Here is a 57,671-nt window from a genome sequence, read left to right as displayed (position 1 = left end):
GGCCGTCAGTCACGACGAGGTCGCCGAGTTCATGCGCAGCCTGAACGGCGTGGTGTGGACGCCCAAGGGCATGGGCCGCCTGGTGGATCAGCGCCGCGACTCGAAGACGTCCCGCGTGGAGCTGCTGACGGCCGAAGCCACCATCGAGGAGTTCCCCGCCGGGGAAATCACTCCGTTCTTCACCAACATCGACCTGACCAGCGCCGTGCAGACGAAGGCGTCCACCGGGCCCCTGGCCGCGCCCGCCCTGGTCGACTTCAAGATCACCCTCACCGCGAACTACGCCATCTGAGCGAGGCCACTGCCCATGGACAAGTACCTGGACCAATTCGTCAAGGCGTCCCCGGCCGTCAAGTTCGGCGGCCTGGCAGCGCTCATCATCCTGATGACCGTCGCCAACTTCTTCCTGCTCATCCAGCCCACGGATGAGAGCATCCAGAGGCAGATGACCGAGCGGCGCGCGCTGGACCTGGATCTGGCGGAGAAGAGTGAGATCGCCCAGAACCTCAACGAGCGTCGGCGCGAGATGGACGTGCTGGAGCAGAAGCTCGCCGAGGCCCTCACGGAGCTGCCGGAGAAGAAGGACGTCGAGGAGCTGCTCGCGCAGATCAACGACATCGGCAAGAAGAGCGGTCTGGAGATCTCCCTGGTGCAGCCCGACCGCGAGTACGTGGGCGGCGGCGAATTCTTCGCCCGCATCCCCATCCGCATGACGGTGAGCGGCAACTACCATGAGATCGCCATGTTCCTGCAGGAGATGGCGAACATGCGCCGCATCGTGAACGTCAACAACATCAACCTGGGCCAGCCGACCCTGAAGAACGAGAAGGTCGTGCTGCAGAGCAGCTTCCTGGCGACGACTTTCCGGTTCGTCGAGACCAAGAACTAGAAACTTGATCCGTCCGGAAAGTAGGGCGACAAGGGGATTGAGGATGAAGATGTTCAAGGCCACCATGACGACCGCCGCGCTCGCGCTGACGCTCGCTGCCTGCGAGGAGGCACCTCTGCCCCCTCCGCCGGTGGCCGCGGCACCTCCCGCGGCCAAGGCCGCGGCACCCGCAGAGACGGCGCCCACGCCGGTCGACGCCGCCGCCGCGCCGGCGCCATACATCTACAGTTACAACCCGGTGGGGAAGCGGGATCCGTTCCGCAGTCCGCTGGAAGAGCTGGGCCCGGTGGCCCAGGTGAATCCCGTCACGACGTGCACGGAGCCTCTGTGCGCGTTCGACCTGGACCAGCTCAAGCTGGTCGCGGTCGTCACGGGTGACGCCAATCCACTGGCGATGGTCGAAGACCCGTTGGGTCGAGGCCACATCGTGCGCCGCAACACCCGGGTTGGACGCCAGGGTGGGAAGGTCACGCAAATCCTCCGCGATTCGCTGACGGTGACCGAGGTTTTCTCGGGCAACGGAGAGATCATCAAGAATCCGGTGACTCTGCAGCTCAAGGCCGATGACCGGCAGGACCCTAGTTACAATCTGATGACGGGCAAAAACTACGGGGAGTAGCGCCCCCGTGGCGCGCCCGCGGGCGGCAGCCCGCTTCCAACTTGGTGAGGGGACGCATGCTCGAGAGGAGCGCTGTGACGAGGGGCAAGTGGATGTTGGCGACCGCTTTCGCGGTCGTCCTTGCGGGCGCCAGCAGCAATGGCGCCGAACTGAATACGCTTCGGGACCTGGATGTGTCCCGTACCGGCTCGGGCGCCCAGGTGGTGGTGACCGGAACCCGGCCCCCCACCTTCACCGTGTTCCGGCTGAGTGGTCCGGAGCGGTTGGTGGTGGACCTCTCGTCGGCTGACGCGACGGGTATCAAAGGCCACCACGACGGCTCTGGCCCCGTGGCCGGAGTCGTGGCGTCGCAGTTCTCGGATGAGCGCGCGAGCGTCGGCCGGGTGCTGCTGGCGCTGGACAAGGCGTCGCAGTACGACGTCCGGGCGGATGGAAACCGCGTGGTGATTTCGGTGGATGGCGCGATGCCCGCCGCCGAGGCCAAGCGTCCGGAGCCCGTTGTCGCTCCTGTCGCCACGGCTCCCGCCGCCCCGACGCCCGCACCGGTCGCCGAGGTCAAGCCCGCCGCGCCCGCCGCCGTCATGGTGTCGGAAGCGCCGGCGAAGCCCGCCGCTGAAAAGCCCGCGCTGCCAGAGAACGTCGTCGCCGCCGAGGCGGATGAGCGAGAGGTGGCTCAGCCAGCTCAACGCATCACCCAGTTGGCCTATTCCGACGACACGCTCCGCATCCGCGCGGACGGCGACATCGCCCGCTACGAGGTGCTGGAGCTGGCGGACCCGCCGCGGCTCGCGGTGGACCTGTATGGCGTGGGGCTCTCCGCCCGTGCGCCCCGGGTGAATGGCGCGACGTTGAGGGAAGTGCGCGTGGGTGCCCACTCGGACAAGGTCCGGCTGGTGCTCGACGTGCGCGGCAAGATGCCCGCCTACCGGGTGGACCGGGCCGACAAGGGCCTGGAAGTGGTGCTGGGGGGCGCGGTGGCCCGCAAGGCCGCGCCGTCGCCCACGCCGCAAGAGGTCGTCGCGTCGGTGGCCGAAGTGGAGCCGCTGCGCCCCGCGCCCGAGCCGGTGGAGGCGCCTGTCACGGCCTCGCTGGTGGAGGTCAAGGACCTGTCCTTCCAGGAGGGTGGGGCGGGTGGTCGCGTGGTGCTCAAGCTGTCTGGCACGGCCGCCTGGAAGGTGGACCGTCCCGACCCGCGCAGCGCGGTGCTGACGCTGGACAACGCCCGGCTGCCGAAGAAGCTGGAGCGCAGCCTGGACACCAGCGCGCTGGAGACGCCGGTGAAGATGATCAGCGCCTTCAGCGTCCCCGGTGAGGGCCGCAAGGTGCGCGTGGTCGTCGCCGCCGATGGCGCCATCGAGGAGAAGGTCACCCAGAACGGTGGGACGCTCTCCTGGCGCCTGGACGTGAAGGGCGTGAAGACGGACGAGGTCTCCGTGGCGCAGCGCACCGCCGGCTTCACCGCCGAGGCGCCCGCCTACGCCGCCGAGGGCGCGCCGCAGCAGGCCCGCTACCGTGGCAAGCGCGTCTCCTTCGAGTTCAAGGACATCGACATCCAGAATCTCCTTCGGGTCATCGCGGAGATCTCCAAGAAGAACGTGGTCGTCGCGGACGATGTCTCCGGTCGCGTCACCATCCGCCTGCGCAACGTTCCCTGGGACCAGGCGCTGGACCTCATCCTGCGCACCAAGCAGCTGGGCAAGGAGGAGTTCGGCAACATCATCCGCATCGCCCCGCTGAAGACGTTGGAGGAGGAGGCCCGGCTGCGTCAGGAGCGCAAGAAGTCGCTCCAGCAGCAGGAAGATCTCCTGGTCAACCTCATCCCGGTCAACTACGCGGTGGCGGGCGAAATGGCCGCGCGGGTGAAGGACGTGCTGAGCGAGCGCGGCAACGTCACGGTGGACACGCGCACCAACGTGCTCATCGTCAAGGACGTGCGCTCCAACACGGAGAAGGCCCGCGCGCTGGTGCGTAGCCTGGACACGCAGACCCCGCAGGTGCTCATCGAGAGCCGCATCGTGGAGGCGAGCACCGCCTTCAGCCGTCAGCTCGGCGTGCAGTGGGGCGGCCAGGCGCGCGCTTCCGCGGCGACGGGCAATCCCACGGGCCTCATCTTCCCGAACAACATCGGCGTCACGGGCGGCACGCCAGGAACGGCCGCGGGTCTCCCCGCCGCGCCGAACTTCGCGGTGAACCTGCCGGCGGCGGTGGCTGAGGGTGCCGGTGGCGCGCTCGGGTTCGTCTTCGGTTCCGCGGGTGGCGCGCTGCAGCTCAACCTGCGGCTGTCCGCGGCGGAGAACGAGGGCACGGTGAAGACCATCTCCGCGCCCCGCGTGACGACGCTGGACAACAACACCGCGCGAATCAGCCAGGGTGTGTCCATCCCGTTCAGCCAGACTTCGGCCGGTGGCGTGAACACGACCTTCGTGGAAGCCCGCCTGTCCCTGGAGGTGACGCCGCACATCACCCAGGACGGCAGCATCCTGATGTCCATCAACGCCTCCAACAACCAGCCGGACCAGTCCAACACGGGAGCGAATGGTCAGCCGTCCATCCAGCGCAAGGAAGCCAACACCCAGGTGCTGGTGAAGGATGGGGACACCACGGTCATCGGCGGCATCTACGTTCGCCGCGGTGCCACGACCACCAACGCCGTGCCCTTCCTCTCGAAGATTCCGGTGCTGGGCCTCCTGTTCAAGAACTACTCGGAGCGCGATGAGCGTCAGGAACTGCTCATCTTCATCACGCCCCGCATCCTCAACCGGCAGACCATCGCGCAGAGCCTGTAAGGCACCGCGCCTCTTCATGCAGGAGAGCGTTCGCTCATGAAGCCCATCTATCTCGCCGCGCTGCTGGCGTTCGGCACGGTCTCTTGTGTCGACAACATTCCGAAGCTCCAACTCCTCTCGGCCACGCCGCCGGATGAGGACTGCACGGTTCCCGAAGACGAAGCGTTGCTGAGCGGGTCGCTCAACATGGCTCTGTCCAGCAACTACAATCTGGGGTTCGTCGTCACTTCCAACCTGACCTCCACGCCCATCGTCGTGGGCGAAGGGCAGGTGGCGGACCCCGATTCGAACGCCATCTACCTGACGGAGCTCGACCTGAGCTACCGGACGGAGCCGGAACTCAACATCCCCAGCGCCACGCTTCCCGTCTACGCGGCCTTCCGGGCCAACGAGGATTCGACGTTGCTGATGAGCGTGCTGACGCGCGACGCACAGAACGCGCTGTTCAGCGCCACCACGGGCGGAGGCATCGTCGACGTGCTCGTCACCATGCGGATTCGTGGACACACCATCACGGGGGGCTCGGTGGAGACGAACGAGCTTTCCTATGCCATCACCGTGACGACCGTCCCCTACATCTGCCCCAAGCCGGGTGAGTTCCCCGCGGCCCCGACTGTCCTGTGTGACCAGCGCGGGCAGAACGGCGCCGTTCCGCTCTGCGAGGCGCCTTGAACGGCGCGTCCACCCAGGAGCCCTGAGAGCCCATGTCCTTTCGCACGCACCTCGAGTCAGTGGTCAACCAGGTGGATGGAGCCCTCGCCTGCAGCGTGATGGGCTTCGATGGCATCTCCGTGGACACCTTCCAGCGCGAGGATACGAGCGAGCTGGATTTGAATGGTGCCTGGGTGGAATACGCCAACCTCCTCACGCAGCTGCGCAACGCCGCGGAGACGCTCAAGACGGGCGCGGTCAGTGAGGTCAGCGTCAACAGCGACAAGGTGTTGACGCTGATGCGGCTGGTGTCGCCGGAGTACTTCCTGGTGCTGGCGCTGCGCGCGGACGGCAACTACGGAAAGGGCCGTTATGTGCTGCGCGTGACGGCCCCCAAGGTGAGCGCGGAGCTGTAGCCTCGTCCGCTGTAAACCAGTCGTCCGGACGACGCGCCGCTCCGCCGGTTTCCCCTTCCCATGGAAGGGGGCATGGGCTAGACACCCCCGACTTTTCAAGCTTCCGTAATTTCGAGTCTGAAGGAGTCGGTCCCCATGGCCGGTGTCATCGATACGTCCGAGTTTCACAACAACATGAAGATCGAAATCGACGGCGAGCCGTTCGTCATCGTCGAGTTCCAGCACGTGAAGCCCGGCAAGGGGTCCGCCTTCGTCCGCACCAAGATTCGCAGCCTCACCACCGGTCGCGTCCTTCAGCCCACGCTGAAGTCCGGCGACAAGGTGGGCAAGCCGGACATCGAAGAGAAGGACATGCAGTACCTGTACGTCCAGGGTGACGACTACTACTTCATGGACAAGCGCGACTTCGAGCAGACCTTCATCAGCGAGAAGGCACTCGGCGACGCGAAGAACTTCCTGAAGGAGAACATCGACGCCACCATCCTGTTCTGGAACGGGAAGGCGATCGCCGTGACGCTCCCGAACTCGGTGGAACTCAAGGTCGTCAAGTGCGACCCGGGCGTGCGCGGCGACACCGTGTCTGGTGCGCTGAAGCCCGCCACGCTGGAGACCGGCTTCGAGGTCTACGTGCCCCTGTTCATCAACGAGGGCGACGTCCTGAAGATCGACACGCGCGACGGGGGCAAGTACCTGACCCGCGTGGCCACCGCGGGCTAGCGCAGACTCCGCTCGGAGGGACGCGAGAAATGGCAACGAAGCGCAAGTCGACCCGGGCGTCCGCGCCCACCAGCACGCCTTCGAGCGCGCGAGACGCGGGCAACACGTCCCTGGACGTGGATGCCCTGCGGGAAATCGTCAACATCCTGGAGGCCTCGGACGTGACGAGGCTGGTGTGGAAGCGCGGGGAAGAGAAGCTCTTCATCCGTCGTGGCCACGCCCCGGAGACGACCATCGTCCACCACTCGGCCCCCTCGGCCGTCCAGGTGGGCCCGGCCGTGGAGTACGCGGCTCCGTCGGCGCCCCGGCTGGCCCCGGCCGCCCCCGCTCCGACCGCCGCTGCCTCTGTCGCCGAGAAGGCACCGGAGAAGCCCGGCCACGTCGTGACGAGCCCCTTCGTCGGTACGTTCTACCGGACGCCGGCGCCGGATCAGCCCGCCTTCGTCGACGCGGGCTCGGTGGTGAAGAAGGGCCAGGTGCTCTGCATCATCGAAGCGATGAAGTTGATGAACGAAATCGAGTCCGAGGTGTCCGGCCGCGTGGCGGAGATCCTCGTGGAGAACGGTCGCCCGGTGGAGTTCGGCCAGGCGCTGTTCCGCATCGAGCCGGCTTGACGCGGCGCGCGCGCCTTCGCATCCAGCGGGGCGCGCGCCCGAGCCGGCCGTTTCAGGAGACACCCCCGTGTTCAAGAAGGTGCTGATTGCCAACCGCGGGGAGATTGCCCTGCGGGTCATCCGCGCCTGCCGGGAGCTGGGCATCGCCACGGTGGCGGTGCACTCCACGGCGGACGCCAACGCCCTGCATGTCCGCTTCGCCGACGAAGCGGTCTGCATTGGTCCTCCGGCGTCGAAGGAGAGCTACCTCAACGTCCCGCAGCTGCTCTCCGCGGCCGAAATCACCCGCGCGGACGCCATCCACCCCGGCTACGGCTTCCTCTCTGAGAACGCCGAGTTCGCCGAGGTGTGTGAGAACTGCAAGATCCGCTTCATCGGTCCGCGTCCGGAGATGCTGCGGATGATGGGCAACAAGGTCCGCGCGAGGCAGGCGGCGCGCGAGGCGGGCATGCCGCTGTTGCCCGGCAGTCCCGGCACGGTGAAGGACCCCCGTGAGGCGGAGGCGTTCGCCCGGGAGATTGGCTTCCCCGTCATCCTCAAGGCCGCGGCCGGTGGTGGTGGCAAGGGGATGAAGATCGTCCGCGAGCCGAGCGCGCTGGCCCAGGCGTTCTCCACCGCGCAGGCGGAGGCGGTGGCCTCCTTCGCCAACGGCGACCTCTACATCGAGCGGTACGTGGAGAAGCCGCGCCACATCGAAATCCAGATCGTCGCCGACGAGCACGGCAACGTCATCCACCTCAACGAGCGCGAGTGCTCGGTCCAGCGCCGACACCAGAAGCTCATCGAGGAGTGCCCGTCACCCGCGCTCACGCCGGAGTTGCGGCAGCGGATGGGAGAGGTGTCCGTCGAGGCGATGCGCAAGCTGCGCTACAACAACGTCGGCACCATCGAGTACCTGCTGGACGAGCGCGGCGAGTTCTACTTCATGGAGATGAACACGCGCATCCAGGTGGAGCACCCGGTGACGGAGCTCGTCATGGGCGTGGACCTGGTCCGTGAGCAGATCCGCATGGCCTACGGCCACCCGCTGCGCTTCAAGCAGGAAGACATCCAGATGCGCGGGCACGCCATCGAGTGTCGTGTCAACGCGGAGGACCCGATTACCTTCGCGCCGTGGCCCGGCAAGATTACCGGCTACAGCGTCCCGGGTGGCTACGGGGTGCGCGTGGACTCAGGCGCCTACGAGAACTACACGGTGCTGCCGTACTACGACAGCCTCCTGGCCAAGCTCATCGTCCACGCCGAGGATCGCGAGACGGCCATCCGCCGCATGCAGCGCGCGCTGGGTGAGTACGTCGTGGAAGGCATCCGCACGAACATCCCCTTCCACCGCGCGGCGCTGGCGGACGAGTCGTTCCAGGAAGGCAACTACGACACGCGTTTCGTGGAGCGGCTCCTGGCCAGCGAGACGGGTTCTCGCCGGCTGAAAAAAGCAGTTGAAGAGACGCCGTAGCACACGTCCGCCTACGTGGCGTTCCCGCCCGTGGGGCGGGCATGCGAGCAGGTGAGCTGGCCCCGGGGGGAGCCGGGCTGTTTCTTGACCCGCGTCGGAGGATTCCGTTAGCCTCCGACTCTCCCCCTTTTGAAGATAGAAACCCGCGAAGTTCCAAGGGGTTTCGGCTTTCCGGAAGCCCACGCTCGATGGACAAGAACAAGATCATCGAAGCCGCCGCGAAACTGGTCGCGAAGGGCGCGTACGACAAAGCCATCAAGGAGTACCAGAAGGTCCTGGAGGTTGACCCGAAAGACATCCGGGTCCTCCAGAAGATGGGCGAGCTGTACGTCAAGAAGAACGACAACGCCCAGGCGGCGCACTTCTTCACCAAGGTCGCCGAGAGCTACTCCTCCGACGGGTTCTTCCTCAAGGCCGTCGCGCTCTACAAGCAAGTCCTCAAGCTCAACCCGAACCTGCTGGAGGTGAACCTCAAGCTGGCGGAGCTTCACCAGCAGCTCGGGCTGATGTCCGAGGCGATGGCGTACTTCCAGATCGTCGCCAACCACTACGACAAGGCGGGCGACACCAAGTCGTCGCTCGATACCTTGAAGAAGATGGTGGATCTCGACCCCGAGAACGTGGCGTCGAAGATCAAACTCGCGGAGCTCTACGCCCGCGAGAACATGACGCGCGAAGCCATCCAGGAGTTCAAGCGCGCCGCCGAATACCTCAAGCGCAACAGCCGCGGCGAAGACTGGGCCCGCGTGGCCGAAAGACTGTCCACGCTCGAGCCGGACAACCTGCCGCTCGCGAAGGAACTGGCGTCTTCGTATCTGCAACGCGGTGACCAGAAGCGCGCGCTCGCGAAGCTGCAGGTGTGCTTCAAGGCGGATGGTCGCGACGTGGAGACGCTGTCTCTCCTGGCGCAGGCCTTCCAGGGCCTGGGGCAGACCTCGAAGACGGTGTCCGTCTACAAGGAGCTGGCGAAGATCCACCAGGAGCGCGGCCGGCAGACCGAGTCGGAGGCCGTCTGGACGCAGATTGAAGTGTTGGATCCGCAGGACCCGGATCTGCTCGCGCGCCGTGCTCCCGCGCCGCAACCCGCACCGGCGCCGCAACCCGCACAGGCGCAGCAGCCCGCGCCTTCCGCGGCGCCCCAGCCCGCCGCTCGCGCCGCGCCCCAGGCCGCTCCGGCTCCCGTGGCGGCGCCGCCCGCGCAGCAGCCGGGGGGCCTGGCCCGCGAGCAGCTCTCCAAGCTGCTCACGGAGACCGACGTCTACGTGAAGTACGGGCTCCACGACAAAGCGCTGGAGCATCTGCGCAAGGTCTTCTCCGTGGACCCGGAGAACCTGGATGCGCACGAGAAGGCGTATCAAATCTACGTCGCCTCCGGGAACGCGGCGCAGGCATCCGAGCAGCTGCTGAACGTGCTGCGTCTGTGCACTCGCGCGGCGGACTCGACGCGCGCGCAGCCGTACCTGGCGACCATCCTCCAGCAGAACCCCTCCCACCCGGAGGTGCCGGCGTTCCTGTCGGTGCTGCGCGTGGAGGGCCCGGTGGCGGTGGCGCCGTCGGCCACGGTGGTGGAGTCGGTGGGCGAGGACGCCATCCTCGTGGACTCCAGCGACGACGAGGTGCTCGTCGCGCCGCCTCCCGAGGACGCGCTGCTGCACCCGCCCGGCGACGAGCTGGCGCTGGCCACGCTGCCCTCGAGCGACTCCGACGAGGTCATCGACGATGAGAGTGACGCCACCGTCGTCAGCGAGGAGGCGCTCGTCGGCGAGGCCATCACCTCGGGTGAGCACGACATCTTCGACACGCCCGCGCCGGAAGACCTGGCCTCGGACTCCGCGGACGAGACGCTGGTCTCCGGAGACGACGACGGGCTGATGCTGACGGACGAGCCCGGCCTCGCGTCCTCGGAGGACGAGCCCCTCGTCGAGTCGGCGGACCTGGATGCGTCGTACGCCAGCGACGAGGGCATGTCGCTGGGGGACTCGGAGGACGAGGCCACGTCGATGGCGGCGCTGTCGCTCGGAGACGAGGACGAGCCGCCTCCGACGATGGTGCGCGCCCCCACGCGGGCCCTGCTCCAGGAGGCCGCGCCGAACACGCGCAAGCAGCCGGTGTACGTGGAAGAGGCCCCGCTGGACGTGGACGAGATGCCCACGCGCGTGGGCATCGCTCCGCTGGATGCCTCCATGCTCGACGAGCTGGAGGAGGCACCGGGCTCGGACATGCCCTCGTTGGGGGATCCGTTCGAGGAGGAGGAGCCCACCGCCTCGCATGCCATCGTGTCGCTGGACGACATGCCGGAGGAGGACCCGGAGACCGATTTCGGCTCGGAGCCTCAGGACGAGGCCGACTTCCAGTCGGTGGAGGAGCCGCAAGCCGAGGCCGACTTCGGCTCGGAGCCTCAGGACGAGACCGACTTCCAGTCCGTGGAGGAGCCCGAGGAGGCCTCCGCCGAGCTGGTCGCCGACGGCGCCACCGAGGGTGACGAGGAAGAGCCCGCGGCCGAGGAGTGTGACGAGGCCGCCTTCTTCCTGGACCAGGGCCTGCTGGAAGAGGCTCGCGAAATCCTGGAGACGGTGACCATCGCCTTCCCGGGCCACGCGCGCGCCACCGAGATGATGGAGCGGCTGGAGGCGATGGAGGCCAGCGGTGGGGCGGCGCCCGAAGAGGAGCCGCTGGAGCCCATCTCCGTGCCTTCCGTGCAGCCGGTGACGGATGCGGGCGCGGAGCGCGACGCGTTCGACCTGGCGGCGGAGCTGGCCGGCGAAATCGACAACCTGGGTGACGACACCGTCGCCCCGGCGCCCGCGGAAGAGGACTTCCAGTACTCGGTGGAGGAGGTGTTCTCCGAGTTCAAGAAGGGCCTGGCCAAGGTGGTGAAGCCCGAGGACGTGGACACCCACTACGACCTGGGCATCGCCTACAAGGAGATGGGCCTCTTGGACGACGCGCTCCACGAGTTCGAGGTGGCCCGGCAGGGCTCCGCGGGCACCAAGCGCGAGGTGGACTGCCTCACGATGATGGGCATGCTGCACCTGCTGCGTGGCGACGGAGGCTCCGCGGTGGAGACCTTCCGTGAGGGGCTCGCGAGCCCGTATGCGACGGGTGAGGCGGCCAAGGCGCTCGGCTTCGAGCTGGCGCTGGCCTTCGAGGCCAATGGCGAGCCCGGCAAGGCGCTCCACCACTACCAGCGGGTGGCGGCGATGGATGCGAAGTACCGCGACGTGGGCACGCAGGTGTCCCGCCTCGCGGCGAGTACGGAGCCGGAAGACGACCCCCTGCCGACTCCGGCACCCGCAGCGGTGAATGGCGCCAGGTCTCATGGCGCCGCACCCGCAGCGGCGGTGGCGAATCCCCCTGTGCCAGCGGCCGGCGCCCCCAAGGCGCGCAAGGTCGGTTACGTGTAGTTGCCCCCGAGGTCCGGCGAGCCCATGACGACCTACCTCGATTTCTTCGACCTCACGCAGGAGCCCTTCTCCAACGCTCCGGTGAGCCGCTTCTATTACAACTCCGCGCAGCACTCGCAGGCGCTCACCCGACTGATGCACGCGGTGAGCTACATGAAGGGCCTGTCCATCCTCGTCGGCGACATCGGCGCGGGGAAGACGACGCTGGCCCGCCGCATGCTCGACTCGCTGCCCGAGTCCGAATATGAGGCCGCGCTGCTGGTCATCATCCACTCGGGCATCACCGCCAACTGGCTCCTGCGGCGCATCGCCCTGCAGCTGGGCGTGGAGAACCCCGCGCAGGAGAAGCTCGCGCTCCTGTCGCAGCTCTACCAGCGGCTCCTTCAAATCTACGAGTCCGGCAAGAAGGCCGTCGTCCTCATCGACGAGGCGCAGATGCTGGAGACGCGGGAGCTGATGGAGGAGTTCCGCGGCCTGCTCAACCTGGAAGTGCCGGAGCGCAAGCTCATCTCCTTCGTGTTCTTCGGCCTGCCCGAGATTGAGAAGAACCTGAAGCTGGACCCGCCGCTCGCCCAGCGCGTGGCCATGCGCTACAAGCTGGAGCCCTTCACCGCCGAGTCCACGGAGGCCTACATCAAGCATCGCCTCCGGCTCGCGGGCTGTCCCCGCATGCCGTTCTCTCCGGAGGCCCTGCTGGCGGTGCATGAGCACTCGTCCGGCTCGCCGCGTGTCATCAACACGCTGTGCGACAACGCGCTCTTCGAGGCCTTCCTCGCGCGCGCGGAGACCGTCTCCGCGGAGCTGGTGCATCGCATCGGAAAGAACCTGGGACTCCAGGGCATCAACGCGGCTGCTCCCGGAGCGAGCGAGCGAGCGAGCACCGCCCCTGCGACGAACCTGCCCCGAGCGTCGAACAACAAGCTCGACCTGGCGGAGATAGACCGCTACCTCGAAGGGCTGGGTAAGCTCTAGGGGCTTTGGCGACACAGAGCCGCAACGGTGCGCTTCGAGCGCTGCTGCTCGTGCTCCTCGTTCTATCGGGGAGTGTGCTCGCGTTGCGCATGCCCCAGACGTGGGAAGTGGCCTGCACCGTCGCGCGGCGGCACCTGCCTGACGTGCTCGGGCTGGACGTGGGCATTGGCCGCTGTGAGTTGGATCCGCTGGGCTCGCGCGTGGTGGTGCACGGCTTCTCGCTCTTCCTGCCGGGCGAGGACACGCCCCTGGTGGCGGCGGACACCGCGGAGGTGCAGTTCGGCTTCCTGCGCCCCTTCTCCGGCCGGCTGACGCTCGCGCTGGTGCGCGCCGAGCGGCCCCGCGTGACGCTGGACTTGTCCCAGCCCTCGACGGAGCCGGCGAAGAAGTCCGAGGGCTGCTTCCTGGATCCGCTCGAGCGGGTGCGGATTGCTCACCTGGACATCACCGGCGCGGAGCTGCGCCTGGCACTGCCCGAGGGCCGGCGCGTCGAAGTCGCCGACCTGGACGTGCGCTGGACGGAGCGCTGGGGCGTCATCGAGCTGGACGCGGAGGCGCGTCGGGGACTCGTGCGGCTGGGCCCGGACGGCAAGGAGCTGGCGCTGCAGCGGTTGGCCTTCGCCGGCGCCGTGGACCCCGACGAGGCGCTGCTGGAGCTGGAGCGCGCGGAAGTGTCCCTGGATGACATCAGCACCACGGTGTCGGGACGGGTGGACTCGCTGTGCGAGCCGCACCTGGCGCTGGACGCGCAGGTCTTCCTCCCGCTGCGCACGCTGTCCCAGGCGAAGCTGTTGCCGAAGCCCGCGACGGGGCACCTGTGGAGCCGCGTGTCCATCGCCGGCAAGGCGGAGTCTCCCGCGATTTCGCTGGAGCTGTCGGGCAACGGGCTGGGCTACGACAGGTACGGCCCGGCCAACATCTCCGCGCGCCTGTCGTATTCGGGAGACGAGCTTCGGGTGGAGGAGGTGGTGGTGCCAGTGGGAGCCGGCCGGGTGCGCGCCACCGGCAAGCTGGGGCTGACGCCGCTGTTCCCCCTGGAACTCACGCTCAAGACGGAGGACGCGTCGCTGGCGCGCATCCTGGACAAGGCGGGCATCAAGGGCGCGTGGGTGGACTTCCCAGCCACGCTCGACGCGCAGCTCACGGGCAACCTGTTGCCGCGCTTCTCGCTGTCAGGTCCGTTGGACCTGCGCATCGGCCGCTTCACGCTGGCCACGCGGGCGTATGACGCGCCGTCGTCCGACGGCATCACCATCCTGGAGTTCGACAAGGGACGCGCGCAGGCGCAGGTGAAGATTCAAGCGGACCGGGTGTCGTTCAACCACGTCTCCGCGGACGTGGGCCGCTCGCACGTCCAGGGCGACGTGGGGTTGCTCATCGGCAACGGACTGGGGCTGGACATCCACGGCAAGGGAGAGCTGGAGCTCGCGGACTTCGGCCACATCGCGGGGCTGAAGTGGGCGGGGCGGGGCAACGCCACGTACTCGATTACGGGGCCCGTGTCGGAGGTGAAGGTGGAGTCCGGACTGTCGTTCCGCGACTTCGTTTTCTGGAGCTTCTCGATGGGCGTGTTGCAAGGGAAGCTGAACTACTCCGATGGGGTGCTCGCCTTCCCGTCGTTCACCGGCCAGAAGGGGCGCACGCAGTATTACGGCAAGGCCGCCGTGGGCTTCGGGCGGCTGCTCAACCTGAAGCTCGAGGTGAATGTCCCCCAGGGACGCACCGAGGACCTGGTCGACGTGGTGGCGGGCCTGACGCCGTCGCTGGCGGTGATGCAGGGCACGCTGGGCGGCACGGCCTCCGGCCGCGTGGAGATAGACAGCCCCATCGAGCGGCTGGAGGGACTGGTGGCCTTCGACGTGAAGGACACCACGTACTACGGCCGTCGCATGGGGGATGGCTCGGCGCGGCTGCGCTTCGTGGATGGCAAGGCGATGGTGCTGGAGCGCACGGAGCTGCGCGGTCCGCTGGGGCGCACATGGGCGGAGGGCACGCTCCTGTTCGCCGGCGGGCTCGACTACCGCTTCGGCGGAGACGGCCTGTCGCTGGCGGAGACGGTGGAGCCGGAGCTGGCGCGGCGCATGGGCATCCAGGGGACGATGGTGATGGATGGCGTCGTGTCCGGCACGTCCGACCTGCCCGTCGTCGACGTCACGCTGCGCGCCCCGCGCGTGACGTTCGCCGACCGCAACCTGGGCGCGATGGACCTCACCGGGCGACTGGTGGGCAAGGACCTCGAGGTCTGGGGACGGCCCTTCCAGGACGCCAACGGGCGCGTGAAGCTCAAGGTGCAGGACGCGTGGCCCTACGACGCGTCACTGACGCTGGCCCTGCCCGAGATTCGTCCGCTGCTTCCCTCGGAGCCGCTGTGGGCCGGCGTGTCGGGCGCGGTGTCCGGTTCGCTCACCGCCAAGGGGCCGCTGATGGAACCCGAGGCGGCCCACTTGAGCGCGACGGTGGACAAGCTGGTGCTGTCCCGCGGCGATGTGCGCGGCGAGAACACGGCGCCCATCTCCCTCTCCTACGGAAAGGGTCGGGTGGAGGTGCAGCCGTTCCGCTTCCTCGGGCCCTACGTCGACCTGAACCTGGGCGGGTGGATGACCACGCGCGGCGGCATCGCCTTCACCCTGCGCGGCGGTGGAGACCTGCGCCTGCTGGAGTCGCTCATGCCGGCCATGGTGGAGCGCTCCACGGGCCGCGTCACGGTGGACGCGGAGGCCACGGGCACGCTGGACGCGCCGTCCGTGGTGGGCAGCGCGGAGCTGTTGGACATGCGCCTCGCCATGAGGGATTTGCCCGTCAACATCCGAGGCATGTCCGGGCGCGTGGAGCTGACGGGGCAGAGGGTGCTGCTGGAGCACCTCCAGGGGCTGCTCAACGAGGGGCGCATCTCCGCGCGCGGAGACGTGCGGCTCGCGCGCTTCCTGCCGCAGCGGCTGGGCCTCACGGTGCAGCTCGACGAGGTGCCCTACCGACTGACGGAGGACCTGCCGGCGACGTTCTCCGGCTTGCTCCAGGTGGTGGGACCGCCCCGGGGTTTCACCGTCACTGGAGGCATGGACATCGTCAAGATGCGCTACCAGAAGGCGCTGGACGTGGAGTCCCTGCTCAAGTCCATGCAGAAGCGCGCCAACGCGGCGTCCTCGTCGGCGAACGCCGTCACGGGCGAGCAGCAGAAGCCCTGGGTCATCTGGGATGTGAACGTCCACTTCGGGGATGTGCGCGTGGACAACAACCTGGCCAAGGCGCGGATGCTGGGCGACGTGCGGCTGACGGGGACGGACCTGCGGCCGGGCCTGCTCGGCCGGGTGGAGCTGGCGGAGGGCAGCCAGGCGTTCTTCCGCAACAACCCCTTCACCATCAGTCAGGGTCAGCTCGAGTTCCAGGACGCCACCAGCCTGGAGCCCGTCTTCGAGGTCCAGGCCCAGACGCAGGTGCGCGAGTACGTGGTGAAGCTCCACGCCTTCGGCAAGCCCACGGACCCCCAGGTCCTCCTGTCCTCGGAGCCGGCGCTGGTGGAAGGCGACATCGTCTCCCTGCTGACGCTGGGCTTCACCTCGTCGGACCAGGAGACAGCGGCGAGCGCGGGCGCCGGGCTGGCGGCCGAGGCCCTCTTCAACGTGTCGGGGTTGGATCGGCAGGTCCAGCGGTTCCTCCCCAGCAATCCGGTGCTGCGGGATTTGTCCCTCCAGATTTCCACGACCTACAACGACGCCACACGTCAAGCGGAGCCCACCGCGCAACTGGAGTCGAAGTTCCTCAGCGAGCAGCTTAAAATCGGTATGACTCAACCGGTGAGTGGGCGAGGAACGCGGGCGCGTGCCGAGTACCGCTTCGACGACAGACTTTCCGCGCAGGCCCAGTGGGACAACGAGAACAGCGAAGCCTCGTTTGGCAACCTCGGGCTCGAGCTGAAGCTGAGCTGGGAGGTCGAGTAGCCCGCGCCGCCATGGCGCTGGTGCTGTGGCTCTGCGTCCTGTGCGCGGGGCCGGCGCGAGCCCAGCTTCGCGAGGTCGACGTCCCCGGCCCTGAAGTGGTGGCGGTCGAGCTGCACCTCCAGGGCGGCGGTGACGCGGAGGGACTCAGCGGACTGGTGGCGGTGCGCAAGGGCCAGGCACTGACGCCGGGGAACGTGCGCCGTTCGGTGGAGCGATTGTGGGCGACGGGGCGCTTCGCGGACGTGGTGGCGAGCGCGGAGGACGTGCCCGGTGGAGTGAAGCTGGTGTTTCAGCTCACGCCCGTGTCGAGGCTGGCCCGGCTGAGCTTCGACGGCAATGTGGTGCTGTCGGACGCGGAGCTGCTGGATGCCAGTGGACTGCTGGAGGGTGGGCCCCTCGACGGCGAGGAGCTGGAGGGCGCGGTGTCCTCTGTACTCCAGGCGTACCAGCGCAAGGGCTACGACTCGGTGAAGGTGACGGCGCGTCAGGAGCCGGTGACGGATGGCGTGGCGGTGTTGCTCCTCATCGCCGAGGGCCAGCCGACACTCGTGCGACAGGTGAGCTTCTCGGGAAGCCCGGGCCTGCCGTTGCCGCGTCTGTTGAGCGTGCTGGCGATGCAGCCGGGCGAGGTGTTCGACAGGGCGCGCCTGGATGCGGGGTTGGACCAGCTGCGCATGTTGCTGCGGCAGGAGGGCCATTGGCGGGCGCAGGTGGGCACGCCCTCGGTGCTGGTGGAGGGGAGCTCCGCGTCGGTGGCGGTGCCGCTGTCGGCGGGGCCGCGGTACTCGCTGCGCTTCCATGGCAACCACCGCTTCTCCGCGGAGATTCTGGAGGACGTGCTGGCGCATGACGCCGCGGAGCCGCTCGACGAGGTGGTGGCCGGACGGCTGGCGCGGCGGGTGGAGTCCTTCTATCGCCACCGTGGCTTCCACGACGCCAAGGTGCGCTCGCGCGAGGTGATTCGCCCGGATGGCGAGGTGGCCGCGCTGGCCTTCGACGTGGACGAGGGCCAGCCCCTGCGCGTCGAAGAGGTCCGCTTCCATGGGAACGCCTCGTTGGGCTCGGGGACGCTGCGGGAGTTCCTCGCGGAGCGCATTCGCGCGGGCGAGCTCCAGCCGGAGCTGGACTTGCGGCTCCAGGACGACCCGCTGGACGCGGAGGGGCGCCATGGCCGTCGCGCCACGGCGCTGGAGCCCGTACCGGACCCGTCCACGGTGTACGTGGAAGAGGCGTGGCTGGATGCGACGGAGGAGATGAACGAGGCGTACCGCGAGCGGGGCTTCCTGTCCTCGTCCGTGGTGTTCCGCGGGCTGTCGGTGGATGCGCGGACGCGCACGGCGGTGGCGGACTTCGACGTGGAGGAGGGGCCGCAGGCGCGCGTGGTGGACGTTCGCTACGAGGGGCTGCCGGAGGGCACGGCGCCGCTCACGACGAGGGCGGGGTTGGGGGTGCACAAGGGCCTGCCGCTGAGCTTCGAGGCGGTGGAGGCGGCGCGCCTGGTCCTGGAGCGCGGGCTGGGGCAGCAGGGCTATCTCTTCGCTCGTGTCACCACGGAGTCGTCCGTCGGAGAAGATGGACGGGCCGCGACGGTGGTGTTCCGCGCGGATGCGGGGCCCCAGGTGAAGGTGGGCAAGGTGCTGGTGCAGGGGCTGACCCGCACGGACCCGGACCTCATCATGGCCAACCTCGACTTGGAGGAGGGGAAGCCGCTCTCGCTGGATGCGCTGACGGAGGGCCAGCGGCGTCTGGCCCGGTTGGGGCTGTTCCGGCAGGTGGATGTCTCGCTCGCGGACCCGACCCGACGCGAGCCATCCAAGGACGTGGTGGTGACGGTGCACGAGCGGGCACGCCTGGATGGGCAGGTGTCCGGCGGCTACTTCCTCGTCGACGGTCCGCGCATCACCCTGGACACGACGTATCGCAACCTGGATGGGCTGGGGTTGAACCTGCTGGCGCGCGGGAAGGTGAACTACGCGGGCTGGAGCGCGGAGGCGCTGTCCGCGGACCGGCGCATCGCCTGTGAGCAGTCCGGAGGCGCGGCGTCCGCGGGTTGCGACGTGGAGCTCCAGGGGCTGGCGGGCCTGGGCGGCCGTGGCAACCTCGCGCTGTCGCAGCCGCGCCTGTACTTCCTCTTGCCCTTCGAAGTGGGCGCGCGTCTGGACCTGATTGCCGAGCGGGTGCATCGGCCCTCGTATGTGTCCTCGCGATTCGCGGCGGCCGCGGCGCTCGACTGGGCGGTGGCGTCCTGGTTCAACGTCTCGCTGTCGTACGAAGTGGAGAACAACCGGCTGCGCTCGCGCGCGGGCGTGCTGGAGTTGCTCAACCGCGCCGACCAGGAGCGGCTGCGCTATCCCTACGGCGACTTCGCGCTGCACTCGCTGCGGCCGTCCATCACCCTCGACTTCCGGGATGACCCGACGAACCCCCGGCGTGGGTTGGTGCTCATCAGCAGCGCGGAGCTCACGAAGGGCATCAGTGTGAATCCCACGGACGTGGCGGGCAATGCCGTGGCGGCGTTCCCCATCAACGGCGTGAAGCTGTCGAGCAACCTGAGCGGCTACATCCCCCTGGGCCGACGGGCGAGCCTGGCGCTGTCGGCGCGCGCGGGGACCATCGTCCCGCTGGAGACGGGCGCGCAGACCATCGGCTCGAAGCTGTTCTACCTGGGTGGCTCGTCGAGCCTGCGAGGCTTCCGCGAGGACGGCGTGCTGCCGGAAGACGTGCGCGAGGCACTGCATCAGCGACTGCGGGACTGCCGCTCGCTCATCAGCCCGTCGGGATGTTCGGGAGAGCTGAAGGCGGTGCTCGCGGGGCAGGTGCCGGGGAGCCAGGGCGGAGAGCTCTTCACGCTGGGCAAGGTGGAGCTGCGGGTGCCGGCGCTCACGTCGGTGGACCTGGGGTTGTTCCTCGAGGCGGGCAACCTGTGGTTGGACCGGACGCGGCTGGATTTGGAGCGGCTGCGGTACGCGGCGGGCATCGGCTTCCGGTATGTGACGCCCGTGGGTCCGCTGGCCTTCGACGTGGGCTTCAATCTGGATCCGGACGAGGAAGTGAACGAGGCGCGGACGCAGTTCCACTTCAGCATCGGTACGTTCTGAGGAGGCGGGATGCGCACGTCGTCCAGATGGCTCGTGGCGCTGGTGGTGGCGGTGGGCGGGGTGGGGTGTGGCCACACGAAGGACGCGGCGCCGAAGCCGGAGCGCCCCAAGTGGATGCCGCCGGAGGGGACGTGTCCGAAGGGCTCGCTCGTCCAGATGGACCGGCTGGGACTGAAGCCGGGCGACAAGGTCCCCGTCATCGTCGATGCCATCCAGGACCACCCAGGGCCGGCCCGGTACAACTACAGCTTCGTGATTGCGCTGCCTCGGGAGGAGGGGGAGACGAAGCTGCCCGGCGCGCGCATCGGCGGACGGTTGTACGTGACGAAGCACCGGGTGTTCGGTCGGTATGACCGGGTGTTCCTGCCGGAGAGTGGCGCGATGTCGGTGCCGTTCTGCGGAATCCTGCTGGATGCGCGGTGGGACCGTGACGGCGAGGGGCTGATTGCCTACCCGAGCCCGATGAAGGGCTTCTCCGTGGTGCAGGACAACACGGGGGTCATCCTCGTGGTGGACCAGTACCCGTGAGCAGTCGCGTCCGCTCGTGAGGTACAGTCCGGGCCGTGTTCTACGCGTGCGTCCGGGCCGTGGTGGCGGTGTGTCTGCGACTCTTCTACCGGGTGAAGGTGAATGCGCCCGACGCCGAGCCCGAGGGCCCGGTGCTCTTCGTGGGCAACCACCCCAACGGCCTCATCGACCCGGCCCTCGTCTTCGTCCTCACGCGCCGCAAGGTGACGTTCCTGGCGAAGGCGCCGCTGTTCCGCCTGCCCGTCCTGGGCTGGTTGCTCAAGGGGCTGGATGCGCTGCCCGTGTACCGGAAGCAGGATGACCCCACGAAGATGGGTGGCAACGAGGGCACGCTGGACGCCGCCAAGGGCGCGCTCGTGCAGGGTCGCGCCATCACCATCTTCCCCGAGGGGAAGAGCCACTCCGAGCCCGGTCTCGCGGAGCTGAAGACAGGGGCCTCGCGCATCGCCCTGAGCGCCGCGAAGGAAGGCGCGCCGGTGCGCATCGTCCCCGTGGGCCTCACGTACGCGGAGAAGCACGTGTTCCGCAGCGAGGTCCTCATCGACGTGGGGCCCGCCATCGACGTCGCCGCGTTCCTCCCCGCCGATGCCGCGTCGGAGCCTGAGTCCGTGCGCGCGCTCACTGAGCGCATCGCCGAAGGGCTCCGCGCCGTGACGCTCAATCTGGAGCAGTGGGCGGACCTGCCGCTGGTGCAACTCGCCGAGCAGCTCTTCTCCTTCAAGCAAGGCGGGACGTTGGACGCGGAGCGCCTGCGTCTGTGGGCGCGAGGTGTGCAGTTGTTCCGCGCCCAGGAGCCCGAGCGCTTCGAGGACGTGCGCACGCACCTGGCATCGTTTCAACGTCGTCTGGCGCTGGTGCACGCGGAAGGGCCGAAGGACCTCGCGCTCGTCTACCGCACGGGCAATGTCGTCCCCTTCGTCGTGAAGAACCTGCTGGCGCTGGTGTTCGGTCTGCCGCTCGCTGCCCTGGGCCTGGCGCTCTTCTGGCTGCCCTACCAGGTGCCTCGGGCCGCCAGCCGCAAGGCCGAGTTGGACGTGCAGGCGACGGTGAAGTTCCTCACGGCCTTCGTCGTGGCGCTGGTGTGGTGGGGCGCGCTGACGGTTGCCGCGGGAGTGTGGGGAGGGGCCGTCTGGGCGGTCCTCACCTTCGTCGCCGTGCCGCCCCTGGCCCTCTTCACGCTCTACTTCGCGGAGCGCTGGGACGTGCTGAAGCGGGACATCGACGTGTTCTTCACGCTGGGCAATCGCGCGCGTCTCAAGGCGCTGCTGCTCTCCGATGGCGAGCGGCTGGCCGCCGAGGTGGAGCGACTGGCGGAAGAGTACCGGCCGAAGGTCGATGCGGTCGTCAGGCGGTAGCGCTCGCGGAAGACGCGAGGTGTCCAATGGGCTGAGAGGCGCCTCTCGGCGGCACGAGCACGGCACTCCCCCTCGCAGTTGGTAGCGCGAGCGACCCTGTCTCGCGGAAGAGGCAGGTGACCGATGTAGGGCCATGCCTCTCGGCATCGCGCGGCATGGCTTCCACTGTCAGGCGGTCGCGCGCGCTCGTGGCACTGCCTCGCGGAACAACCTCGCACCGAGGAGCAGGGCAAAGCCGCCCAGCAGGACGGGCAGGGCGTTCACCGCGATGGCGGTGCGCAGGTTCGCCGCGTCGGCGATGTTGCCGATGAGCGCGGGCGAAATCGCGTCTCCCAGCAGGTGGATGCACAACACGTTCAGCCCCATGGCGAAGGCGCGGAACGCGGGCGGCACGCAGTTGACGATGGCCGCGTTGATGGGGCCGCTGTTGAGGAAGATGAGGAACTGCGCCACGCCCATCGCCGCGAGCGAGGGGCCCACTTCCTTCAGGTTGACCGCCAGGTACATGCACGGCGCCGCCAGCAACAGGCCGATGCCGGACATCCACAGTCCACCGCCCTCGCGCTTGCGGTCCATCCTGTCGCCCAGCCAGCCGCCCGCCACCGTCCCCAACAGGCCCGCCACCGCCGTAATCGCGCCGAAGATGAAGCCCGCGCTGTCTCCCGCCATCCCTCGCTCGCGCACCAGGTACGTCGGCATCCAGAAGCCCAGGCCACCGATGGAGAACGTCATCAGCGTGTAGCCCGCCGTCACCGCCCAGAAGGCGGCGTTGCGACCCAGACCCCTGAGGCCCACCATGAAGGGCAGCTTCGTCTCCGCGTCCGGCCCGTCCATGGCGCCGCGCTTCGGCTCCGGCATGAAGAAGGCCATCACCCCCAGAATCAGGCCCGGCACGCCTCCCGCGAAGAAGGCCACGTGCCACGAGTACTGCTGCGTCAGCCAGCCGCCCAGGCCATAGCCCGCGGCTGCGCCCACCGGAATGGCGATGTAGAAGAAAGCCAGCATCCGCGTGCGCTGCTCTCGAGGGTACAGGTCGGAGATGATGCTCGGCGCCACCGCGCCATAGCCCGCCTCGCCGATGCCAATCACCGCGCGCGCGACGAGCAACGCGATGAAGGACGTGGCCAGCCCGCTGGCTCCCGTCGCGAGGCTCCACAGCAACACGCCGCCCGCCACCAGCAGCCGACGCGGATACCTGTCACCCAGGAAGCCGCCCACCGGCGAGGCCAGCATGAACACCACGATGAACATGGTGCCCAGCAGCCCCGACTGGGTGTCGTTGATGCCGAACTCCTTCTGGATGCCCGGCAGCGCCACCGCGACGATGTACCGGTCCAGGTAGTTGACCAGGTTGATGAGCGTGAGGATGAGCAGCGCGTACCCGGCATTCGCCGCGGGGGCGATGGGCGCCGTGGCGGGCGAGGACGGAGGAGCGGGCGAGGGCGAGAGGCTCATGGAAGGAGCGCTCATGACCGGGCCGCCCCGACACCGAAGCGGTGCGCCAGCAGTCCCCACCTCAACCCTCTGTCACTCACGCGGCACCCGTCCAGGCCCAAGGCCTTCACCGACTCCAACAAGATGATGGCCCCTGCGGGGACGACGTCCGCGCGCTTGGGCTGCATGCCTGGCAGGGCACGTCGTTCTTCCAGCGGCATCTGGCATAGCCGGTCCACGAGCGCGGTCAGCTCGCCCACGGACAGCGTTCCACCGTGCACCCGCTCCGCGTCGTACGGATCGATGGCGTGCCGCACCGCGTACAGCGTCGTCACCGTGCCCGCGACGCCCACCAGCACCGAGGCGGGCGGAGGCGCCGGCAGCGTCTTGAAGGTGTCGCGCAGGTGCGACTCGATGCGGGCCCGGTCCTCCAGGGACATCGGGTCGGAGCGCACGAAGCGCTCGGTGAGCCGCACCGCGCCCACGTCGAAGCTGTGGCGGAACTCCACGTGGCCCGCGGGGTTGCCGAAGATGAACTCCGTGGAGCCTCCGCCGATGTCCAGCACCAGCAGCGGCCCCGCCGCCTCGCCCGCGAAGTCCGAGTACACCGCGGCGAAGGACAACTGCGCCTCCAGTTGCCCGGAGATGATCTCCACCGTGACGCCCGCCCGCTCCTTCGCGGCGGAGAGGAACTCCGCGCCGTTGCTCGCGTCGCGCGCCGCGCTCGTGGCGGAGACGGCGATGTCCTCCGCGCCCAGCTCCCGCGCCTCGCGCGTGAAGGCCTCCAGCACCGCGAGCGTGGCCTCCATGCCCTCCGCCGACAACTGGCGCGTGGCGTCCACGCCTCGGCCCAGCCGCGTGATTTCCGCGCGCTCCTGGACGGCCTCGAAGCGGCCCTCCGCTGTGCGCTCCGCGACCAGCAGCAGCACGGAGTTGGTACCGATATCGATGGTGGCGAATCGCGGCATGCGCGCAAGCCTACTCAACGCAGCAGCGCTTCCAAAGCGTCCGCCAGCGCCTGGTACTCGTCGGCGGTGTTGTAGACCTGCGCGGACACCCGGACGTGACGATGCGGAGGCCTGGGCCAGGCGGTGATGGGTACCTCGATGCGGTACTCGTCGAACAGGCGCAGGTGGAGCGGGTCCAGGTAGAGGGGCGGCTCGGGCTGCACCGGGTAGCCGGGGGGCAGCGTCACCACCGCCATGCTGCCCACCATGTCCTCGGGGCAGGCGGGGGCGGACTTCAGTCGCTCGCACAGCAGCGCGCGCGCGGCCAGGGCCTTGCTCCGGTTGGCAGCCATCAGCTCGGGCCAGCCGCCGGGCAGCAGGCCCCCCATCACCCGCAGGGCTTCCGGGACGCAGAGCGCGGCGGACGGGTCATGCGTCCCCGTCCAGTCGAAGTTGAGCCGGAAGCGGGAGCGGTCCGTGCGGGGCGAGTTGCGGCCATGGCTCACCGCCAGGGGCATCAGGCCTTCCTGCAAGTCACGGCGCACGTGGAGGAACGCCGCGCCCTTGGGTGCGCACAGCCACTTGTGGCAGTTGCCCGTGTAGTAGCCCGCGCCCAGCGTGCGCAATGTCAGCGGCACCATGCCCGGCCCGTGCGCGCCGTCCACCAGCGTCTCGATTCCCTTCTCCCGCAGCTCGGAGATGAGCCGGGCGATGGGCATCACCAGCGCTGTCTGGCTGGAGATGTGGTCCACCAGCAACAGGCGCGTGCGAGGCGTCACGTGCGCGAGCACCGCGTCCACCACCGACTGCGAGGACGTCACCGGCCAGGGCAGCTTCGCCACGACGACCTTCACGCCCCAGTGGGCCGCGACGAAGTCGAGCGCGTTGCGGCTGGCGTTGTATTCGTGGTCCGTGGTGAGCAGCTCGTCACCCGGCTCGAAGCGCAGCGAGCGCAACACCGTGGTGACGCCGCTGGTGGCGTTGGTGACGAAGGACACGTCCTCCGCATCCGCGCCCAGGAAGTCCGCGAGCGTGGCCCGGGCCGCATCCAGCAGCGGCTCGATTTCGCGGTGGAGGAAGCGGACGGGCTCCGACTCCATGCGCGCGCGCAGCTCCGCCTGCTTCTGGAGCACGGCGGTGGGGCACGCACCGTAGGAGCCGTGGTTGAGGAACCGGACCTCGGGGTCCAGTCCCCAGTGGGAACGGAAAGGGGCGCTCATGCGCGGGAACTGGACCCGAGCACGCGCCCCCTGTCAACGTGCCGCGACTTCTACGGCTGCGCGTCCGCCAGCGGCGCCCAGTCGGGCGTCAGGAGCGTGCCCTTCTCCGCCCGCAGGGGAAGCTGGTTGTTGCCCTCCGCTGTCATCACGAAGAGCTGCGAGCCACCCGCCCGGGTGGTGGAGAAGAGGACCAGCCGACCGTTGGGCGAGAAGGCGGGCTCCTCGTTGTTGCCCTGGTCCTGCGTCAGGCGCGTCACCTTGCCCGTCTCGACGTGGATGGTGAACAGGTCGAACGCGTTGCGCTCGTCGCGCGCGGTGAAGGCGATGAGGTCGCCGCGCGGAGACCAGTCCGGCGTCTGGTTGTAGTTGCCCTGGAAGGTGAGGCGTCGCACGCCCGAGCCATCCGCGCCCATGACGTAGATTTGAGGGCTGCCGCCCCGGTTGGACACGAAGGCGATGCGCTTGCCGTCGGGCGACCAGACGGGGCTGGTGTTGAGGCCGTAGGGCGTGTCGGTGATGGCCTTCGCGCCGCTGCCGTCGGCGTTGGACACGTAGATTTGCGCGCTCTCACCCTCGGCCAGCGCGTACGCCAGGCGCTTGCCGTCCGGAGAGAAGGCGCCACCGGTGGCCATCTGCCCGGAGGAGACCACCGAGCGGGCCTCGCCACCCGGACGCTGCACCCAGATGTCCGGCCGGTTCTTCCGGTAGGACGTGTACGCCACCTGCGTGCCGTCCTGGCTCAGCGAGGGGAGGATGTTGATGCCGCCCTTGGTGAGGGACACCGGGTTGCCGCCGTCCCAGTCAGACACCACCACGTCGCGGTTGTTGCCCGCCTTGCGCACGTAGGTGATGCGCGAGAGGAACGGGCTGGGCTCGCGGGTGAAGTGCCGGTACAGCGCGTCCGCCAGCCGGTGGGCCAAGAGGGACGGGTTGTTGCCCGGCGCGTCCTTGGCGACCTTGAGGTCCTCGCGGCCGGTGCCCACGTTGAACAGGCGCAATTCGCCGCGCAGCGTGCCCGCGTCGTCCGCGAGCGAAATCTTCACCAGCGCCTCGGCGCCCACGTCCGCCCAGCGGCTGAAGGTGATGGTGCCGGCGGCCATGCCCTCCTTGGGGTCGGCCGTGAAGCTCTTGCGGTCCAGCACCTGGAGGATGCCGGAGGCCACGAGGTCGAAGTTGAACGCCGAGTCGAAGGCGCTGGCCTGCGCCTTGGCGCCCTCGTTCTGGGTGATGGGCGCGGGCACCGCCACGGGCAGCGGGCGGAAGTTGGCGCCGGAGATTTCGATGGTCGGCGTCTGTGCGAGCGCCGCGAGCGGAACGAGGACGAGGGAGAGGAGCAGGGCTTTCATAGGGCGTTGAACATCAGGTTGACGCCGTTCTTCTGCAGCGCGTCTCGAAGGTGGTCGGGAGGAGGCGAGAAGGGTGATGCCTTGCGCACGGCGTTGAGGACCGCCGCGTCGAACAAATCATTGCCACTGGGCTTGGTGAGGTTCACGTCCAGCACTTCGCCCGCGCGTCCCAGACGCAGCGCGACGAGGGCCTTGAGGTGCATGCGCTCCGACTCCGGGATGGTGTCCGCGACGCTGTAGTTGCGCCGCACCTGCGCCTGGAGCATCCCGAAGTAGCGCTCGCCCTCGGCGGTGGCCGAGTCGCCGTCCGCGTCTCCATCCTCGGCGCCCTCGGGCTCTTCTTCCGGCGACGCCTTGGCCGTCTTGTCGAAGGCGCCGAAGAGCCGCTTGCGGCGGTCCTCGCCTTCCTTCTCGCCCTTCACCGGCGTGGGCTTGGCCGCGGAGGCCGGCTCCGGCTTGACGCCGGGGATGGGCACCGCGACGGCGGCGGAAGAGGGCGGGGGAGGGGCCTCCGGCGCGGGCTTGGGCGCGTCCACCTGCTTGGGCGGCGGTGGCGGCTGCTCCTTGCGAGGCAGGAGCTTGGCGTCGCGGGGCTTGCCCAGGCGCACCAGCGTGGCGCGGATGGGCTGCGCGGTGAGGTCCACCGGGGGCGACGCGTTGAAGCGCGCGTACAGCACCGCGGCGAGCAGCAGGGCGATGTGCCCCACCACGGACGCGATGACGAAGGGCGACACCTTCGCGGAGCGGTTGAGGAGCAGGCTGTGGCTCACCGCGGAGTGCATGGGCTAGCGCTTCGCCTCCTTCGGCTTCTTCGAGGTGGACGAAGTGTTGGACGTCTTGGCCCCCGTGGAAGGGTCCGTGATCATCCCCACATTGTTGATGCCCGCGCGCTGCGCGGCCGCCATGACCTCCACGACGGTGCCGTAGGGCACGTCCCGGTCGGCATGGAGGAACACTTCCTTGTCGGCCTGCACCTTGGCGTTGGCGGCGAGCTTCGCCTCCAGCTCCTCCAGGGGCACCTCGGCGTCGCCGATGTAGACCTTCTTGCCCGCGTCGATGGAGAGGACCACCTTCTTCTCCGTGGCCTCCACGGGCGCGGCCTTCGTCTCCGGCAGGTTCACCTTCACGCCCTGCTGGATGAGGGGCGCGGTCACCATGAAGATGATGAGCAGCACCAGCATCACGTCCACCATGGGCGTGACGTTGATCTCGCTCATCGTGGTGCGGCCACCGCCGCGATTGCCTCCGCCCATGCCCATGGTCGCGACCGCCTAGCGGAAGAAGTGACGCTTGATGATGTTGAGGAAGTCCGCGGAGAAGTTCGACATCTCCGTGTCGAACACCTTGATGCGGCTGACGAACGAGTTGTAGGCGACCACGGCCGGAATCGCGGCGAACAGGCCCGCCGCCGTGGCGAACAGCGCGTTGCCCACCGGCGCCGCCACCGTGGCCAGCGTCGCGTTGCCCTGCTCGGCGATTTGATTGAACGCGCTGAGGATGCCGATGACGGTGCCGAACAGGCCCACGAAGGGCGACGCCGCGCCCACGGTGCCCAGGAACGACACCCGCGCCTCCAGCTCCGTGATTTGCGACGTGGAGGCCCGCATCAGCGCGCGCTCCACGTTCTCGATTCCGCCCAGCCGCTCGGCCATGGCGCCCTCGGCGCCGCCTTCCTTGACCTGGGCCAGCTTGGAGAGCTCCTCGTAGCCGGCGCAGAAGACCTTGGACAGGGGCGAGGCGTCGAGCTTCTGGGCCGTCTGATAGATGGCCTCCAGCCGGGACGCCTTCCAGAAGGTGTCGAGGAAGGTGAGAGACTGTGCGCGAGCCTTGGACAGCTGGGTGGCCTTCATGGCGATGAGGGCCCAGGAAGCCACGGAGACCCCCATCAGGAGCAGCAGGACGGCCAGCTCGATGAGGGAAGCGTCGCGGATGATCTCCACGTAGTTCATGGCGCCAAGCGCCAGGGGCAGGTGGGGCGTCATGAGGTGGAGCGCGTAACACTCCGCTACAACTGGGTCAAACAAACCAGGGTGGGGGCTGGTTGCCTGCTTGAAGTTGCTTGGCCGTACGGATGAATAATTCCCGGAGGCGGTCGTCAGAGGTGACTGAAACGGGCCGAACACCTCAACACCCCACGAACAGGTTCCCCCCATGAACTCCCGACTGCTGGTTGCTCTCCTCTGCCTGGCGGCGGTCTCCACCGGCTGCATCGTCCACGGCGACGACGGCTACGACGAACCCATCTATCCGGGCGACGCGACGTTCCGCTGGACCTTCGGCGGTCTGCGCTGCGACGAGGACCGCGACATCAAGGGGGTCAACATCACGATTCCCGGTGAGCGACTCGCCAACGACGGCCAATACGCGTGCCAGGCCAACGGCTTCGACGGCATCGTCCTCCACGACTTCGCGCCGGGCATCTACAGCTTCAACCTGGAGGCCATCAGCTACACCAACGAGGTGCTGTACGAGGCGACGGGCACCTTCCGGGTGGATGGCGACGTGACGGTGAACATCGACCTCGCGCCGCTGGGCGCCCCGCCGTCCTTCGCGTACGTGAACTGGCTGTTCCCGGCGAACTCCAGCAGCGGCAACCCGAACTGCAACCAGGCGGGTGTGGCCTTCGTGGATGCCCGGGTGGATGGCGGGCAGTGGGCGCGCTTCGACTGCACGGCGGGGCATGGTGGCAACAGCGTGAAGACGCCGTACCTGGACCCGGGTGAGCACAGCCTGGAGCTGGTCGCCCTCGACTCGCAGCAGCGCACGATGTACGCCCACAGCGGCCGGTTCGTCACCCGCTACGGCGAGCCGACGTCCTACACGGCCACCCTGCGCTCCTCGAGCAGCGGCGCCGCCATCCGGTGGGAGTTCGTGGACGGGTCGAGCAGGCTGGGCTGTGGGCAGGCTGGGGTGACGCACGTGGAGGCCCGCATCAACGGAGGCGAGTGGGTCCGCTTCAGCTGCTCGGAGGGCAGCTCGGGCGCCAGCGTCACCACGCCCACGCTGAACGCCGGCAACCATGACCTGCAGCTGGTGGCCGTCGATGGGCAGAACCGTCCCTGGTATTATTACAGCGGGCAGTTCTCTCTTCAGGCCGGTGAGACGAAGAACGTGCTGGCCTCGATGTGGGTGATTGGCGGGGCGTCCATCAAGTGGGAGCTGCGCGCCGGTGGCTCCGCGCTGAGCTGCTCGCAGGCGGGCATCACCGAGGTGGCCATCAACTTCCGCGACGCCTTCACCGGGGAGCTCGTGTACGGCATCGTCGGTGACCGGCACGGCTGCAACGACGCGCCGGTGGTCTACGAGTTCCTCCGCCCGGGCCGCTACGAGGTGGAGATGTATGCGAGGGCGGGCAACGGCACGGAGTACTTCTCGGTGAACGACAGCGTGTTCATCAACGTCTCGGGTCACGTGTTCCCGGGGCCGAGCAGCGCCGCCCTGGTCTCGCTGTTCCCGCAGTAGTCAAAGCCCGCTCGCTCGTGGGGTGAAGAAGAGGGTCGGGGCCACGCGCCTCGGCCCTCTTCGCGTTGCGGGGGGAGACCCTGTCGTTGGCATCAAACGTGATAGGGACACCGGACATGCGGCAAGGCAGCCACAGTCCCATTGGCGTATTCGATTCGGGTGTCGGAGGCCTCACGGTCCTCAAGTCACTCATGGCGCACCTCCCCCACGAGAGCACGGTGTACCTGGGGGACACTGCGCGGGTGCCCTACGGCACCAAGTCCGGCGAGGTGGTGACGCGCTACTCGCTGAAGAACGCGGAGTTCCTGCTGGAGCGCGGCATCAAGCTGCTGGTGGTGGCTTGCAACACGGCCTCCGCCGCGGCCCTGCCGGCGCTGGAGGCGGCGCTGCCGGTGCCGGTGGTGGGTGTCATCCAGCCGGGCGCCCAGGCGGCCCTGGAGCGCACGCGGGGCGGCGGCGTGGGCGTCATCGGCACGCCGGGCACCATCCGCTCCGGGGCCTATCAGCGGGCGCTGGAGGCCGCGAATCCCCATGTAAAGGTGAAGGCGCGCGCGTGTCCGCTCTTCGTGCCGCTGGCGGAGGAAGGTTGGACGACGGGCGACGTGCCCTTGCTGACGGCGCGTGAGTACCTGGGGGAGTTCGCGCGCGACGGCGTGGACACGCTCGTCCTGGGTTGCACCCACTACCCGCTGCTCAAGGGCGTCATCGCGGAGGTGGTGGGGCCCGACGTCGCGCTGGTGGACTCGGCGGAGGCCACCGCGCTGGCGGTGGCGGCGCTGCTGGCTCGCAAGGAGATGCTGGCGCCCGCCACGGCGAGTGGCCCGTCTCACGCGTACTACGTGACGGATGTGCCCGAGCGCTTCATGGAGGTGGGGGCGAGGTTCCTCGGCCGGCCCATCGACTCCGCCGAGCAGGTGGACCTGAAGTTCTGAGTCGGGAGGAGGCGCCCGCGCGGCACGCGGGCCTCACTCGTCGACAAGCCAGGGTCCAGGCTCCAGCGCATCGCGTGGCTGGAGCTCGCCCGAGTCACCAGGACACGGGCGTTGCCGCCCGTGGGGCCCGCTCAGGACGACGGGCGGGTGGTGACGGGGACGGGCGGAGTCTCTTCCGGCGTGGTGGCCTTGGTGAGCAGCTCCTTGGCGACCTGGACGACGGGGGCCTCGGCGGCGACCTGGGCCTCCACGAGCGCGCGGGCCGCCTCGTCACCGATGTCGTCCTCGCGGGGGACGAGACCGGTGACGCGCGTCACGAGTCGCTCCGCCAGCGGGAAGAAGTGCACCAGGTTGAGCGGCCAGTTCAGCCAGCCCACGGTGATGCAGTAGTACTTGTTGAAGGGCGCGGTGTGGTGGATGCGGTGGTGCGCCGGCGGCAGGATGAGGTGCACGCGCTGCAGGAAGCCGATGAGGGCCGGCGGCGAGTCCATGTGCGACCACTTGTGGAACTGGTTGGTCGCCATCACCCAGAAGATCATCGCGCCCAGGAAGCTGGCGCAGAACACCCAGCCGGAGCTGGTGAGCGGCATGGACACGGCGGCCACGGCCACGGGCAGGGAGATGAGGCAGTTGTTGCCGTTGGTCTCCACGAAGTCGTGGCGGGTGATGGCCTTCTCGTCGACGTGGTGCTCGCGGAAGGGGCGGATGAGCGCCTTGCCCAGCACCGGCATCTCCGTGGAGCCCCACGTGTCGCCCATCCAGTGGACGAAGCCGGAGACGAAGTCCGCGGCGAGGTAGCCCAGCAGCACCGCGCTCAGGAGCAGCCATGGGCCGCCGTGCGGGTTGTTGTAGAGCCGGTACACCAGGAACAGCTCCAGCGCGATGAAGCTGACGATGGCGCCAATCTCCATGGCGCGGATGGCGGGTGAGTAGCCTCCGGCCAGGACCTGGGCGTCCTGGAGGCGAACCTTGTTCTTGATCTCGTTCGTCTTCTTCATCCGTGGAGTCCTGGACGTTGGCGCCGCTCAACACCGCACCGCATGCCCTGTACGTACCCCAGCCGCTTTCGGCTTTTCAACGGACGGAGGTCGCGGTCCCACTCGAAAGGTGGGCTGCATGGCAGGCGGGCGTCGACCGCAAGAATCGCGCGCGTCTGGGGGCCCGTCCCCCAGGTCGTGACATGCGGGGTTGACGCTTACCTTGTGTCGTGGGGAAGCGGCTGGTACGGTCCGCCCCTCGGCAATGACGAAAACCTTTGAGAAGGCCGTCACCGGCTTCAACCACAACATCAAGCACAAGGGGAAGGTTTACCACGTCCAGACCGAGGACTCGGGCGTCAACAATCCCCACATCATCACCCACCTGTTCGTGGGCGGTAACATCCTCGCGTCCAAGAAGACGTCCTACTCGGACATCCTCAACGCGGAGAATCTGGCGGAGGTCGTCCGGGAGTTGATGGAGGAGCAGCACAAGGAGATGCTGCGCAACCTCATCAACAACGTGTACGACAACTTCGAGTCCACGGTCCGGCACTATCAGCCCGGTCAGCTGGCCTCGGAGGCCGAACAGGCCCACGCGAAGATGCAGCCCGGCCCGGTCGCACCCAAGCCGGTGGTCGTCGCTCCCGTCGCGCCCCTGCCTCCCATGCTTCCCCCCGAGGTCGCCGCCGCTCGCGCCCTGAAGGAGAAGCCGAAGATCAACGAGGTCGGCGTCGAGACGCTGTTCGGAGAGGACCTCATCTCCGAGAAGAGCCTCGACGAGGTCATCCTCAGCTACCTCGCCGGAGAAGGCGACCAGTAGCCCGCGGCTCCCTGGTGGCACGTCGCTCCAGGAGCGCGGTGTCGGGAGGTCGACACTTCCCGACTAGGGCAGCACCCACGCCACCCAGGTCGCTCCGTACACCGTGAGCACCGCCGCGGCGAGCAGGTCGAGCAGCACTCCCACGCGCATCATCACCGGCAGGCGCACCACGCCGCTGCCGAAGACGATGGCGTTGGGCGGCGTGCCCGCGGGCAGCGCGAAGTCGCACGAGGCCGCGAAGGTGCTCACCGCCAGGAGGGGCCGCGAGGCGGGCAGCACGTTGAGCATGACGTTCGTCGTCGCCGTGTTGGAGGCGATGGCCGACAGCAGGATGGTGGCGCTGGCGACGACGCCGTGCTGCACCATGACAGGCAGCGACTCCAGGCCGGACAGGCGCGAGGTCATCCAGGAGGCCAGGCCACTGGCCTCGATTCCCGCCGCCAGCGCGAAGCCCCCGCCCAGCAGGAGCAGCGTGTCCCAGGGCACGCGCCGCAGGGCCGCCACGGACAGGCGCCCCAGCACGAGCAGCGTCACGGCGCCGACGATCGCCACCGTGGCCTCGTAGTGCTTGCCCCCCAGCTTGAAGCCGTTGAAGGCGCGGGCCACGGGGCCGGCGAGGACCTCACGAATCGGGTCGCCGAAAATCCACAGCACCGCGGCCGCGAAGAAGACGAGGCCCACCGTGCGCTCGCCCCGGGACAGGGGGCCGAGTTGAGCCAGCTCGCGGTTGATGACGTCCCCACCCTGGCCGGGCCCCATCTTGTCGCGACGGGCCCAGCGCCACAGCACTGCCCACGTCAGCGGCAGGAAGATGAGGACGAAGGGCAGGGCCGCCACCATGTACTCGACGAAGCCCACGTCGGTGCCCATCCGGCGCGACACCACGCCCGCGAAGACGGAGTTGGTGGGGCTGCCAATCTTGGTGCCGATGCCGCCGATGTTGGAGCCGTACGCGACGGCCAGCATGAGCGCCGCGCCGAAGTGCTCCAGAGGGCGGCCCTCGGCGGTGCGCAGTTGGGCGAGCAGCGCCATGCCGATGGGCACCATCATCACCGCCGTGGCGGTGTTGGAAATCCAGAGCGACACGGCGGCGGTGGCCGCGAGCATGCCGAACAGCAGACGCTCCGGCCCGGTGCCCACGGCGCGCATGATGAGCAGGGCGATTCTCCGGTGCAGTCCCCACTGCTCCATGCCCGCGCCCAGGGCCATGCCTCCCATGAAGAGGAAGATGTAGGGGTCCAGGAAGGGCAGGGTGGCGCGGCCCACGGCGACGGCGACGTTGTCCGTGTCGAAGACGCCCAGGAGCGGGAAGAGCACCACGGGGAGCACCGCGGTCCACGCCATGGGGACGGCCTCGGTGAACCACCAGAGGGCCATCCACGCGGCGACGGCGGCCGCGGCGGCGGGGCGGTGGTCCAGCCCCGGCAGGGTGTGCAGACCCGAGGGAACCCCGTAGATGAGGGCGGCGGCCACGGGGCCGGCGATGCGTCCCACCCACTGTCCCGTCGTCGCACGCCGCGCGGCCTGCTCGCTCATATGGCGTGCCACCGTCGCACAGGTGGCGCCGAGGGTGGGAGGGGAAAGCCCGGCCACCTTCCCGGCGTGCGTGGGTCGCCTCCGCCCGGCCGTGGTAGGTTGGCGCTCTCCCGCGCCGCGCCATGATTCAATTCTTCCACGTCTACAAGGCGTATCCCGGCGATCCGCCGGTGCTCTCGGACATCAACCTCAGTGTGGAGAAGGGCGAGTTCGTCTTCCTCACGGGCCCTTCCGGCGCGGGGAAGACGACGCTGCTCAAGCTCATCTTCTGCGCCGAGAAGGCCACCAAGGGGCAGATTCTGGTGGGGGGCCGCAACATCGCCCGCATCCGCGAGTCCGCCGTGCCCTACCTGCGCCGCAACATCGGCGTCGTGTTCCAGGACTTCAAGCTGCTGCCGCACCGGACGGTGGAGGACAACGTGTCCTTCACGCTGGACGTGCTGGGCGTGCCGCGCGCGGCGGCTCGGGACAAGGTGCGCCGGATGCTGAAGCTGGTGGGCCTGGAGCACAAGGCGAACTCGTTCCCCCTGCGACTCTCCGGTGGAGAGCAGCAGCGCGTGGTGATTGCGCGCGCGCTCGTGAACGACCCGACCATCCTCCTGGCGGACGAGCCCACCGGAAACCTGGACCCGGCGCTCACCGTCGAAATCATGGACCTGCTCACCCAGGTGAACATCCGAGGCACCACGGTGGTGGTGGCCACGCACGACGCCACGCTGCTGGCCCGCTATCAGAAGCGCACGGTGCGGTTGGAGCGCGGTCAGATTGTCTCCGACGAGGACGGCGTCAAGGCGGCGCGACGGATGGTCGTATGAGCGCGCTGGCGAAGACGCGGTACTTCTGGCGTTCGGCGGCGGTGGGGCTCAAGCACTCGCCCTTCGTGCACTTCATCGCGGTGACGACCATCGCGATTGCCCTGTTCTCCGCGGGGCTCGCGCGAGGCAGCGCGCGGGTGCTGGACAATCTACTCGCGTCGCTGGGCGGCGAAGTGGAAGTCACGGTGTATCTGGCGCCGGAGCTGGGGCAGGACGAGGCGCACGGCGTGCGCGCCCGCGTCGAGGAGCTCAGCAAGGGCCAGGTGACGCTGGTGCCTCCGGATGCCGCGCTCGAGCGCCTTCGCACCGAGCTGGGGGATTTGGGCGAGGCCCTGGCGGAGCTGCCGGAGAACCCGTTGCCCGCGGCGCTGGAGCTGCGCGTTCCTCCGGAGCAGCGCACGCCCGAGGCGCTCCAGGTCCTGGCCAAGGAGCTGCGCGCGCTGCCGGGTGTGTCCGGCGTGGACTACGGAGAGCAGGCCGTGGAGCGACTGACGGCCATCGCCCGGGCCCTGCGCTTCGGCTCGCTGGTGGCCTTCGTCGTCGTGCTGGGCGCCACCGTGGTCATCGTCGCGGCCACGCTCCAGCTCGCCATCTATTCGCGGCGCGAGGAGATTGAAATCCAGAAGCTCGTGGGCGCCACGGACCGCTTCGTCAAGGCGCCCTTCCTGCTGGAGGGGCTGCTTCAAGGTCTGCTCGGCGCGGGCGTGGCGCTGCTCGGGCTGTGGGCCTTCGGTCGGCTGGTGGGGCCCACGCTGGGCTCGCTGTTCGCGTTCCTCCTGGGCCCGGGCGTGGCGGCGCCGTGGGTGGAGCCGCGATTGGTGATGGAACTGGTGGGCGCGGGGTGCGGCCTGGGGCTGGGCGGCAGCTTCGTCGCGGTGGGGCGTTTCCTGCGCGTATGAGCCGGTCCTTCGTCCTCGCCCTGGCGCTGCTGCTGGCCAGCCTCCCAGCGCGCGCGCAGAAGCTTGAGGAGGCGGAGCAGTCCGAACTGCGCGAGAAGCTCGCCGCCCAGCGCGCGACGCTGGCGCTCGTGGAGTCGAAGAAGCTCACGGTGCTCGAGGGCCTGGAGCTGATGGAGGAGATGGTCGCCTTCTCCCGCCGTCGCGTGAGGGCCCTGGACGCGGACCTCGCGGTGTTCCGCAAGCGCGTCATCCTGGCCGAGCGCGAGGAGGTGCTGCTGCGCGAGGCGCTGCGCGTGCAGCTCCGTCGCCTGTCCCCCCGGCTGCGCACCCTCTACCGCGTCATGCGTCGCCGGCCGCTGGAGGTGCTCCTGTCCGCCGAGGACTTCGCCGCGCTGGTGTGGAGGGCGCGCGCGCTGGAAGCGAGCATGTCGGGCGACTTGGACCTCTTGCGCGGCGTGCAGCGCGTGGCCCACCTGCAGCGCCAGTCCACGTTGGAGCTGAAGCGACTCCAGTCCTCGCTGGCCGCGCGCGTCACGTTCCTCCAGGAGCAGGAGCGACTGGCTCGCGCGCAGCACGAGGCGCTCGAGGAGGTGGTGGGCTCGCTCGCGGGCGAGGCGGAGCTGGCCCGCCGCGCGGTGAAGGAGCTGGAGCAGGCGGACGCGGAGCTGTCCCAGGTGGTGCGAGAGCTGAAGGAGGCCCCCGCCACGCACGGCTTCGGCGCCCTGCGCGGCAAGCTGCCCCAGCCCGCGCGCGGCATCATCGAGGTGGCCTTCGGCAAGGTGGTGAACCCGCGCTTCAACACCGTCACCGTGCAGAAGGGGCTCGACATCCGCGCCGCCTCCGGCACCCCGGTGGTGGCCGTGGCGGATGGCACCGTCGTCTATGCGGGCTCCCTGCGGGGCTACGGCAACCTGCTCATCGTCGACCACGGCGACGGCTACCACACGCTCATGGCCCACCTGTCCTCCATCGCCCTGGAGCTGGGCGCCGCCGTGGCCTCGGGCGAGGTGGTGGGCGAGGTGGGAGACACCGGCTCGCTCAAGGGCTCGTACCTCTACTTCGAGGTCCGAAAGGGCGGGCAGGCCGTCGACCCGGCCTCTTGGCTGGTTCCAATGCAATGACGCGTTGCGGCGAAGTGATTCACGGCTTGTTATCCTGAGGCAACGGACTCCCAGCACGAGAGGAGCAGGCGAGCGCATGGACCTCATGGGCGGAATGCAGAAGGCGGTACGGCGCGTCCTGGTGGCGCGAGGTGTCCAGTCCTCGACAGTCGATGTCGGGGGCCAATCGGTGCACTTCTACTCGCTGAAGGGGCAGGGGAAGGGGCCGCCGGTGGTGCTGGTGCACGGGCTGGGCGGTTCGGCCAACGGCTTTGGCCGGACGTTCTTCGGCCTGGCGAAGCGCTTCTCCCGCGTCGTCGCACCGGACCTGCCGGGCCACGGCTTCTCCACCGAGTACTGCGGCGGCCAGGTCTGCGTGCGCAACCAGTTCGAGGTGCTGCGCGGCTTCGTGGAGCAGGAGGTGAAGGAGCCGGCCTTCGTCGTCGGCAACTCGCTGGGCGGGGCGATGGCGGTGAGCCTCGCGTCCGAGTATCCCCAGTGGGTGCGCGCCCTGGTGCTGGTGGCGCCCGCGGGCGCGGAGCTGCCGGTGGAGGAGAGCACCGCGCTGCTCAACTCGTTCAAGGTGGGCACACCCGCGGAGGCTCGTGCCTTCACCCGGCGACTGTTCCACCAGGCGCCGCTGCCGGCGCTGCTCCTGGCGCCCGAGCTGCGCCGCTTCTATGACACACCCACCGTGAAGGCCCTCACCGCCGAGGCGATGACCTCCCGGCTCAGCCTGGAGCCAGAGGCGGTGCGCAAGCTGTCCATGCCGGTGCTGTTCCTGTGGGGCGGCAGCGAGCGGTTGCTGCCGTCGCGCTCGCTGGACTGGTTCCGCGCCCACCTGCCCGCGCATGCGCAGGTGAGGGTGGTGCAGGGCTTCGGGCACGTGCCGCAGATGGAGCGTCCGGACGAGCTGGTGTCGCATCTGGTGCGCTTCGCGGATGCGTCGAGCCTCTGAGGGCTGGGTATAGACTGGGACGCCCCTTCGAGCTTCACCGCGAAAGGACGTACCGACGTGACGGGTCTCCATCAGCCATGGCGCGCGGCGCTGGTCGCGCTCCTCCTCCTGTCAGGGCCCTCGGCCGCGGATGAGAAGAAGGGCGCGCCCGCGAACAGCGCGAGAGCGACGCGGGCGGAGAAGGACGACGCCACCTACCGCCAGCTGGAGACCTTCGCGCGCGTGCTGTCCTACGTGGAGAACAACTACGTGGAGGCGCCGGACCAGGAGCGGCTCGTCTACGGCGCCATCCAGGGGATGCTCGACACGTTGGACCCGCACACCGTCTTCATGCCGCCGGAGGTCTTCCGCGAGATGAAGATAGACACCTCGGGCGAGTGGGGCGGCCTGGGCATCGAAATCGCGCGCAAGAACGACCGCATCATCGTCGTGGCGCCCATCGACGACACCCCGGCGGCGCGCGCGGGAATCAAGGCGGGCGACGAACTGGTGGGCATCGACGGAGAGAGCACGCGGGGCATGGACGTGGGGCGCGCCATGCAGAAGATGCGAGGCCCCGCCGGCGGACGCGTGCTCCTGAGCATCCTGCGGCACGGCTTCACTGCCCCCCGCGAAATCGCCATCATCCGGGACCACATCCGCATCGTCTCCGTGGAGGGCGAGCTGTACGGCGGCATCGGCCACGTCAAGGTGAAGAACTTCCAGGAGCGCACGGACCAGTACCTGCGCAAGGAGCTCGACAGGCTGCGCGGCCTCAACGGAGGCAAGGAGCTGCGCGGACTGGTGCTGGACTTGCGCAACAACCCGGGTGGCCTGTTGGACCAGGCGGTGGCGATGAGCGACCGCTTCCTGCCGGGCAACCTGCCCATCGTCTCCACGCGGGGCAGGGACGGCCGCAACGCCACCGAGGAGCGCAGCAAGGACCGCGACACGGAGAAGAACTACCCCCTCGTCGTGCTGGTCAACGCGGGCAGCGCCTCCGCGTCCGAAATCGTGGCGGGCGCGCTCCAGGACCACGGCCGCGCCACCGTCCTGGGCACGCAGACGTTCGGCAAGGGCAGTGTCCAGACGGTCATCGAGCTGGAGGACGGCTCCGGCCTGAAGCTGACCATCGCCCGCTACTACACGCCCAAGGGCCGCAGCATCCAGGAGCGGGGAATCACCCCCGACTACGTCGTGCCGGACGAACCCGGTGGCAAGCCGGGCCGCGAGACGCCGCGCGAGAAGGACCTCCAGCGCCACTTCCGCGCCGAGTCCACCGACGCTTCCGCGCCGTCGTCATCCGCGCCCCGGGGCCTGCCGGAGAACCTGGCGCCCTGGGAGGCGACGGCGGCCCTCAAGGACTACCCGCTCAAGGTCTCGCTCGAGTATCTCAACGCGCTGACCACCACTTCGGCACGGCCTCCGGCTCGCGCCGAGGGTCGTTGAGGACTCCTTCCCCCTTGCTTTTCGGCGAGACCTCCGTTTGATGGCGGGCGGACAAAGGTGAACGAGTGATGCGACCTTCGAGCAAACGCGCGATGCACGCGGCCCTCAGCGGGTGGTTGGTGGGCATGCTGGCCGTGGGCCCCGCCGCCGCGCAGTCGAGCCTCCCCCTCCGACTGACTCCCCGAGCAGTACCCACCGCCTCACCGTCCTCCGTGACGGTGGTGGCCATCTCGCTGGATGCGACATCACGAACGGAGGCGGCGCGGCTGGCGTACTGGGCCGAGCAGTCGGTGGCGCGCTCCGGTCGACTGGACCTGGTGAGGCTCACCGACGCGCTGGACGCGCGGGGCAAGGCCGCGCGTGAGGCGAAGGCCGCCGAGGGCGCCGAGGCGATGAAGGCGGGCCAGATGGCGTACGACGAACTGGACACGCAGAAGGCGCTCCAGCAGTTCGACGCGGCGGCTCGCGCGTTCGAGGCGAGTGACATGTCGCGCAACTTCGGCGACCTGAGCCGCGCCCGGGTGATGAAGGCGGCCTCGCAGGTGGCCAACGGCGAGAGCACGGCGGCGCAGCTGGAGATTCGCGCGGTGCTGGCGGTGGACCCTCGCGCCCAGTTCTCGCCCAACTTCTTCCCGCCGGACGACATGGCCTTCGTGGACAAGGAGCGCAAGGCGGCCCTGGCCGGCTCCACGGGGACGCTGTCGGTGAGCACCGAGCCCGTGCCCGCGCAGGTGTACGTGGACGGCCAGTTCCGGGGCGTGTCTCCGGTGGAGCTCAAGGGCCTGACGCCCGCGGACCACTTCGTGACGGTGATGGCGCCGGGCTTCGAGGTGGAGCAGCGCCGGGCGCGCGAGAGTGACACGAAGCTCACGCTGGCCCCCGCCGCGTCCATGCGCGCGCTGCAGGCCATCTCTGACCGCATCGTCCGCAAGCCGGAAGGGTCGGAGCGGGACGTGGCCCTGCGGGAGCTGGGTGCGCTCGCGGGCGTGTCCCAGGTGCTGGCGCTGCTGGTGCGCGGTGGCACGGGCACCGCGCCGCTCCAGGTGACGGGCCTGCGGCTCGATGTCACGGATGGACACAACCTGGCCTACGCCGTGGGCGCGGTGCCCTCGGGCGAGGGAATGGCCACAGGCTCCGACGCGCTCCTGTCCTCCCTGGTGGGCGCGGACACGGCCCGCCTCGCCGGCAACAAGCCCGTCACGCACTTCTCGGGCGGCGGCGGCTCCAACCGCAAGACGATGGGCTACGTGCTGATGGCCACTGGCGTGGCGCTGCTCGCGGGCGGCATCTACTTCGGCATGGAGGCGTCCTCGAAGGAGGATGACTTCCGCCGCGCGCCGCAGACCAGCCCTCGCGCGCAGGACTTCAAGGACACGGGCAAGACGTACGCGCTCGTCGCGGACATCGGCCTGCTCACCGGCGCGGTCGCCGCGGGCCTGGGGGGCTGGTTCGCCTTCTCCGGCGGTGGCGGCAGCGGCGGTGACTCCAAGCCCGCTCCCGCACCCACGCCCAAGAAGTCGAAGGCCACGCCGCCCCCGGCGAAGAGCGATGGCAAGAGCGACTCCTTGAGCATGCCGCCGCCTCCCAAGGGCACCAGGCCCGTGGGTGAGTCCCTGCCCATGCCGCCTCCGCCGCCTCCGGCGAAGACGACGCCCGCGGCTCCTCCCGCGAAGACGACGCCCACGGCCCCGGCCGCGAAGACGCCGCCTCCGACGACCGAGCCGGTGGCGCCTCCTCCCACGACGCGCACGCAGGACACGCGCCGCACGAAGGACGACGAGGCCGCCCAGCGTGAAGAGGAGCTGCGCAAGCGGCGTGAAGAGGTGGATCGCCAGCGCCGCGAGTTGGACGAGCGCCGCAAGCAGGAAGAGGCGGATGCGGAGGCCAAGCGCAAGCGCGACGAAGAGGAGCGGCGCAAGCGCGAGGAAGACGAGAAGAAGAAGCGGCCGTCCATCGACGAAGACGATCTCCGGAATTACTAGCCATGCGCCGTCCCCTTCGTTTCCTCATTCCCGTCGTGGCCCTGTCCCTGGGCCTGTCCGCGTGCAGCCTCCTCGTCGACTTCGACGAGGAGGGGCAGCCGTGTGACGACCGCAACCAGTGCCTCGAGGGCTTCGCCTGCGAGGACGACATCTGCATCCGTGATGACTCCGCCGTCCCCGACGCGGGCCGCCCGGATTCCGGCACCGATTCGGGCACCCCAGGGCCCGGGACGGGGGATGCGGGTCCCGTGGACGCAGGCCCCGTGGACGCAGGCCCCGTGGACTCGGGCCGGCCGTAGTCCTCGCCCGCGAGGGGCGGTAGTTCCTACAGCCCCTCGCTTCGCGTGGTCCGGTTGCCGCGCCGTGTCTTCGGAGACACGCCCGCCCGGCCGCCCCCCTGCCGACGCAAACCCGCGTCTCCACGGGGACTGTCGGGGCCAAGCCGGGGGGCCTCCCTTCCGGGAGGGGTTGGCATCCGTCGTGCTCTATCGTGGGCCCAGGAGGTTTCATCGACATGGGCAAGCGCGTCGGAGTGCTGATGGGCGGGTGGGGCGAGGAGCGGGAGATTTCGCTCAAGACGGGAGCGGCCGTGGTCGCCGCCTTGGAGTCCCGCGGCCATCACGTGACTCGGGTGTTCGCGGGGCCGGGGTTGGACCGGGCGCTGCGCGCCGCGGAGCTGGACGTGGCCTTCATCGCGCTGCACGGGCGCATGGGCGAGGACGGCCGGGTGCAGGGCCTCCTGGAGCTCCTGGAGCTGCCGTACACCGGCTCGGGCGTGCTGGCCTCGGCGCTGGCGATGAACAAGCCCATGGCCAAGAAGCTCTTCCGCCTGCACAACCTGTCCACGCCCCAGGGATACCGCGTCGGCCGTGACGACGCCGGGCGCGCGCTGGAGCTGCACGGCGACCTGGGCTTCCCCTGCATCGTGAAGCCCGCGTGCGGCGGCTCGTCGGTGGGCCTGTCCATCGTCCACGAGCCGCAGGCGCTCGTCGAGGCGGTGGCCCAGGCGTGCCGCTTCGGCGGAGAGGCGCTGGTGGAGCGCTTCGTCCCCGGCCGCGAGGTGACGGTGGGCATTGTCGGCGACAAGGTGCTGGGCAGCTGCGAGGTGGCCACCCCGCGCGAGGGCTTCGACTTCGACGCCAAGTACCAGGGAGGCTCCCGCTACTTCCTCCCGCCCCGCCTGTCCGCCACGCGCGTGGCCAACGTGGAGGCGCTGGCGCTCGCGGCGTACCGTGCCCTGGGCTGCCGGGGCTACGGCCGCGTGGACCTCCTGTGCTCCGACACCGACAACGACGTGGTGCTGGAGGTCAACACGCTCCCTGGCTTCACCCCCACCAGCCTCCTGTCCAAGATTGCCGCCCATGCGGGCGTGGACTTCCCGGAGCTCGTCGAGCGCATCCTCACACTGGCGACCCGGGACGAGGCGGGTGTCATGGACGCGCCCGTTGTCGCCCCTGCTCCCACCGTCGCCGAGCCTCGCCGCGCGGTGAGCTGACCCCCCGGGTAGTCCGAGCCCTGGCGCCGCCTCAGCCCCGGCGCCAACCCCTTGGATCTCCTCGAAATACCAGTGACGCGAGGTGTCACCCCGGACCTGAACGGAACGTTCAAAGTCCGGGAATAATTTGACACGTCCTTGACGCCTCCCTATTGTCCGGCGCCGATCAGTCCTGGATGGTTAAAGCCTTGTCTTTTCGGGCACATACGGGACGGGGGCTCAGCGGACCCAGCAGGCGGCGGTCGGCGTGAGACGGGATTCCGATGCCGCCACGCAAGGAAGGACCGCGGGCCACGGGGGCTGCGCGGGAGGGGCTGAGCGTCACTGATGACCACCGTCGAGATCATCTTCCTGGGCGTCTATTTCAGCGTCCTGTGCGTGCTGGCAGTCTACGGCTCGCACCGGTACCGAATGGCGTTCCTGTATTACCGGCACAAGTTCAAGCTGCCGACGCCCAAGAGCCCTTTGAAGGAGCTTCCACGCGTCACCATCCAACTCCCCATCTTCAACGAGATGTACGTGGTGGAGCGCCTGGTGGAGTCGGTGTGCCGCATCGACTATCCGCGTGACCTCCTGGAAATCCAGGTTCTTGACGACTCGACGGACGAGACGTGTGGCATCGCCCGGGCGTGCGTGGAGCGGCACCGGCAGAAGGGCCACGACATCGTCTACATCCACCGCGTCAACCGCGAGGGCTTCAAGGCGGGCGCGCTGGAGAGCGGGCTGAAGTCGGCGCGGGGCGAGTTCGTCGCCGTGTTCGACGCGGACTTCGTGCCGAGCCCGGACTTCCTGTTGCGCACGGTGCCGTTCTTCTCCGACGCGAAGGTGGGCATGGTGCAGGTGCGCTGGGGGCACCTCAACCGTGAGTTCTCCATCCTCACGCAGGCCCAGAGCATCTTCCTGGACGGCCACTTCATCATCGAGCACACGGCGCGCAACCGCTCCGGCTGCTTCTTCAACTTCAACGGCACCGCGGGCATCTGGCGTCGGGGCACCATCGCCGACGCGGGCGGGTGGCAGCACGACACGCTGACCGAGGACCTGGACCTGAGCTACCGCGCCCAGCTCAAGGGATGGCAGTTCGTGTTCCTCCCGGAGGTCATCTCCCCGGCCGAAGTCCCGGTGGACATGAACGCCTTCAAGAGCCAGCAGCACCGCTGGGCCAAGGGCTCCATCCAGACGGCGAAGAAGCTGTTGCCCACCATCCTCAAGAGCGACCTGCCGATGGCGGTGAAGCGCGAGGCGTTCTTCCACCTCACCAACAACATGGCCTACCTGTTGATGGTGCTGCTGTCGGTGCTGATGCCCATCAGCATGGTGGTGCGCTTCCAGCACGGCCTCTACGGCACGCTGTTCCTGGACCTGCCCTTCTTCGTCTCCGCGACGGCGAGCGTGTGCTTCTTCTACGTCGCCGCGCAGCGTGAGCGGGGCGTGACGGGCTGGGAACGGGTGAAGTACCTGCCGTTCCTGATGAGCCTGGGCATCGGCCTGGCCATCAACAACGCCAAGGCGGTGGCGGAGGCGCTGCTCAACCAGCAGTCGGGCTTCGCCCGCACGCCGAAGACGGGCGCCGAGGGCAAGAAGGTCATCGCGGTGAAGAAGGCGTACCGCGGCAGCAAGACGCTGATGCCGGTGGTGGAGCTGCTCTTCGCGGCGTACTTCACCGGGGCGCTGTGGTTCGCCATCGACGCGCGCATCTACACGTCGCTGCCCTTCATCATCCTGTTCCAGGCGGGCTTCCTCTACGTCGGCATCTCCAGCCTGCTGCAGGGGCTGGCGGGCCGTGTGAAGCTCGCTGACGCCAGCCCCGCGGTGAATCCCGCCGAGGAGCAGGCGCGCCGCGCCGCCTGAGCGTGACTCGCGCCGCGCCCCTTCGTTTCGGGGCGCGGTGGCTGGAGTCGCTTCGGACCTAGAGACCCGCGTCCGGCGTGTCTCGCAGCAACACCTGCCGCAGCCTCACCGGAGGCGGGCCGGAGCGGGAAGGCCGGCACCCTTCGTCGATGGACGTGCTGGCCGCCGCGCGCAGCGTGAGGCCCGCGTCGTCACACGCCACCAGCTCCGTGGGGAACGCGACGGGGCAGGGGGCTCCCGAGCCGGTGAAGCCCGTGGCGCGCGTCTCGCCCACGAAACCTCCGGGCGTGCGCTCCAGGACGATGGACGCGGTGCTCGACTCGGGAGGCTCCGTGCCCGCATCTCCGTCCGCGCGGGCTCGCACGACGGCCAGCGACAGCGTGCCGCCATCGTCTTCGCCGTGGTAGCGGAAGGCCGGGTTGTCGGCGTGGCGGTACTCGCCTGCCTGGCTGCCCTCGCATCCCGCCGGGACGCGGATGGGGGGCGCGGGTGGGGGACGCGTCTCCACGGTGGGAGGCGCCTTGGTGGGGCACGCCGTGAGGCAGAGGACACTGAAGCCGAGGGCCAATGAGGGCAGGGCGCGGTGCATGGGGCGCGGATATTGGCTGAATGGACGGTTGGGAGGGACTTCGTTTGATTCCCCTTGGACGACTCTCTAACCTTCGGTCCGTCATGAGCATTCGACGCCTCGTCCTCTTTTCGCTGGTGGCCGTCCTCGCGGCTCCGTCCTCCGCGCTCGCGCAGGCCGATGACCTCCTGGCCCCCCTCACGCCGTCGACGAAGCCGTCGAAGGCGAAGGTGGGCAAGACGAAGGTGGTGAAGAAGAAGCCGGCGGCGAAGGTGACGAAGAAGCCCGCGGCGCGGCCCAAGGCCACGGCGAAGGGCAGCAAGAAGAAGAACGTGCCGCCTCCCGATGACAGCCTGCTGGCGCCCCTGGCCCCGGTGAAGACGGAACTGGCGGTGTTCATCTCCGGCTCCGTCAAGGGCGCGAGGCTGACGCTGGATGGTCGCGACGCGGGGGTGCTCACGCCGGCCCCCTTGACGCTGACGGTGACGCCGGGTGAGCACTCGCTGGTGGTCCGCAAGCCGGGCTACGAGGAGTACACGCGGCGGCTGGACGTGAAGGAGGGCACGCAGCCGGAGGTCAAGGTGTCGCTGGTTGCCACCATGGGCTTCGCGCGCGCGTTCGCGGACGTGGCCGGCACCGTGGTGCTGGTGGACGACATCGAGGTGGGCACGGTGCCGATGAGCGACATCCTGCTCAAGCCCGGCTCGCGTGAAATCGAGTTCCGCGCGCAGGGCTACAAGCCCCACGTCCACAACATCAACGTGCTGGCCGGGACGACCTACGAGCTGACCGGGCGGATGCGGCCCCTGGTGGACACGGGCGTGGCGAGCAACACGCCGCGCGTGGTGGACACGCCGCGCACGCCGGTGCTGGACCCCTCGACGACGATGCCGGACGAGCCGAACCCGGCCCTGGCCTTCGACAGCGAGCCGCCGGACGCCCAGGTGGAGAGCTCCAGCAAGCCCTGGTACGGCCGTTGGTACGTCTGGGCGGGTGTGGGCGCGGTGGTCGCCGCCGGGACCGTGGGCGCGGTGGTGGCCACGCGGGACCCCACCATCAAGAACGCAAACCCGGACACGCTGTGCAATGGCGGGTCCTGCGACATCGTCTTCAGCAAGGGTGGAAGCCCGCGCTCCAAGGTGGGAGCAGGGGCCTTCAGGCCCGCGCTCGGCGGGTTTCGCTTCTAGGCTTCGGAGTACCAGGCCGCGCCTGGGCCGCTTCGGCGGGAGCGCGGCTTGACGGGCTCATTCGCCGCGCAGGTCGTCCTCGACGGTGTGACTCCCGGGAGCGCTGAGCACCAGGTAGACGTCCGAGACGCGACCCACGCCCCAGGAGTCCAGGATGGTGACGCGGACCCGGAAGGGAGCGGATTCCGGCAGCAGCTCGGTGACGTCAATCTCCCCGGGCTCGAAGCTGAAGGCGCGGCGGCCCAGGTTGTCGACCTGCTCGTTGCCGATGTGGACGCTCTCGGTGAAGCCCATGACGGCGCGCCGCACCACCTTCTTGCCCTGCCCGTCGAGCACCTCCATCAGCAGGAAGTTGTCCACGCTGAAGCCGAGCGTGCCCTTGGCGTCGCCATAGAGGCGCGCCCGCTGGCCGTCCCGGCGCAGCTCCGCGGTTTCTCCGAAGGTGACGACGCGAGGGGTGCGCTCGCCTTCGTCCGTGTCGACCTCCACGTCATCACGCACCTTGTCGAAGGTCTCCGTCTCCTGGGGCGGCGTGTCGGCCACGAGGCGGACGGCGCGGGGCGCCGAGGAGGCGGGGGGGGTGGAGGTGGACGCGGGGACGTTCCGCGCACACGCCATCCATCCGAGGGCAGCGGCCAGGAGAAGCGTTCGAGAGTACATGCCCGGGAAGGCTAGACGAGCCGTGGTGCCCCAGGTCAATTAGCATGCGCGGATGCGGACGCTCCTGCCTGGCCTGGTGACGTGGTGTGTGCTCTTCGGGCAGCCCGCCCGAGGCGACGTCTCCCCCGAGGTGCAGTTGAGCCTCCAGCACCTGAAGTCCTCCGAGCGCGAGCGCGCGGCGAAGGCGCTGGGGCCCCTGGAGGAGCTGCCGCGCTACCGCGTCCAACTGGAGGTGGACCCCGCCGCGCGTGAGGCGAAGGGCCGGGTGCAGGTGGAGGTACTGGCCCGGGACAAGCCCCTGACGGAGCTGTACCTGCGGGTGACGCCCAACGCGCAGGGGGGCAAGCGGGTGGTGCTGTCCGACGCGCGGCTGGGGCGCGAGCCCATCGTCCTGGAGCAGCCGGAGCCCACGCTGTACCGCTATCGCCTGAAGGAACCGGTGCCTCCGGGCGCGGCGGCGGTGCTGGACGTGGCCGTCCGGGCGGTGGTGCCGAGGGGAGAGAAGCCCTCGGGGACGCTCCTCGGCGGTGGAGGGCAGGGGCCGAAGGGCGACCATGGGGCGTTCTCCGCCACGGAGGACTTCATGAGCCTGGTGGGTGTCGTCCCCCAGGTGCCGCCTCTGGACGACAAGGGTCAGCCCTGGGCGGGGCCGCAGGGCATTGGCGACCTGGCGTTGTATGCGCCGGCCCATGTGCTGGCGTCCATCACCGTCCCCTCCGGCTGGGTCGTGCACGCCACGGGAGCGGCCATGGGCGAGGTGCCCGAGCGCGACGGCCGGGTGCGCTTCGCCTTCGCCGCGGGCGCGGTGCGCGACTTCCCCATCCTGGTGTCCAAGGGCTACGAGGTGTCCACGGCCACGGTGAACGGCGTCACGGTGGAGAGCCACTACGCGGCGAAGAACAAGGACGTAGGCGAGCGCGTGTTGAAGTACGCCTCGTCCGCGCTGGCGGAGTTCGAGAAGCGCCTGGGGCCGCTGCCGTACACGCACTTCCGGGTGGTGGAGGCGCCGCTGACGGGTGGGGCGGGCGGCATGGAGTTCCCTGGCCTCATCACCCTCTCGAGCATGTTGTATCGCGGCGTGGTGGACCCGTTCGAACTGGTAGGCGGCCAGGTGGACGTGGAGCAGTTGAAGGAGGTGCTGGCGATGCTGGGGCCCGCGGGCTCCGCGCCCTTGTCGCAACTGAGTGGCTCGCTGGAGCGCACGCTGGAGTTCACCGTCGCGCACGAGGTGGCGCACCAGTACTTCGCGGGGCTGGTGGGCTCGGACCCCATCCATGCGCCCGTGGTGGACGAGTCGCTGGCCCAGTACGCCGCGCTTCTCTACATCGAGTGGAAGCACGGCAAGTCGGCGGCGGAGGCCCTCCGGCGCGAGCTGCTGGTTTCGCCGTACCACATGTACCGGCTGGCGGGCGGCGAGGACGCGCGAGCGGACCGGTCCACGAGCGCGTTCGACAACGAGACGGAATACGGGGCGCTGGTGTACGGCAAGGCGCCGCTGCTGCACCACGCGTCACGCAAGCTGATGGGCGACACCGCGTTCTTCCAGGGCATGCGCTCCTACGTCGACACGTATCGCTTCAAGTGGACGTGCAAGGAGTGCTTCACCAAGGAGCTGGCCAAGGCGAGCCCTGGGAATGCGAAGGCCTTGGAGAAGCTGCGCGTGCGCTGGTGGAACGAGGCCCGTGGCGATGATGACCTGGGCCTGCCCAGCCTGGATTCGGTGATGGGCACGCTGGGCGCGGGCAGCGGGTTGGATGTGGAGAACCTGGACCCGCAGACGAAGGAGCTGCTGGAGTCGATTCTGCCCTCGCTGCTGGGTCAGTGAGGGCAGGGGGCGCGTCAGTCGAAGAGGGCCCGGACGAACTCGCGCGGCTCGAAGCGGCGCAGGTCGGCGATCTTCTCCCCCACGCCGACCCATACGACGGGCAGCTTCAGCTCGTCGCAGATGCCGATGATGACGCCGCCCTTGGCGGTGCCATCCAGCTTCGTCAGGGCAATGGCGGTGATGCCCACGGCCTCGTGGAACTGCTTGGCCTGCTGAATCGCGTTCTGCCCGTTGGTGGAGTCCAACACGAGCAGCACCTCGTGCGGCGTGCCGGGCATGGCCTTGTCCATGACGCGTTTGACTTTCTTCAGCTCCTCCATCAGCGGCGCCTTGGTGTGGAGCCGGCCCGCCGTGTCGGCGATGACGACGTCGGCGCCCTCGGCCTGCGCCTTCTTGATGGCGTCGAAGATGACGGAGCCCGGGTCTCCACCCTCGGTCCCCTTCACCAACTGCGCCTTCGCGCGCTCGGCCCACACGTCGAGCTGCTCGGTGGCGGCGGCGCGGAACGTGTCGCCCGCGGCCAGCACGACTTTCTTGCCCTCGCCCGTGAGCTTCGCGGCGAGCTTGCCGATGGTCGTCGTCTTCCCCGCGCCGTTGACGCCCACCACCATGACGACGTGCGGCGGGCCTCCGCCCTCCAGTGAGCGAGGCACCGGCAGGTCGACGATACGGGCGACCTCCGTGCGGATGAGGTCCTTGATGCGGTTGGAGTCGCTCAGCTCGCTGCGCTTGAGCTTCTCGCGCGCCACCTCCACCAACTCGCTGGCCGTGCGCACGCCGATGTCCGCCGTGAAGAGAATCTCCTCCAGCTCCACCAGCACGGACTCGTCCACCTGTCGCTGCTGGCCGAACAGTCCGTTGAGGCGGGCCATGAAGCCCTGGCTCCGCGTCTTGTCCAGGCCCTGGGCCAGCGTGCGGCCCGCCTCGGCGTCCACCTTGGCGCGCGCCGCGGCCTCCTCGGCGCGACGGGCCTCCTCGACGACGGCGGCCTCCCGGGCACGCTCGTCCTCCAGCAGCCGCTGGGCCTCGGTCTGCTCGCGCTTGCGCCGCTCCCGGGCCTCTTCATCCGCGGCCTTCTTCGCGCGGTACTCGGCGCGCTTCTCCTCCTCCTCGCGCTCCTTGAGGGCCCGGACCTGCTCTTCCAGCCGGGCCCGCTCGCCCGCGTCCGTGGTGGTCCTGGCCGCGCGGGCGGCCTCCTCGCGCTGACGGGCCAGCTCCTCGGCGCGGGCATGGGCCTCGTCCACCTCGCGCAGCCGGGCGGCCTCCTTCTCGGAGGGCGGCAGCTCCACGCGCAGCTCGGGGCGCTCGGCGGGCAGCGCGGGCTTCTGCTCTGGAATCGGGACGCCGGCCTTGCGGCCCGGCTCGGGGGGGCGCTTGCGGAAGAAGAGCTTCCGGGCGGCCAGCACCATCAGCAGGACGAAGAGGGCGGCACCACCAATGCCCACCGCGTCGCCCGGGGTGAGGCCCTCCGACGGAGGGACGCCCGTCCCAGGAGGCTGGGTGGTCTCTCCGCCCGGAGTCGGGGCGGGGGAGGGGGCGGGCGGCACCTGAGCGGTCAGGGCGTCGAGGGCATGGGGGGTCTTCATGTGCGCCGCTCCGCATACACCAACACGCCGGTGGATGCAGCGCCCGTGGCCGAGTAGAAACGCCCTGCCATGCGCCCCGAGCTCCCCACCGCCTTGTTGTCGGTCCTCCTGCTGGGAACTGCCTGCATCGTCGAGGCCCCGGGCGGAGCGAGTCCCGAGCAGCGACGGGCCGCCACCGTCACCCAGGTTCCGGCCCTGTCCGTGCGCAACGGCGCCAACCTGGGCGGCAAGGTGGAGCTGGTGGCCGCCACCGTCCAGCCCGGGCGGCTGACGCCCGGGGAGCGGGCCCAGGTCACCGTCTACTTCAAGGTGCTCGATGCCCTGGACGCGGACTACCTCATCTTCGTCCACGTCGAGGACACGGGCGGCCGCATGGAGCGGATGAACCTGGACCACATGCCCGCCGGCGGAATGTTGCCCACGTCACAGTGGAAGACGGGCGAGACGGTGAAGGACGAGTTCTCCATCTACCTCCCCGCCGACGCCAACCCGAAGGCCCTCAACATCTGGCTGGGCCTGTGGGACCCGAAGACGGATGCTCGCCTGCCGCTGACCAACCGGGACGCGGTGCGCAATGACGGCAGGGACCGCATCCTCATCGCGCAGGTGCCCGTGGCGCAGTGACAGGCGCGCGCCGCGTCGCGCTTCACCCCGCTGGGGATTGGGACGCGAAGAGGTTGAGGCCGAGCACCTTCGAGAGGTGCTGGATGGCCCGCTGGCTCCTCACGCTGTTGCCGAAGCGGTCCAGCGGAGGGCTGAACGCCGCGATGGCGAGCCTGCCGGGAACGACGGCGAGGATTCCTCCGCCCACGCCGCTCTTGGCGGGCAACCCGACCTCGTATTGCCACGTGCCCGTGTTGTCGTAGAGGCCGCTCATGGTCATCTCGGCGAGAATCCGAGGCACGTGCTCCGCCTTGACCGCGCGTCTCCGGGTGAGGGGATTGAGGCCTCCGGCGGCGAGGGTGGCCCCCATCACCGCCAGGTCATACGTCGTCAGTCCCACTGAGCACTGGCGCGTGTAGACGTCCGTCGCCTCCATGGGGTCGCTGTAGAGGGTGTGGCTGCTGTCGAGCAGCCACGCGAGGGCGCGGTTGTGCTGATTGGTCGCCGACTCCGAGCGATAGACCTCGTCCATGACGGAGAGCTCGCGGCCCGCGAAGGCACACACGGTCTCGTGAATCTTCTTCCAGCGCTGCTCCGCCGAGTCCGCGGGGACCAGGCTGACGGTGGCGATGGCCCCCGCGTTGACGAAGGGGTTGAGCGGCTTTCCGTCATGCACCACGAGCGCGTGGACGGAGGAGAAGGACTCGCCGGTGGGGTTGTCGCCGACCTTCGCGCGGAGGACCTCCGAGCCCACCTCGTCGAGCACCCGCGCGAGCGTGAACACCTTGGAGATGGACTCGATGGCGAACTCGGAGCGGGTGTCTCCAGCCTCCGTCGCCTGTCCGTCCGCGGTGATGACCACGAGCCCGAAGCGCTCGGGCTGGACGCGCGCGAGCACCGGGATGTAGCTGGCGTTCTGCCCCTCCTTCAGGTCCAGGTACCGCTGATATGCTTCAGTGGTCGCCGCGCGGATGGTGGCCGGTGTCATCGGGTTGCCTCCTGTCGTGTGGAGTCGTGGGAGGCCAGGCCTCCTCTTCGTCTTGCGTCGGCTCCGCGCCGGGGTGGCCCGAGGCGCCGGGCTTCTCCCAGTTGAAGGGGGCCAGGTCGCGCGCTCCCGCCGCCGAGCGCCAACTGGCCTTGCGCCGTGCATAGAGGATGAGCGGGATGGCCACGAAGAGGACGTTGCCGCCGATGAGGATGAGCACGTACGTCATCGGGCTGCCGACCTTGATTTGCGACGGAGGGATGAAGCTGAGCACGAACGCGACGAGCGCTCCGATGAGGCCCGCTCCACCGATGACCCACATGCCCACTTCGCCGCCCGGTACCCGGTACGCGCGCTTCGTGTGCGGCTCGCTGTAGCGCAGGTAGATGGCGGCCGAGAACATCAGCATGTACATGATGAGGTAGAGCGTCGACGTGAGCTGGCTGAGGATTTGATACGCCGCCTGCACCGACGGCAGGATGACGAACATCAACGACAGGAAGGTGACCACCATCCCCTGCACGATGAGGATGTGGCTGGGCGCGCCGTGTCGGTTCATCCGCTGGAGGAACGGCGGCAGATAGCCCGCTCGGCCCACGACTCCCAGCGCCGCCGAGGGGCCGGAGACCCACACCGTGACGCTGCCCAGCACCCCCAGGAAGAGGGCCGCTGCTATCACCGGTGACAGCCAGGCCATTCCAAACGCCTTGAAGAAGTCGCGGTACGAGACGAGCAGGCTCTGCGTCAGGTTGATCTGCGTCTTGGGGATGATGAAGCTGATGGCCAGCGTGCCGAGCACGAACAGCACCACCGTCGTCACCGACGCGATGAGGATGGCGAGCGGATAGGTGCGCGAGGGGTTCTTGGCATCCACGACGTGGATGGCGTTCATCTCCATGCCCGCGTAGAACAGGAAGATGGACGCGGCGAGCACCAGGTTTCCGAACTGGCTGAAGTCGGGAATCACCTTGTCCCAGCCGAGCTGAATCTGGAGCGGTCGTCCCGAGGCCAGGTACACGAGGCCGAACGCGATGAGCAGCAAGGCGGGGATGATGGTGCCGATGAGGCCCGCCCACTTGGAGATTTTCGAGGACGTCTTGAGCCCGCGCAGCGAGACGAGGGTGGCCGCCCAGTACAGGCCCAGCACGATGAGAATCGTGTAGAACTTGTTGCTGGAGAGCGACTTGTCCCACGTCTGGTTGGGACCGACGAAGGCCAACGCCACCGCGCCGTAGGTGAGCACCGTCGGGAACCAGATGGTCGACTCCATCCAGACCAGGAAGATGGCGAGGAAGCCCCACCGGGGACCGAACGCCTCGCCGACCCAGCGGAACACGCCGCCCTTCTCGGGCCAGCCCGTCGCCAGCTCCGCCGCCACGAGCGAGACCGGGATGAGGAAGAACACCGCCGCGAAGGTGTAATAGAAGAGGGAAGTCAGTCCGTATTCGGCCTCCGCCGGCAGGCCGCGCAGACTGACGACGGCCGTGACGTTCATGATGGCCAGCGTGAGCACGCCCAGCTTGGGCGACGCCCGGGCGGCAGTGGCTGTTCTGGTCGTCCCCGACTCCATGGCGGCTTCCCTCGGTCCTGGTTCGTGTGGTGTTTCAGTAGCGGTACTGGAGGGTGAGCTGTCCGCGGACGGCCTGTCCGGACTGGCTGTCGATGGCGCGGTTGTAGCCCCACAGCCCCTCGACGCCGACGAGGACGCCCTTCATGGGTCTGGCCACCAGGTTCAGGGACGCGTACTGCGAGCGGCGGAAGCCCTTCGCGTCGAGCGAGGCTGCGAAGTCGCGGTCCCAGAGCTTGAGCCACCCATAGGTCGCGGTGGAGCTGAGCGTGTGGGTCCATGCGTAGGTGAAGCCCGCGTAGGCGCCGAGCAGGGGGATGGCCTTGAGGTCACCCGCCGTGTTCAGCGCGGCGTCGTATTGCGCGCCGCCTGTGTCGTTGAGGTACGCGCCCAGGCCCTGTCCACCCGAGATGCCGGCGAGCAGCGTGTGCTTGTGGGAGAAGTGGTACGCACCGGTCAGGTTGCCGCCGATGCCCAGCGCCGTCTTGCTGTCCTTGCTGTCCCGCGACTGGGTGCCCACCGCGCGCACCAGCCCCGACAGCTGCAGGTGCCCCCGGGCTCCCTCGGCGCGCCAGGCGATGACCGCGTCGGGGAGCATGTCGCGCGGCGCTCCCGCGGACGTGGGCACGTTGGAGCCGGGCTGCTCCAGGGCGACGTGGAGGAACATCCGCCGCTCCTTGTCGTGGGACAGCGCGTGGCTGTAGCGCACCACGGCGTGCTTGGAGAAGACGAGCGCGTTGGGACCCTCGAAGTCGAGGGTGCTCGGATAGGCATCGACGTCCGCGAAGGTGGAGTCGGTGAAGCCCGCGAGGACGCCGCCCAGCTGCGCGTAGGCGTAGTTCGGATGGAAGCCGAAGGCGGGCTGGGCCTGGGCGAAGCTCGTGGTGAAGAGCAGCCGCATGGGCCCCAGCTCCGTCTTGCCGCGCATCTCCAGCGAGATGTCGGACGGGTTGGCGGTGGCTGTCGTGTGGGTGCCCGGAGAGTGGAAGGAGGGTTGCCCGCGCACGGGGATGGCGGACGTGGTGAACCAGGTGGGCGTGCCCAGGAGCTTGGAGGTGACGGCGAAGGTCGTGGTGGCGCCGATGCCGAGCTTCAGGAAGACCTTCGTGCTCGGAATCCGGAAGTAGCCGGGCAGGGCGGTGTCGAAGACCGCATGGTCGGGGCGAGGGGCGAACGCCTGGGTGTTCGAGGGGAGCTTGAGGTCGAGGAAGGGCAGCGCTGGAAGCACCAGCTCCTCACCGGGAGACAGGGGCGCGGAGGGCGCGTCGGTCCGCGTGTCCTGGCTCGCGGAGGGCTCCGCTCGCGCGGGCTCCCGCGTGGAAGGCTCCTGGGCCCGGGCTTCCCCGGCAAAGGGGCTCAGCGTCGCCATCAGTGCGAAGGCGACGCCGCGAACAGTGCGCTGCTGCTGGGAAGACGCTGGAGTCATCGGGTCCGTTGTCACCACGGTGAAGTGGCTGGAAATGTAGGGACCCTTCGCGGCGGGGCATCTCAGCCAGGAGGTCAGGACCACTGTGGGAAAGCGGGCCTCCTCGTCCGCGTGTCCGTCATCGTCGCGCGTGCGGGCGACTCAGCTCGCGCGGGAGTGGGGCAGTCCGCGGTGATGCGACTGGATGAGCCACTGGACGAGCGCGCTGCCCGCGACGGCGACGACGGTGAGGACGAGCGAGAGCGGCTGCGTCTTCGCGGAGCTGACGAGGAAGGTGATGAGGACGATGCCCATCAGCGTCGCGCCCGTGCCGACGATGGCGCGCGAGGCGCCCGTCTGGCGCGAGAGCTTCCAGCAGGCGACGTGGGCCGCCATGTAACAGATGAGGAAGGTCGCGCTGGCGACATTGGCGATGGCACCCAGGCTCATGGTGTTGACCATCACCAGGATGGCGGCCACCCCCCACATGAAGCCCCGCGTGCTCTGGCCCTTCAGTGGGGTGCTGAAGGCCCGGGGAAGCTGGCCTGCCCGGGCCTGCGCGGAGGACACGTTGAGGGCGGAGAAGAGCGTGGCGTTGATGGCCGACGCGGTGGCGAGCAGGGCTCCGAGCGCGACGACGGTGAAGCCCGCCGAGCCGAGCACGGGCCGGGCCGACTGGGCCACGGCGGTGTCCGCGTCATGGGCGAGCTGCGCCGGCGGCACCAGGGAGAGCACCGTCACGGAGAGCCCCACGTAGAGCACCGTCACCACGCCGATGGCCAGGAAGATGGCCCGGGGAATCGTCTTCTTCGGGTTGGCCACGTCCGAGGCGGCGTTGGCCATCATTCCGAAGCCCGAGTAGGCGAAGAAGCACAGCCCCACGCTCGAGACGAGGGCGGTGAGCCCCAGGTGGGAGTGCTCGGCGAGGTGCCGCGTTCCACCCTGGGACATCGAGTAGATGCCCGCGGCCAGCAGGCCCCCCAGGATGACGAGCTTGATGGACACGAGGATGACCTCGGCCTTGCCCACCGCCCCCGAGCCGACGGCATTCAGGACCGCCAGCAGGATGACGATGGCCGAGCCGAAGATGCTGAACCAGATGTGTCCTCCGCTCGGGAGGAACAGGCGCGTGGCGTAGGCGCCGAAGGTCTTCGCCACCATGGCGACGCTGATGGCCAGCGTGACGAGGTAGATGAGCGAGAGCGTCCCGGAGACCAGCCCTCGCCCGAAGCCTTCCTCGAAGAAGCGGGTGATGCCGCCGGAGCTGGGGTAGCGCGAGCTGAGCTTGGCGTAGGAGTAGCCGGACAGCAGAGCGACGACGCCCGCCAGCGCGAAGGACAGCCAGGTCTCCGGCCCGACGAGCAGCGCGGCCTGGCCCAGCAGGGCGAAGATGCCAGCGCCCACCATGGAGCCGATTCCGAGCGCGCTGACCGCCCACATGCTCATCGATGCCCGCCGCGCAGGTGAGCCCTGGGTGGGTTGTTCCGCCATGAGGATGCCCTCGATGCCCGTTTGCCACCGGGCCTGGTCCTGTCCCCGTGAGCTGACGCGGGAGCGAGCTCAACGAAACGCCTCGCGGGGACGTCACGGAGAACGTGGGCCCAGCGCCCATGGCCCACAAGGCGGGCAGGGCGGCACAGCGGACCTCCCGCCCACCCGGTCACCCAGGCAGAGGGGGGCCGCGGGTGGGGGCGCGCGGGCTGGGGCTCACGAGGAAAAGCGCCGGAGTGGCCCTGTAAGCCGAGTTCTGTCCCCGCCCCTTTCGGAACGGGCGATGAACATTCATCTAGGGCCCTGGTTACCCAGGGGCCTCATCAGCGAGCAACCCGAACGCATGGGACGGGCAATCCCTGTCCCCCAGACAGCGGGGACGCGCTCCTATTGGCTCTTGCTCCAGGTGGGGTTTACCGTGCCGTCTGAGTCACCCCAGACGCGGTGCGCTCTTACCGCACCGTTTCACCCTTACCCGCCCCTTTCGGAACGGGCGGTCTGTTTTCTGTGGCACTTTCCTGCGAGTCGCCTCGACTGGCCGTTAGCCAGCACCCTGCCCTATGGAGCCCGGACTTTCCTCCCGCCACCCGTGACTGCGGTGACCGGCGTTCACCCGGACCACTCCGGCACCTGTCCCTTACAACAGCCTCGGGACAGCGGTCCACTCCAGGGGACTCGTAGGGCGTGGCGGACTACATCCGCTCGTCGATGGCCCGGTTGCTCATCTCATCCGCCTGCGCGTTCTTCGCGCGGGGGATGTGGTGGAGCTTCACCTTGGAGAAGAGTGCCAGGAGCCGCCGCGCCTCCTCGAAGAGGGGCCTGAGCGTCATGCTCTTCACCTGGTACAGCCCATCCAACTGGCGGATGAGCAGCTCGCTGTCGGCGTAGACGTCCACCTCGCGCGCGCCCATCGCCTTCGCGTGCTTCAGGCCCAGCAGCAGGCCCTGGTACTCGGCGGTGTTGTTCGTCTGCGTCCCGAGGAAGCGACCGAGCCGCGCCACCACGTGCCCCTCGGGGTCCGTCACCACCGCGCCCGCGCCCGCGGGGCCGGGGTTTCCTCTCGCGGCGCCGTCCGAGTAGACGCGCACGCGAGGAAGGGGCTCGGAAGAGGGGAGCGGCTCCACCGCCCGGGAGGCGGAAGCCGCGCTC

Annotated in this window: 47 protein-coding genes and 1 other RNA gene (2 of these 48 cut by a window edge); 30 read left to right on the top strand and 18 right to left on the bottom strand. The window is 69.1% G+C overall.

Going from position 1 to position 57,671, the window contains the following annotated elements; genetic code table 11:
* From G4D83_RS14750 to G4D83_RS14680, 15 genes are all read left to right on the top strand, one after another.
* Positions 1-292, top strand: the 3' portion of a protein-coding gene (locus G4D83_RS14750) for a PilN domain-containing protein (RefSeq protein ID WP_163865374.1). Its footprint begins 392 nt before the window's first position; 292 of the gene's 684 nt are visible here — the last part of the coding sequence; its start codon lies beyond the left edge, outside the window; its stop codon occupies positions 290-292.
* A gap of 15 nt (positions 293-307) precedes the next feature.
* Positions 308-889 (top strand): type IV pilus inner membrane component PilO, encoded by a 582-nt coding sequence (locus G4D83_RS14745; RefSeq protein ID WP_163865373.1) that lies wholly within the window; start codon positions 308-310, stop codon positions 887-889.
* A gap of 43 nt (positions 890-932) precedes the next feature.
* Positions 933-1,508, top strand: a complete 576-nt coding sequence (locus G4D83_RS14740) for a pilus assembly protein PilP (RefSeq protein ID WP_176434942.1) — start codon at positions 933-935, stop codon at positions 1,506-1,508.
* A 56-nt stretch (positions 1,509-1,564) separates the two neighbouring features.
* Complete coding sequence (locus tag G4D83_RS14735; RefSeq protein ID WP_163865371.1) at positions 1,565-4,294, top strand: type IV pilus secretin PilQ; 2,730 nt, start codon at positions 1,565-1,567, stop codon at positions 4,292-4,294.
* Positions 4,295-4,330: 36 nt separating this feature from the next.
* Positions 4,331-4,966 (top strand): hypothetical protein, encoded by a 636-nt coding sequence (locus G4D83_RS14730; protein WP_163865370.1) that lies wholly within the window; start codon positions 4,331-4,333, stop codon positions 4,964-4,966.
* A 32-nt stretch (positions 4,967-4,998) separates the two neighbouring features.
* Complete coding sequence (locus G4D83_RS14725; RefSeq protein ID WP_163865369.1) at positions 4,999-5,361, top strand: roadblock/LC7 domain-containing protein; 363 nt, start codon at positions 4,999-5,001, stop codon at positions 5,359-5,361.
* Between the two features lie 135 nt (positions 5,362-5,496).
* Entirely contained in the window at positions 5,497-6,078 is a 582-nt protein-coding gene (gene efp, locus G4D83_RS14720) for an elongation factor P (RefSeq protein ID WP_163865368.1), read from the top strand.
* 29 nt (positions 6,079-6,107) lie between these two features.
* A complete protein-coding gene (gene accB, locus G4D83_RS14715) occupies positions 6,108-6,692 on the top strand; it encodes an acetyl-CoA carboxylase biotin carboxyl carrier protein (protein WP_163865367.1) in 585 nt (194 codons plus the stop codon).
* A gap of 67 nt (positions 6,693-6,759) precedes the next feature.
* Positions 6,760-8,145, top strand: a complete 1,386-nt coding sequence (gene accC / locus G4D83_RS14710; RefSeq protein WP_163865366.1) for an acetyl-CoA carboxylase biotin carboxylase subunit — start codon at positions 6,760-6,762, stop codon at positions 8,143-8,145.
* 188 nt (positions 8,146-8,333) lie between these two features.
* Complete coding sequence (gene sgmX, locus G4D83_RS14705; RefSeq protein ID WP_163865365.1) at positions 8,334-11,549, top strand: type IV pili formation protein SgmX; 3,216 nt, start codon at positions 8,334-8,336, stop codon at positions 11,547-11,549.
* 24 nt (positions 11,550-11,573) lie between these two features.
* Positions 11,574-12,521, top strand: coding sequence for an ExeA family protein (locus G4D83_RS14700; RefSeq protein WP_163865364.1), 948 nt, complete (start codon positions 11,574-11,576; stop codon positions 12,519-12,521).
* Positions 12,522-12,526: 5 nt separating this feature from the next.
* Positions 12,527-16,459: a translocation/assembly module TamB domain-containing protein gene (locus tag G4D83_RS14695; RefSeq protein WP_163865363.1), complete on the top strand. Its 3,933-nt coding sequence runs from the start codon at positions 12,527-12,529 to the stop codon at positions 16,457-16,459.
* A gap of 11 nt (positions 16,460-16,470) precedes the next feature.
* Positions 16,471-19,557, top strand: coding sequence for a POTRA domain-containing protein (locus tag G4D83_RS14690; protein ID WP_163865362.1), 3,087 nt, complete (start codon positions 16,471-16,473; stop codon positions 19,555-19,557).
* A 9-nt stretch (positions 19,558-19,566) separates the two neighbouring features.
* Positions 19,567-20,085, top strand: a complete 519-nt coding sequence (locus G4D83_RS14685) for a hypothetical protein (RefSeq protein WP_163865361.1) — start codon at positions 19,567-19,569, stop codon at positions 20,083-20,085.
* A gap of 35 nt (positions 20,086-20,120) precedes the next feature.
* Complete coding sequence (locus tag G4D83_RS14680) at positions 20,121-21,440, top strand: lysophospholipid acyltransferase family protein (protein ID WP_163865360.1); 1,320 nt, start codon at positions 20,121-20,123, stop codon at positions 21,438-21,440.
* Between the two features lie 168 nt (positions 21,441-21,608).
* On the opposite strand, the gene G4D83_RS14675 is transcribed toward G4D83_RS14680, so the two are convergent.
* Genes G4D83_RS14675 through G4D83_RS14645 form a run of 7 tightly spaced genes read right to left on the bottom strand, consistent with a single transcriptional unit; the run spans position 21,609 to position 28,369 of the window.
* Positions 21,609-22,895 carry a spinster family MFS transporter gene (locus G4D83_RS14675; RefSeq protein WP_163865359.1) on the bottom strand — a complete coding sequence of 429 codons (1,287 nt, stop codon included), beginning with the start codon at positions 22,893-22,895 and terminating at the stop codon, positions 21,609-21,611.
* A gap of 11 nt (positions 22,896-22,906) precedes the next feature.
* Positions 22,907-23,842, bottom strand: coding sequence for a Ppx/GppA phosphatase family protein (locus tag G4D83_RS14670; RefSeq protein WP_163865358.1), 936 nt, complete (start codon positions 23,840-23,842; stop codon positions 22,907-22,909).
* Between the two features lie 14 nt (positions 23,843-23,856).
* Complete coding sequence (locus G4D83_RS14665; protein ID WP_163865357.1) at positions 23,857-25,041, bottom strand: aminotransferase class V-fold PLP-dependent enzyme; 1,185 nt, start codon at positions 25,039-25,041, stop codon at positions 23,857-23,859.
* A 50-nt stretch (positions 25,042-25,091) separates the two neighbouring features.
* Positions 25,092-26,387, bottom strand: coding sequence for an LpqB family beta-propeller domain-containing protein (locus G4D83_RS14660; RefSeq protein ID WP_163865356.1), 1,296 nt, complete (start codon positions 26,385-26,387; stop codon positions 25,092-25,094).
* Positions 26,384-27,169, bottom strand: coding sequence for an energy transducer TonB (locus tag G4D83_RS14655; RefSeq protein WP_163865355.1), 786 nt, complete (start codon positions 27,167-27,169; stop codon positions 26,384-26,386). The genes G4D83_RS14660 and G4D83_RS14655 overlap by 4 nt, the downstream gene beginning before the upstream one ends.
* A 3-nt stretch (positions 27,170-27,172) precedes the next feature.
* Positions 27,173-27,646, bottom strand: coding sequence for a protein TolR (tolR, locus tag G4D83_RS14650; protein WP_163865354.1), 474 nt, complete (start codon positions 27,644-27,646; stop codon positions 27,173-27,175).
* Positions 27,647-27,658: 12 nt separating this feature from the next.
* Positions 27,659-28,369 (bottom strand): MotA/TolQ/ExbB proton channel family protein, encoded by a 711-nt coding sequence (locus G4D83_RS14645; protein WP_163865353.1) that lies wholly within the window; start codon positions 28,367-28,369, stop codon positions 27,659-27,661.
* 169 nt (positions 28,370-28,538) lie between these two features.
* Between G4D83_RS14645 and G4D83_RS14640 the strand changes: the two genes are divergently transcribed.
* Together G4D83_RS14640 and murI are read left to right on the top strand one after the other, a co-directional pair.
* A complete protein-coding gene (locus G4D83_RS14640) occupies positions 28,539-29,849 on the top strand; it encodes a hypothetical protein (protein ID WP_163865352.1) in 1,311 nt (436 codons plus the stop codon).
* Between the two features lie 116 nt (positions 29,850-29,965).
* On the top strand, positions 29,966-30,781 hold the full coding sequence (gene murI / locus G4D83_RS14635) for a glutamate racemase (RefSeq protein WP_163865351.1): 816 nt from the start codon (positions 29,966-29,968) through the stop codon (positions 30,779-30,781).
* Positions 30,782-30,912: 131 nt separating this feature from the next.
* On the opposite strand, the gene carF is transcribed toward murI, so the two are convergent.
* Entirely contained in the window at positions 30,913-31,779 is an 867-nt protein-coding gene (gene carF, locus G4D83_RS14630) for a plasmanylethanolamine desaturase (protein ID WP_163865350.1), read from the bottom strand.
* 244 nt (positions 31,780-32,023) lie between these two features.
* Between carF and G4D83_RS14625 the strand changes: the two genes are divergently transcribed.
* A complete protein-coding gene (locus G4D83_RS14625; protein ID WP_163865349.1) occupies positions 32,024-32,581 on the top strand; it encodes a nickel-dependent hydrogenase large subunit in 558 nt (185 codons plus the stop codon).
* Positions 32,582-32,644: 63 nt separating this feature from the next.
* Here the strand turns inward: G4D83_RS14625 and G4D83_RS14620 are convergent, their stop codons facing one another.
* Complete coding sequence (locus G4D83_RS14620) at positions 32,645-34,117, bottom strand: SLC13 family permease (protein ID WP_163865348.1); 1,473 nt, start codon at positions 34,115-34,117, stop codon at positions 32,645-32,647.
* Between the two features lie 122 nt (positions 34,118-34,239).
* Between G4D83_RS14620 and ftsE the strand changes: the two genes are divergently transcribed.
* The 9 genes from ftsE (at position 34,240) to G4D83_RS14575 (ending at position 44,645) form a co-directional block, all read left to right on the top strand.
* A complete protein-coding gene (ftsE, locus tag G4D83_RS14615) occupies positions 34,240-34,932 on the top strand; it encodes a cell division ATP-binding protein FtsE (protein WP_163865347.1) in 693 nt (230 codons plus the stop codon).
* The gene (locus G4D83_RS14610; RefSeq protein WP_163865346.1) at positions 34,929-35,831 is read left to right on the top strand and encodes a cell division protein FtsX; all 903 of its coding nucleotides are present in this window, start codon (positions 34,929-34,931) and stop codon (positions 35,829-35,831) included. Before ftsE ends, G4D83_RS14610 begins: the two co-directional genes overlap by 4 nt.
* Complete coding sequence (locus G4D83_RS14605) at positions 35,828-36,952, top strand: murein hydrolase activator EnvC family protein (protein WP_163865345.1); 1,125 nt, start codon at positions 35,828-35,830, stop codon at positions 36,950-36,952. Before G4D83_RS14610 ends, G4D83_RS14605 begins: the two co-directional genes overlap by 4 nt.
* 76 nt (positions 36,953-37,028) lie before the next feature.
* Positions 37,029-37,889: an alpha/beta fold hydrolase gene (locus G4D83_RS14600; RefSeq protein ID WP_163865344.1), complete on the top strand. Its 861-nt coding sequence runs from the start codon at positions 37,029-37,031 to the stop codon at positions 37,887-37,889.
* A 57-nt stretch (positions 37,890-37,946) separates the two neighbouring features.
* Positions 37,947-39,317, top strand: coding sequence for a S41 family peptidase (locus G4D83_RS14595; protein ID WP_163865343.1), 1,371 nt, complete (start codon positions 37,947-37,949; stop codon positions 39,315-39,317).
* A gap of 92 nt (positions 39,318-39,409) precedes the next feature.
* On the top strand, positions 39,410-41,299 hold the full coding sequence (locus G4D83_RS14590; protein ID WP_338041918.1) for a PEGA domain-containing protein: 1,890 nt from the start codon (positions 39,410-39,412) through the stop codon (positions 41,297-41,299).
* A gap of 2 nt (positions 41,300-41,301) precedes the next feature.
* Complete coding sequence (locus G4D83_RS14585) at positions 41,302-41,598, top strand: hypothetical protein (protein WP_163865341.1); 297 nt, start codon at positions 41,302-41,304, stop codon at positions 41,596-41,598.
* A 215-nt stretch (positions 41,599-41,813) separates the two neighbouring features.
* Positions 41,814-42,794 carry a D-alanine--D-alanine ligase gene (locus G4D83_RS14580; RefSeq protein WP_163865340.1) on the top strand — a complete coding sequence of 327 codons (981 nt, stop codon included), beginning with the start codon at positions 41,814-41,816 and terminating at the stop codon, positions 42,792-42,794.
* A 327-nt stretch (positions 42,795-43,121) separates the two neighbouring features.
* Positions 43,122-44,645 (top strand): cellulose synthase family protein, encoded by a 1,524-nt coding sequence (locus tag G4D83_RS14575; RefSeq protein ID WP_163865339.1) that lies wholly within the window; start codon positions 43,122-43,124, stop codon positions 44,643-44,645.
* Between the two features lie 58 nt (positions 44,646-44,703).
* Here the strand turns inward: G4D83_RS14575 and G4D83_RS14570 are convergent, their stop codons facing one another.
* Positions 44,704-45,234 (bottom strand): hypothetical protein, encoded by a 531-nt coding sequence (locus G4D83_RS14570; protein ID WP_163865338.1) that lies wholly within the window; start codon positions 45,232-45,234, stop codon positions 44,704-44,706.
* Between the two features lie 83 nt (positions 45,235-45,317).
* Here G4D83_RS14570 and G4D83_RS14565 point away from each other — a divergent pair, with 83 nt between their 5' ends.
* Entirely contained in the window at positions 45,318-46,400 is a 1,083-nt protein-coding gene (locus G4D83_RS14565; protein WP_163865337.1) for a PEGA domain-containing protein, read from the top strand.
* Between the two features lie 57 nt (positions 46,401-46,457).
* Here G4D83_RS14565 and G4D83_RS14560 read toward each other — a convergent pair whose 3' ends face one another.
* A complete protein-coding gene (locus G4D83_RS14560; protein ID WP_338041917.1) occupies positions 46,458-47,018 on the bottom strand; it encodes a hypothetical protein in 561 nt (186 codons plus the stop codon).
* A gap of 94 nt (positions 47,019-47,112) precedes the next feature.
* Here G4D83_RS14560 and G4D83_RS14555 point away from each other — a divergent pair, with 94 nt between their 5' ends.
* A complete protein-coding gene (locus G4D83_RS14555; protein ID WP_163865335.1) occupies positions 47,113-48,885 on the top strand; it encodes a M1 family aminopeptidase in 1,773 nt (590 codons plus the stop codon).
* A gap of 14 nt (positions 48,886-48,899) precedes the next feature.
* Here the strand turns inward: G4D83_RS14555 and ftsY are convergent, their stop codons facing one another.
* Positions 48,900-50,471: a signal recognition particle-docking protein FtsY gene (ftsY, locus tag G4D83_RS14550; RefSeq protein WP_163865334.1), complete on the bottom strand. Its 1,572-nt coding sequence runs from the start codon at positions 50,469-50,471 to the stop codon at positions 48,900-48,902.
* 69 nt (positions 50,472-50,540) lie between these two features.
* Between ftsY and G4D83_RS14545 the strand changes: the two genes are divergently transcribed.
* Positions 50,541-51,095 (top strand): hypothetical protein, encoded by a 555-nt coding sequence (locus G4D83_RS14545; RefSeq protein WP_163865333.1) that lies wholly within the window; start codon positions 50,541-50,543, stop codon positions 51,093-51,095.
* A 22-nt stretch (positions 51,096-51,117) separates the two neighbouring features.
* Here the strand turns inward: G4D83_RS14545 and glsA are convergent, their stop codons facing one another.
* The 6 genes from glsA to G4D83_RS14515 all read right to left on the bottom strand — a co-directional run.
* A complete protein-coding gene (glsA, locus tag G4D83_RS14540) occupies positions 51,118-52,062 on the bottom strand; it encodes a glutaminase A (protein WP_163865332.1) in 945 nt (314 codons plus the stop codon).
* A complete protein-coding gene (gene gadC, locus G4D83_RS14535) occupies positions 52,028-53,629 on the bottom strand; it encodes a glutamine/gamma-aminobutyrate antiporter GadC (protein WP_163865331.1) in 1,602 nt (533 codons plus the stop codon). The genes glsA and gadC overlap by 35 nt, the downstream gene beginning before the upstream one ends.
* Positions 53,630-53,663: 34 nt before the next feature.
* Positions 53,664-55,052: a DcaP family trimeric outer membrane transporter gene (locus G4D83_RS14530; RefSeq protein ID WP_163865330.1), complete on the bottom strand. Its 1,389-nt coding sequence runs from the start codon at positions 55,050-55,052 to the stop codon at positions 53,664-53,666.
* A 141-nt stretch (positions 55,053-55,193) separates the two neighbouring features.
* Positions 55,194-56,477: an APC family permease gene (locus tag G4D83_RS14525; RefSeq protein ID WP_205522638.1), complete on the bottom strand. Its 1,284-nt coding sequence runs from the start codon at positions 56,475-56,477 to the stop codon at positions 55,194-55,196.
* Between the two features lie 274 nt (positions 56,478-56,751).
* Positions 56,752-57,147: RNase P RNA component class A (gene rnpB / locus G4D83_RS14520), an RNA gene on the bottom strand.
* A 67-nt stretch (positions 57,148-57,214) separates the two neighbouring features.
* Positions 57,215-57,671 carry the 3' portion of a ribonuclease HI family protein gene (locus G4D83_RS14515; RefSeq protein WP_163865328.1) on the bottom strand. It continues 170 nt past the right edge of the window, so only the last 457 of its 627 coding nucleotides appear in the window; the start codon falls outside the window, past its right edge — the gene reads right to left on this strand; its stop codon occupies positions 57,215-57,217.

It is taken from the genome of Myxococcus eversor, assembly GCF_010894455.1.
Classification (GTDB): domain Bacteria; phylum Myxococcota; class Myxococcia; order Myxococcales; family Myxococcaceae; genus Myxococcus; species Myxococcus eversor.
Note: the sequence above shows the minus strand (reverse complement) of the source record. Positions and strands in the feature narration are given on the sequence as shown.

Bases quoted from the DNA above. Each gene is read 5' to 3' on its own strand.
- G4D83_RS14745 (WP_163865373.1), top strand. From the start codon at position 308: ATGGACAAGTACCTGGACCAATTCGTCAAGGCGTCCCCGGCCGTCAAG.
- G4D83_RS14740 (WP_176434942.1), top strand. From the start codon at position 933: ATGAAGATGTTCAAGGCCACCATGACGACCGCCGCGCTCGCGCTGACG.
- G4D83_RS14735 (WP_163865371.1), top strand. From the start codon at position 1,565: ATGCTCGAGAGGAGCGCTGTGACGAGGGGCAAGTGGATGTTGGCGACC.
- G4D83_RS14730 (WP_163865370.1), top strand. From the start codon at position 4,331: ATGAAGCCCATCTATCTCGCCGCGCTGCTGGCGTTCGGCACGGTCTCT.
- G4D83_RS14725 (WP_163865369.1), top strand. From the start codon at position 4,999: ATGTCCTTTCGCACGCACCTCGAGTCAGTGGTCAACCAGGTGGATGGA.
- efp (WP_163865368.1), top strand. From the start codon at position 5,497: ATGGCCGGTGTCATCGATACGTCCGAGTTTCACAACAACATGAAGATC.
- accB (WP_163865367.1), top strand. From the start codon at position 6,108: ATGGCAACGAAGCGCAAGTCGACCCGGGCGTCCGCGCCCACCAGCACG.
- sgmX (WP_163865365.1), top strand. From the start codon at position 8,334: ATGGACAAGAACAAGATCATCGAAGCCGCCGCGAAACTGGTCGCGAAG.
- G4D83_RS14700 (WP_163865364.1), top strand. From the start codon at position 11,574: ATGACGACCTACCTCGATTTCTTCGACCTCACGCAGGAGCCCTTCTCC.
- G4D83_RS14690 (WP_163865362.1), top strand. From the start codon at position 16,471: ATGGCGCTGGTGCTGTGGCTCTGCGTCCTGTGCGCGGGGCCGGCGCGA.
- G4D83_RS14685 (WP_163865361.1), top strand. From the start codon at position 19,567: ATGCGCACGTCGTCCAGATGGCTCGTGGCGCTGGTGGTGGCGGTGGGC.
- G4D83_RS14675 (WP_163865359.1), bottom strand. From the start codon at position 22,895: ATGAGCCTCTCGCCCTCGCCCGCTCCTCCGTCCTCGCCCGCCACGGCG.
- G4D83_RS14670 (WP_163865358.1), bottom strand. From the start codon at position 23,842: ATGCCGCGATTCGCCACCATCGATATCGGTACCAACTCCGTGCTGCTG.
- G4D83_RS14665 (WP_163865357.1), bottom strand. From the start codon at position 25,041: ATGAGCGCCCCTTTCCGTTCCCACTGGGGACTGGACCCCGAGGTCCGG.
- G4D83_RS14660 (WP_163865356.1), bottom strand. From the start codon at position 26,387: ATGAAAGCCCTGCTCCTCTCCCTCGTCCTCGTTCCGCTCGCGGCGCTC.
- G4D83_RS14655 (WP_163865355.1), bottom strand. From the start codon at position 27,169: ATGCACTCCGCGGTGAGCCACAGCCTGCTCCTCAACCGCTCCGCGAAG.
- tolR (WP_163865354.1), bottom strand. From the start codon at position 27,646: ATGGGCATGGGCGGAGGCAATCGCGGCGGTGGCCGCACCACGATGAGC.
- G4D83_RS14645 (WP_163865353.1), bottom strand. From the start codon at position 28,369: ATGACGCCCCACCTGCCCCTGGCGCTTGGCGCCATGAACTACGTGGAG.
- G4D83_RS14640 (WP_163865352.1), top strand. From the start codon at position 28,539: ATGAACTCCCGACTGCTGGTTGCTCTCCTCTGCCTGGCGGCGGTCTCC.
- murI (WP_163865351.1), top strand. From the start codon at position 29,966: ATGCGGCAAGGCAGCCACAGTCCCATTGGCGTATTCGATTCGGGTGTC.
- carF (WP_163865350.1), bottom strand. From the start codon at position 31,779: ATGAAGAAGACGAACGAGATCAAGAACAAGGTTCGCCTCCAGGACGCC.
- G4D83_RS14625 (WP_163865349.1), top strand. From the start codon at position 32,024: ATGACGAAAACCTTTGAGAAGGCCGTCACCGGCTTCAACCACAACATC.
- G4D83_RS14620 (WP_163865348.1), bottom strand. From the start codon at position 34,117: ATGAGCGAGCAGGCCGCGCGGCGTGCGACGACGGGACAGTGGGTGGGA.
- ftsE (WP_163865347.1), top strand. From the start codon at position 34,240: ATGATTCAATTCTTCCACGTCTACAAGGCGTATCCCGGCGATCCGCCG.
- G4D83_RS14610 (WP_163865346.1), top strand. From the start codon at position 34,929: ATGAGCGCGCTGGCGAAGACGCGGTACTTCTGGCGTTCGGCGGCGGTG.
- G4D83_RS14605 (WP_163865345.1), top strand. From the start codon at position 35,828: ATGAGCCGGTCCTTCGTCCTCGCCCTGGCGCTGCTGCTGGCCAGCCTC.
- G4D83_RS14600 (WP_163865344.1), top strand. From the start codon at position 37,029: ATGGACCTCATGGGCGGAATGCAGAAGGCGGTACGGCGCGTCCTGGTG.
- G4D83_RS14590 (WP_338041918.1), top strand. From the start codon at position 39,410: ATGCACGCGGCCCTCAGCGGGTGGTTGGTGGGCATGCTGGCCGTGGGC.
- G4D83_RS14585 (WP_163865341.1), top strand. From the start codon at position 41,302: ATGCGCCGTCCCCTTCGTTTCCTCATTCCCGTCGTGGCCCTGTCCCTG.
- G4D83_RS14580 (WP_163865340.1), top strand. From the start codon at position 41,814: ATGGGCAAGCGCGTCGGAGTGCTGATGGGCGGGTGGGGCGAGGAGCGG.
- G4D83_RS14575 (WP_163865339.1), top strand. From the start codon at position 43,122: ATGACCACCGTCGAGATCATCTTCCTGGGCGTCTATTTCAGCGTCCTG.
- G4D83_RS14570 (WP_163865338.1), bottom strand. From the start codon at position 45,234: ATGCACCGCGCCCTGCCCTCATTGGCCCTCGGCTTCAGTGTCCTCTGC.
- G4D83_RS14565 (WP_163865337.1), top strand. From the start codon at position 45,318: ATGAGCATTCGACGCCTCGTCCTCTTTTCGCTGGTGGCCGTCCTCGCG.
- G4D83_RS14560 (WP_338041917.1), bottom strand. From the start codon at position 47,018: ATGGCGTGTGCGCGGAACGTCCCCGCGTCCACCTCCACCCCCCCCGCC.
- G4D83_RS14555 (WP_163865335.1), top strand. From the start codon at position 47,113: ATGCGGACGCTCCTGCCTGGCCTGGTGACGTGGTGTGTGCTCTTCGGG.
- ftsY (WP_163865334.1), bottom strand. From the start codon at position 50,471: ATGAAGACCCCCCATGCCCTCGACGCCCTGACCGCTCAGGTGCCGCCC.
- G4D83_RS14545 (WP_163865333.1), top strand. From the start codon at position 50,541: ATGCGCCCCGAGCTCCCCACCGCCTTGTTGTCGGTCCTCCTGCTGGGA.
- glsA (WP_163865332.1), bottom strand. From the start codon at position 52,062: ATGACACCGGCCACCATCCGCGCGGCGACCACTGAAGCATATCAGCGG.
- gadC (WP_163865331.1), bottom strand. From the start codon at position 53,629: ATGGAGTCGGGGACGACCAGAACAGCCACTGCCGCCCGGGCGTCGCCC.
- G4D83_RS14530 (WP_163865330.1), bottom strand. From the start codon at position 55,052: ATGACTCCAGCGTCTTCCCAGCAGCAGCGCACTGTTCGCGGCGTCGCC.
- G4D83_RS14525 (WP_205522638.1), bottom strand. From the start codon at position 56,477: ATGAGCATGTGGGCGGTCAGCGCGCTCGGAATCGGCTCCATGGTGGGC.